Raw genomic sequence first — 57,671 nt, 5'->3', positions numbered from 1 at the left:
GGCGCGGCGTTCACGGTCGTGGCGCTCGGCGCGCTGCTCGCGGTGTCGGTCACCAACGGCCAGGGCGGTGTGCTCGACACGCCCGACTCAGTGCTGGTCGGGGTCGGCACGACCGCTCTCCTACTGGTCACGGCGTGGGGCGCGGGCCGGGTCCCGTCGACGGCGTGGCGCAGCTACCTTCTGTCGGGGGCCGCCGGGGTGGCCTTCGGGGTCTCCTCCGCCACCGTCAAGACGTCCGTCGCCGTCATCGCCGACACCGGGGCCGCCGGTCTGGCGCACCCCGCCACCCTGGCCACGCCCGTGATCGCGGTCCTCGGCCTGTTCCTCGCCCAGGCCGCCTACCAGGGCATGGACCTCGGCGCGCCCCTGGGCATCACCACGCTGACCAACCCGGTCGCGGCCTCCGTGGTCGGGGTGGCGTTCATGGGTGAGTCCTACGCGGGAGGCTGGATGGGCGGCGCGGTCGCGCTGGTGAGCGCCCTGCTGGCCGCGTACGGCATCCGCCTGCTCACCGTTCCCCAGGACACCGTGCGAACCGGGGCGGACGCGGACGCGACCAGCGCCGTAACGCCATGCCGAGCTGACCGGAACGGGGACGGGCCAGACGGTGGTTGGCGGACACGGGGCGGCCGGACCTGGGCTGGTAACGTGACACGCGTTCGTGTTCGCAACGGGGAACGGGGAGGCGGGGCCGACGTCCGTGCCCACGGCCACCGGCACAGCGTCCCGGTCCACGTCCCGGTCCGTGGCCTGACCCTCGCCCGCCCCGCTGGGAGCGTGAGCTCGCGGGGAACGGCCGCGAACACCGCTCCAGAACGGTTCTCGACCATCCATGAACGGCACCTGGACCACGCGCGCCGAGACGCGCGCCGACGTCGCCGCGATCCGTGAGGTCAACCGCGCCGCCTTCGGCCGCGACGAGGAGGCCGACCTCGTCGACGCCCTGCGCGCCGACGCGTCCGCCTGGATCGACGGCCTGTCCCTCGTCGCGACGGGTCCGGACGGCCGTGTCGTCGGCCACGCGCTGCTGACCCGCTGCCACATCGACGACGTCCCCGCCCTGTGCCTGGCCCCGTGCGCCGTCCTTCCCGAGGCGCAGGGGGCCGGCGCCGGGTCCGCGGCCGTCCACGCCGCGCTCGCGGCGGCCGAGGAAAGGGGCGAACGGTACGTCATCGTCCTGGGACACCCGACGTACTACCCGCGGTTCGGCTTCGGCCGCGCGTCCGCCCACGGCATCCGCCTGGGCGTCGACGTTCCCGACGAGGCGCTCATGGCCCTCGCCCTGGACGACGGCCACCCGCTGCCGACCGGAACCGTCCGCTACGCTGCGCCGTTCGGCATCTGACCCGCGACCGCGGTGCGGGGCGTGCGCACGCCCCGCACCGCGGCACCGTCCGTCGCCGCGACCCGCCTCAGGCCATCCACCGGTTGGTGATCGGCAGACGCCGGTCCCGGCCCAGGTTGCGCCGGGTGATCTTGGGACCCGGCGGGTACTGGCGGCGCTTGTGCTCGGCCCGGTCGACCAGCCGGACGACGTGCCGCACCAGGTCGGGGGCGAACCCGGCCGCCGTCAGCGCCGCGACGCCCTGGTCGGTACCGATGTAGGCGTCCAGCAGGCCGTCGAGCACCTCGTACTCCGGACGCGCGGGCGCGGGGTCGAGGACCCCCCAACCGCTGACCGGCCTCCGTTCCAGGGAGGCCTCCGGGATGGGCGGCCCGCCGTCCGCGCCGACGTCCCGGGCGTTGCGCCAGCGGGCCAGTTCCCACACCAGGGTCTTCCAGCAGTCCTTGAGCGGAGCGTAGGCGCCCACCGCGTCGCCGTAGTGGACGCACATCCCGGTCGCGAGCTCGGTCTTGTTGCCGGTCGCCAGGACCAGGTGCCCCTCCTGGCGGGAGAGGGCGGTCAGGAGCGCGCCCCGCGCCTGGGCCAGGAGAGCGGCACGGCCCTCGTCGTCGCAGGCGAACGCCGACTCCAACGCGTCGAGCAGGCCGTCCGCCGGATGCAGGCGCCGGACGAGGTCCTGGCGCTTGATCAGGTCCTCGGCGCGCTCCAGGGCCCCGGCGTCGGCGCCCCGCCCGGGGGTGATCAGGGCGTGGACGTGCTCCGGCCCTACCGCGTCGGCGGCGATGGTGGCGGTGAGCGCGGAGTCCGCGCCGCCGGAGACGTCCACCAGGACCGAGGTGAACCCGTTCTTGCGGACGTGGTCACGGACGCCGGTGACGAGCGCGGTGTAGACCTCGCCCAGGTCGTTGAGCGGGTCCCTGCGCGGGGTCAGGACCGGGGTGCGCGACTCGTAGGGCGCGGCGGGCTGGTCCGAGACGGTGTACCGCACGATCCGGAAGCCACCCGCCTCCGTCAGCTCCTGCGCGCAATCCTCCGCCGGGGGGAGGGAGACGTCGGTGACCAGCAGTTCGTCCTCGAACTGCGCGGCTCGGGCGACGAGTTCGCCATCCGCGTCGACGATGAGGGAGTCGCCCTCGAAGACCAGGTCGTCCTGGCCGCCGGTCATGTTGACGTAGCCGATGGCGGCGCCGATCTCCCGCGCGCGCCGCTGGCACAGCCCGAGCCGCACGTCGTCCTTGTGCCGTTCGTAGGGGGAGCCGTTCAACGTGATGAGCATCCCGACGCCGGCCTCGGCCGCGGCGGCGACGGGCCCGCCGTCCTGCCACAGGTCCTCGCAGATGGCGAAGGCGAAGTCGACGCCGTGCAGCCGCAGCACGGGAAGCGTGTGGCCGGGGACGAAGTAGCGGAACTCGTCGAAGACGCCGTAGTTGGGCAGGTGGTGCTTGGCCGAGACGAGCCGGACGCGGCCCCGGTGCAGGACCGCGAGTGAATTCTGCGGCGCGCCGGAGGGCTGGCCGAACCGGGCCCCGGCGCCCTCCCTGCGATTCAGGAATCCGATGACCGTCGGAAGGTGTCCGAGCCCCGCGGCGGAAAGCCGTGCGGCGAGTTGGTGGGTGGCCTTGGTGGACGCGGAGACGAAGCCGTCCCGCAGGGCGAGATCCTCGACCGAGTATCCCGTCACGACCATCTCGGGGAAAACGACGAGATGGGCTCCAGCGTCACTCGCCTCACGAGCGTAAGCGACGACGCTGTCGCAATTTCCTTCCAGATCACCCACGACCGGGTTGACCTGGGCCAGAGCTATACGAAGTTGTACCACGGTGTGAACCGTAGCGAATGAGTTAACACGGACGCAACATGTCTCATTTCTATAACTGCGGTAATTCGTGGTCTTTCGGACGCGTACGGTGACCCCCTTTGTCGGTTCCTCCCTTCCGTCGCCTCGTGACGCACGCCACGCGGACCCCCGCCGGGCCGATGCACGGAGGTGACGCGCGCTCCCCCGTCCACATCCCGCCCCACTCGGCCGACACCGCCCGGAGGCCGCGCCCCCACCCCGACCGTGACCGCGGGCACATTGACCGAATCACTCGCCAAAGTGACGTATCTTGCACGACGGGCGTTTTTCCGTTGATCCAGTCGGGGCCCGCCACACCCCGGCGGCCCGGGCGCCTCGACCGGCGATGATCTCGACCGTGTCGTCGCACCCCGTGTCCGCGACCCGACGAAAGATCCCCACACCGCACACAACCTCCGCCAGACCCCCCGCGGACACGAACCGGTCGCGGAGCGAGACAACCCCGTCTCCGCCGCCGACGAAGGGAACGTTCCCTGTGGAAGCCATCAGTGCTGGCGTCTCCAGCTTCAACGACGCCTTCTGGGCGTACCTGCTCATCCCCCTGCTGCTCGTCCTGAGCCTGTACTTCACCGTGCGCTCCGGCGCCGTGCAGTTCCGCCTGCTGCCCGACATGTTCCGTGCCCTGAGGGGCGACCCGGGTCTGGCGGCCGACGGCGGCAAACCCATCTCCGCCTTCCAGGCCTTCGCCGTGTCGGCCGCCGCCCGCATCGGCACCGGCAACATCGCCGGCGTGGCCACCGCGATCGCGCTCGGCGGCCCCGGCGCCATCTTCTGGATGTGGGCCATGGCGCTGATCGTGGGCGCGGCGAGCTTCGTCGAGTCCACCCTCGCCCAGCTCTACAAGGTCGGCGGGAAGGACGGGTACCAAGGAGGTCCCGCCTATTACATGGAGCGCGGACTCGGCGCCAAGTGGATGGGCGTGCTCTTCGCCGTGATCATCACGGTGACCTTCAGCCTCGTGTTCAACAGCGTGCAGAGCAACACCATCGCGGCGGCCGTCTCCAACACGGTCTCCACCGCCACCGGCTCGGACCCGGCCCCCTGGCTGCCGTACGCGGTCGGCGTGGTGATCGCCGTCGCCACCGGTGTCATCATCTTCGGCGGCGCCCGTCGAATCGCCCAGGCCGCGACGGCGCTGGTTCCGTTCATGGCGGCGATCTACGTCCTCATGGGCCTGGTGGTGGTCGCGATGAACGCCGGCCAGATCCCCGCCGTCATCGCGGACATCGTCGCGCACGCGTTCGGGCTCCGGGAGATCGCGGCGGGCGGCATCGGCACAGCGATCGTCCAGGGCATGCGGCGCGGCATGTTCTCCAACGAGGCGGGCCTGGGCTCCGCGCCCAACGCCGCCGCCAGCGCCGCGGTCAGCCACCCGGTCAAGCAGGGCCTCGTGCAGACCCTGGGCGTGTACTTCGACACCCTCATCGTCTGCTCCACGACCGCGTTCATCATCCTGGTGTCCAACCCGACCTACGGCGCGGAGGCCGGTCCCACGCTGACGCAGAACGCCCTGGAGGCCAACCTCGGTTCCTGGGCGCTGCACCTGCTCACCCTGATCATCCTGCTGGTGGCCTTCACCTCGGTGCTCGGCAACACCTTCTACGGCGCCTCGAACATCGGCTACCTGACCCGCAACCCCTCGGTCATGATCGCCTTCCGGTTCACGGTCGTCGTGGTGACCTTCCTCGGCGCGATCGGCTCCGGAGGCCTCGTCTGGACGCTGGCGGACACCACCATGGGGCTCATGGCCCTGGTCAACCTCGCCGCACTCGCCTTCCTCGCCCCGATCGCCTGCCGCCTGCTCGACGACTTCACCAAGCAGCGCAAGCAGGGCAGGGACCCGGTGTTCACCAAGGCGAGCATGCCCGAGCTCACCGGGGTCGAGTGCTGGGACGAGGCGGACCTGGACCGGCTCCGGAAGGTGTCCGGACAGGGCTGACCCCGACCCTCCCGCCCTGTCGGACAGGGCTCAGGGTCACCGGTGACCGACGCCCGGGGGGCGGCAGAGGAGGCCCCAACAGGCCGCGCTGCACAGCTGGTCGTTCCGCCGGCTCGGAGAGGTCATCGCCTACGAGGACCGGCGGGCCGGTGTGCCGGTGGTCTTCGTCGATCCCGCCTCTACCTCGCAGATGTGCTGCGGTTGCGACCATGTCGACAAACGAGACCGTGTCGACCAAGGGCTTCTCATCTGCCGGGCATGCGGCGTCGTCGCGCACGCGGACCGGAACGCTTCCCACAACATCGCCACTCGTGGTGCAACCGTGTGGAACGCGGGGCGTGAGTCACGCGCCCCCTGCCATCCCGTGAGTGTCTGGCCGGAGGAGCCCACCCAGCAGCCAGTTGGGCGCTACCTCCAAGCCCGGCCCTTCAGGGCCAGGTCAAGTTGACCAAGTACGCGGCGGTGCTCACCGCCCTGGAACCCGGTCTGCCGGGCAACTGCCGGCACCGGGGCGACACGGCACTGCCTGGAGCCCGCCCCGGAGCACCCACGGGACAGCCGGGGCGGGTGTACGGCCAGGTCGGGTCGGTTTCACGTGAACGACGACCGCACTCGTCACGCGGAGTAGCCGACCACCCCCATCATGCCCGACTCACCGTGGTAGACGTTGTGGCAGTGCGTCATCCACAGCCCGGGGTTGTCGGCGTCGAAGTCGAGGGACAGCGTCTGCCCGGGCAGCAGGTTCACGGTGTCCTTGCGGGGACCGTCGGCGCCCACCTGGACATGGTGTCCGTGCAGGTGCATGGGGTGCCACATGTCCGTCGTGTTGGTCAGCGTGAGCCGGACGCGCTGCCCCTCGGCGACCTGGAAGGCCCCGCCCGTCGGGTCCTCATGGTCGAACCGGCGGCCATTGAGTCCCCAGTCGAAGTTCGCCATTCCGCCGGTCAGGTCGATCGCGTGCTCGACGTCCGGGTCTCCCGCCTCCAGGCGGGCGCCTCCTCCGCCGTGAGGTCGGTCGCCACCACCACACGGCCGTCCAGCTCCTCGGGCCGGACGTCGGCCTCCGGTGCCGATCCGCCGCCCGTGCGCACCACGGCGAACGCGGTCCGGTCCTTGCCCTCGGCCAGGGCCACCAGCGGAAACGCCCCGTCCTCCAGCGTGACCAGCACGTCGAAGCGTTCGCCCATGCCGATCAGCAGCGCGTCGGCCTCCGCGTGCTCGACCGGGTAGCCGTCGGTGTGGGTGACGGTCATGGCGTGCCCGCCGAGCGCCACCCGGAAGGCGGTGTCGCCGCCCGCGTTGACGAACCGGATGCGCACCCGCGCGCCCGGAGCCGCCTCGAAGGTGTGCGGGTCCCCCGCCGGTCGGCCGTTGACCAGGTACTCGGGGTAGTAGACGTCCCCGGCGTCGCCGCCGAGGTGGTCGCTGGTGGCGCCCATCAGGGTGGCCCCCATGCGCATCGGGCCGTCGCCGTCACCCGACCCGTGGCCCATGCCCTGTCGGAGCTCCGCCAGGACGTCGTCCGGGGTGCCGTCCACGCCGTCGAGCCAGTCGTCGAGCGCGACCACCCACTCCTCGTCGTATGACAACGGCTCGTCGGGGTCCTCGACCACGAAGGGGACGTACAGGCCCCGGTCGAGCTGGGTGCCCACGTGCGGGTGGAACCAGTGGGTTCCGGGATTGGCTGCGACGAAGCGGTAGGTGAACCGTTCGCCCGGAGCGACGGGATCCTGGGTGAGGCCGGGGACGCCGTCCATGTCGTTGCGCAGGGCCAGGCCGTGCCAGTGCACGGTCGTGGGGGCGGGCAGGTCGTTGACCAGCTCGGCGACCACGGTGTCACCCCTGCGGACGCGTACCTCCTCCCCGGGGATCGAGGAGCCGTACGCCCAGGTGGCGACGGTCGTACCGGCGAGGTCGACCTCGGTGGGCGCGGGGGTGAGGGTCACCCGGTGTTCGCGGCCCGTGGCCGAACGTGCCTCCTCGGTGGCCTGGACTCGGGGGTCGTCGGGGCTGACGAGCGACGCGGTCGTCGGCTCCCCCTGCCCCGAGCAGGCGCCGAGGAGGACGGCCCCGCCGAGGGCGACGCCCCCACCGACGACGGTGCGGCGGGTGATTCCGGGCATGCGGGAACGGTGTGCGGACATGGTGGAAGGACCTTTCTGCTGGATCTGGAGAACGCCTGTGGACGAGGCGGCTTCTAGATCCGCAGAACCGAGAGCTCGGAGAGGTCGAGGGCGCGGGGCTGACGATCCGACCGCCGGTCCACGCGCGCGGCAGCCTGGACGGGCGGCGGCGGGAGCACGACGTCGGGGACGGCGCCGGGGCCGGGAGATCCAGGCCGGGATGGCCGTCCCAGCAGGCGAGGGCGTCCGTCGAGCAGTCCGTGGGGCCGGCGTGGGCCGTGGCGGCGTGGGCCGTGGCGGCGTGGCCGCCGGTCGTGAGGTGGTGGTCCTCGGCCGTGGCGGACGCGGGCGGCGCCGCGTGCGCGGCGGGCACACTCGTCTCCTCCGGAGCCGTGGGCTCCCACTCGCCCACGCCGTGGCGCGCCATGACAAGCAGGACGAGGACCGTCGCGAGCAGGGCCGACGCCCACCGCGTCATCGCGCGCACGATCCCTCCCCCACGAAGGCCGGGGCCGGTCGCCCCGCACTGCGGAGAAAATACCACGGAGGGGTATGAGGTCGCCATCGGGTCGCGGAATGAGAGACGTCGCCATCCGGCTCCCACCCGTGGAAGTGGCCGACCGGGTGACCTCTCCGGACGTCGGGTTTGACCGCGCCGACCCTTCCCTGACAGCGGGTGTTGGCATAATGACGAGCGGACACAAGCGGCGAACCGGACTCAAGCCCCATTTCGCCGAGAACATCGGCACCGCCATGTACAGCTCGAAGCCGAAAGGAGCGTGCCCGAATGACATCCTGGGACATCCAACCGGGCGAGGTCCTCTCCGTGTTGGAATCCGTCATGGGTCACGTGGGAGGAGAAGGCAGCGGCGAGGGTCTGGTCGGTTGTATCGACCGCATGGAGACCAGCCTGATCAACGCGAGCAGCCACGCCAAGAGCGTAGCCGTCAGTATGGCCCTGGCGGAGTTCGCCGAGCACTACTTCGCGTTCAGCGGCGACATGGTCGCTCTGACGGGCAGCGCCATCGAAGGCGCCGGGGAGGCAACTGTGCACTACAACAACGGCAACCTCGAAATGGCCGCGGAGTCCCAGGCCAACGCTGGCGAGATCCCACCACGCCCGTGGACCCCCGCGACGCGGCGCTCGCCGGTAGCGACGTCCCCTTCTAGCCATCCCCATCCCGCGCCTGTGACCGAAACCGGCCAGTGACGCGGACCACACCCCGACACGGGCCGACAATGCCCGCGACCACTGCGGTCATCGGTACTGACCTGTCCATCAGCGCTCGCAGTCCCGCTCATGGAAGGCCGACTCGGCCCTGACCGACAGCGTGGCTTCCGTCACCACCCGCTGATAAGACAAAAGGTGCGTTCAGCGCATCCCTCGAATTCCTGACCCTCTCCTACCCCCACTCCCGACCTGTCCTTCCCAGGAACGACGGACACGACGGGCCCCCGACGCGAGGTGGAACACGAGCCTTGAGTGCCCCCATCGACCCCGACGCGATCCCTGTCCCGCAGACCAGAACCATCGAACTGGAGAACGAGGCCGCGCGACTCAGGGCCATCGGTGATGGCTTCTCCGACTCGGGCCACGACATCACGGGCGCCTGGGCCGGATTGTCGCACTGCTATTCAGCTCCGGAGGCCGAGGACCTTTTCGCCGTCCTGGACCCCGTGCCCCGCAGGGGCGACGACCTCAACGACGCCCTGACCTCCGCCGCCAGCGCTTTGGAGACCTTCGCCGCGACCGCGGCGGAGATCAAGCTGCGCATGCTGACGCTCCAGATGGAAGCACGCCGGTTCCTGACATCGATCGAAGGCGACGACGACTGGGACAAGGGCGGCCCGCTCGGCGGCAAGAGCGACAAGGCGGAAGAACTCGCCGCCCTCCAGGCCGACATCCGCCGGGCCACGGAAGAGTTCACGGCGGCCGAGATCGAGTGCGCCAACGCGATCACGAGCCTGCTTCCGGACGGCACCTTCTTCAGGTCCGCCGATCCCGGCGGGTCCACCGAGGTCGGGGAGAACGAGTTCATCTACGGCCTCACCGAGATCCCCGAGGACATGGAAACCCCCTGGGGGCCGCCCGCCACGACCGACCACCGCTGGTGGGTGGACGCCACCCACAGCGCGTGGGACTGGACCATGGGCGGGGTCACCGAGATCGCGGGGATGACCGGCACCTACTACGAGGGCCAGTGGGGCGTACCCATCGTGCTCTTCGGGCCGATCGCACCCTTCATCCGCTCCCAGGGCCAGGCCAACTTCCAGAACCACGTGGCCGACACCTGGACCGGGATCGCCCGTCTGAGCGGGTTCTACCGCGGCGATGGGCCAGCCCCCGCCACCGCTGAGGAAAGTGTCCTCGACCGGCCGTACCTGTGGGAGTGGGACGGCTGGTACGTCCCCGAATCCCGGGAGGAATGGTGGGGCAACGTCAAGCCCGGCCTCATCGAGATCGCGCACGGCGTGTACCCCTGGAGGGAGCACGAGACGCGACCCGGCTACGCACTGACCCAGGGATCCATCAACGCGGCCGGGGCGGTCATGGGCGGGGTCAGCCTGGTCAAGGGCGGGCTCGGGGGGCTGCGGGCACTCGGCAACGGAGACTTCGACCCCAACGCCCCGTCCCACGAGGACCTCACCGACGTGTTGGGGGGCGCGACGCTGCGCCCCGACGGATCGACCGGTGACGTCCCGCGCCCGAACCTGTCTGGCACGTCCGAGGGGCGTTGGGACAGCGAGCAAATGGACTCCGTGCGCGAGGCCCTAGACGAGCTCGCCGCCCGACAGGGCCAGCCCCCGCCCGAGACTCCCCGCACCACGCCCGACGTCCCCTGGGAACAGGGGCCGCAGGACTCCGCTGGACGCCCCCCGAACCGTGACAGCGGCCAGACGGTACCGACGTCGGACGCGGGTGCCGAGGTTCCCGCCGACTCTGACGCCGACGCCCCCGCACAGGACCCCACGGTCCAGGAAGTTCAGGACGCCCAGACCCTGGCGGAGATGCTCCGCCAGAACCCGGAACTCGCCGAGATCATGACCCCGGAGCTGGCGGAGGAGTTCCGGGCCATGGACCCGGACTCCCCCTGGGAGGTAAGCGCGGTCCGCGACCCTGAATCTGATGGGAGCGATGGACCCGAAATGAACAGGGAACCCGCTCTGATCGGCCCGCACATGGGTACAAGCGACGCGGCGGAGACCGCGAACACGCGGCCGAGCCAGCGGATCGACATGTCCGGTTCCGACAGCGATGTTCCGAACAACCAGCGGAACGGTGACGTCCAGAACGACGTTGACATGCGCGCCCGCACCCCGGACGCATCAACAGATCCGACAACACCACGTCCACCAACGGGGGCTCGCCCGACAACACGCGTGCCAACGGCGACAGTCCGACCGTCGGAGACTCGACCGGCGGTCGCGGTCTGACAACGAGTGCCGATGGCGACTTTCCCTCTGGAGGTGTTCCCGGCCATGAGGGTGAGAGCACGGACAGCGATCGGCCTCCTAGCGACGGGCCCGACCCAGACAGCATGGAACCGACCATCCTGGAGGATGGGAAGAAGCCATTCGACATCGAGTTCGGCCACACCGACGCGTCGGGGCGTTGGTTCGACGACATGGGGATCGCACACATCGAGCCACCAGTCACAGCCAATGACGCGCGGATCTACAACCAGATCCGCGCAGATGTGGGTGACACCAACAGAATCGCTGAGCAGACCGGCGTGAGGGTCGAAGTTCTCGACCGCATCAAGAATCACATCTTCATGAGCGAACACGACGTCGCTGTCGGACCGGGCGAGGTGAGACGAGGGAGGTTCACTCCGATGACACACATCGCCAGCTGGTGGATCAAGGCCCAGACAGGCCGGATCAGTGATACCGAGTTGCCTGCGTTCCATCAGTGGCTGGAGCACGAGTCGGTAGAAAGCCTGCTCATGGAGTGGGGGATGCCCTACCTGTCGTCCGACCCCGCTGCCTTCTCGTGGGATGACCTCTATGAGGACTACAGCCCCACGCCAACAGCCGACCACTATGGTGCTCACAACCTCGCGCCGTCGGAGGCGAGGCCGAACCCGTGGGATCACTATCGTGAGGAGTGGGAAGCTCCGAGAGACAGGCCCAACGCGGACCTGTCGAACTCCGAGGAAATCGCACGGGCGATCTTCGAAAGGTTCAATAAGTGATGAACGAGTGCACAGAGATCGCCTCCCGACTGCGGGCGATCGAATGGAATGAGAAACCCCTGTTCAGGAGGTCCCAGGCACGGCTCCTTCAGGAGTACCTCAGGCGATCCGCCATCTGGACCCAGGAAATCCATGCTCAGGGGTGGCCCTTCCTCGACATCGCCCACTGGGTCAACCCGAATGTCCGGGCCCCGGAGGAGACAGTCGACGACACTTTGAAGGCGCTTCCCAGCTTCGTCACCTTCTACGTGAGGCGAACCGTGGAATGGTCACTTCACTTCGCGTCCCTGAAGGATGCGGGCGAACAGCTCCCCGATCTACCCGACCCTTTCTTCCCTCTCCTCCTCGTATACGGGCGCGGAGACACCATCAACCTCACGCCAGCCGGTTTCATCGAGGTGGACGGGCTCTCCGTACCGCGAGGCGAGGTTCGCAGGTATGCCCGGGTTAGGCCTCTACTCAGCTTCGACAAGGAATCGCTCGATCAGCTCGATCAGTCTGAGTAGGGCGCGGTCATTGGTGGGGCGAGAACCGAATCCGGTTCCCACTCACGCGCTCGTCCGCCGCGGCCCCAGCCGCGCGGCGCTGCCGGCCGATATCTCCAGTCCCACCGACCTACCCCCCGTGCGCCGGGTCGTCGTCCAAGAGCCCGTTGATCAGGGTCAACGCCATCGCCGTCAGCTCCTCCTCGCCCAGGGGGCGCGCGGGCGCCCACTCCGGCGAGGGAATCGAAGAGCATCCCGTCGACCCACGCGAGGAACGCCCGTGTGTGCCGCCGGGGTGTCGGTGAGCCCAGGGCGGAGAACAGCTCGTCGAGCATCGTCCGGAACCGCTCGCCCAACCGGTCGTAGGTCTCCCGCAGTTCGGGGTTGCGCCCCGCCTCCGACGCCAGTTCGTAGCGCGCCAGCGACCGCTTCCGGTCCCGGGTGGCCGAGACCAGTAGGAACCGGGCGGCCAGCCGCGCCACCTCGGCCCGGTCCGCCCTCACCTGGCGGAGCAGGGGCATGGTGTCCCTCTCCTCCTGGTCGACCAGCCAGGTCAGCGCGGTCTCGATGAGCCGCAGACGGCATACGTTCGCGCACCCGTGCGACGCTGTTCCCCGAGCACCTCGGCCCCGTGTACTCCGGTTTCAGCACCTGGCGCCTGATCGCCGAGGGTGTGGACGCCTCGGTGTCCGCGGAGTCGTGGGGACCGAGCGGGTCAGTCGGGGTCATGCCGCTCGCGGACGGCCGCGTGTACCTGTACGCCATGGGCCGGGCGCCCGCGAAAGCCCATCGGCGCATGGCGGCGGCGCACACAGGAGGGATCCTGCGGGCGGCGCGTGTCGCGGAGGCGGCTCAGCCCCCGGTCTCGACGGGCGCCTCGCGGCCGTACCAGGGCCACCACTCGGCGGTGCGGCCGTGCGGGAACATCCGGTCCAGGCGGATGGTCACCCGGAGCGCGAACCCGCCCGCGACCATCCCCGCCAGCAGGTCCGTGAACCAGTGGAAGTGCAGGTAGACGGAGACGGTCGACTGGAGCAGGGCGATGGCCACGATGCAGAACCCCAGCCGCCGGATGATGTGCGGCCGTGCCGCGGCGAAGCGGATGATGAGGAACAGCACCAGCCCATAGATGAGGATGGCGTTGGCCCCGTGCCCGGAGGGAAAGGCCACGTTGCCCATCCCTTGGAAGAAGTCCGGGTCGAAGTCCTTGGCGTGCCCCCGGTTGATCGCCAGCTTCATCACCGACACCAGGGACATCATGCCGACCACCCCGACCGCGCCCAGCACGATCGGTCGCCAGCTCCGGTGCCAGTAGGCGAGTTGGATCGCGGTCACCAGCAGCACGGGGAGCGCCACCGCACGCGAGGCCACCGTGTCCGGCCAGAGGATGAGCGGTTCGCGCAGCAGGTCCCAGTAGGGCCGCGGCAGCTCGTTGAGGAACACGTCGACGGGGTGCAGCGGCCCGGCGGCCAGCATCGTCACCACCAGGAGCGCGACCGCGAGGATGATGGCGACCCGGTCCGAGGCGAGCCCCCAGGCGATCTCGCTCACACTGGGCCATGCGACGGAACGCACGACGGGGACCCCCGGGGCCGCGCCCGAGGTGCGCACCACCGGAATGGGACCGCTGTACGGCCCCGGTGCGGGGGACCGTTGCTGCCTGTCGTGTGCCTTTGTCACGTGTATGGACCGTGCGTGTCGGGTCCGCGAAGAGTGCGTCATGTGCTCAGTGCTGTCCTTCGGGGGCTCGCCTTGGCGCTCCAGGAGCGCGGGGGACGGGCTAGCCGCGGTTGCTGGTACTGATCCTGACGTCCTCAGGGCCGACTCGGGGATCGTCGTTCAGGACGGGAACGATCCCCGTCACCCCGTTCGACGGCCGGACCTTGGAACCGGTTCACGACGTCGTGTCCGGTCGCGGGCAGGTCCGGCGTCCAAGGAACAAACTGGACGGCCGCGGCGCCCACGGTGTGCGCCACGCCTCGCGAATATGGTCGTCAGCGCAGTTCACGGCGCTCTCGTCGGGTCCTTTACCGTGGCATGGGCCACTTCTCGCCGAAGCTGGGGTGAACATTGCCGACAGATGAGCCTACCTGGACACTCGCGCCCAAGAGTGTTCCGGCGGGTCAACAGTGCTCCCTCCACCTGGGACTTTGTCCCATGCCCCGGCACCCGTCGAGCGTGGTTCACCCCGGCGAGACGCGTTCGTGATGTTTCCGTTAGGCGTTCGACGCACGCGGTCCGGTCGACCCGCACCGGTGTGGCACTCTTCAAGGAGCTTGTACGTCGCTGAGCGGACGGGCTCGCGCGGGGTGCGCGCGAGCCGTGGAACGGAAGGGCCGTGGATGGTCGACCTCCCGCAGTTGCCGGATGATCCCTCGAAACTGGCCCGGGAGCCGCTCCGGGAGCAGATCCGGCAGGTACTGGTCGAGGGCCTGCTGTCCGGACGGTGGAAGCCCGGCGAACGGATCGTCGAACGCCGCGTCGCCACGGAGCTCAGGGTCAGCCAGGCCCCCGTCCGTGAGGCGCTGCGCGAGCTGGAGACCCTGCGGTTGATCGAGACGGTGCCGAACAAGGGCGCTCGCGTCCGCGCCTTCGGAGTCCAGGACATGGCGGAGATCTACCCCGTCCGTGCGGGCCTGGAGCTCGTCGCGGCCCGGCTCGCGGCGCCACGGCTGGCCGCGGACCCCTCCGCGCTGGAGCGGGAGGTCGAGGCGCTCAAGCGGGCCACCGCCCAGGGCGACGTCTCCGAGCAGATCCGGCACAGCGTCGAGTTCCACCGCGAGATCGTGCGTGCAGCCGACAACAGCGTGCTCCTGCACACCTGGGAGTCGCTGGGCGTCGAGGTCTGGACCGCACTGTCCGTGCGCTGGCTCGACATGCAGCTGCACGCCAAGGCCGGGGACCATGACCAGATCACGCGCGCCTTCCGCGAGGGCGACCCGGCGGTGGGCCAGATGGTGAGCGACCACGTCCTCAACTACGTCGAGGCGGCCCTTCGAACGCACGGACGGGCCGTGCACCGCTGACACGGGCCCGGGGCCGGTCCGGGGGCGATCCTCCGGGCGAATCAGGAGTGACCTGCTCGTTCGCACCAAATTTCGGAGATCTACCGTAAAGTCGTATTGATCGATCATCGATCAGTCCGTAGAGTGTGCGCGACGCACATCACACGCACGTGTCCCACGGGATCACGGTGTCGTTCCTCCGGCCGGTGGACGAACCCGGGTCACCGGAGACCGTCGCGCCGACCGCACGGGATGCATAGGGCACCCCAGACCGGGAAGCAATGCGGTCAAGGGTCCGGACGACAACCGCACACCAGACCCCACCATCGCCTCGCGTCAGGGGAGCAACGAGCCACGGGCTCCGCGACGCGCCCCGCGACAGCCACAAGAGCGCCACCGCCGATTGAGCCCGGCGGAGGCGCACGCCACGGTCACGCCCGACAGCGGGCCACGGCGGGCCTCGCGCTCCGGCCCACAGGCCCGGGCGACAGGCCTTCTCGTACGTAGAAAGGCACAGCATGGCTGACACGGCCAAGCCGAAGGGCGGCGCCGCCAGGTCCTCCGGGTCCCGGCGTCGGACCCGCAAGGACACCTCCCCGAGCCTCGGCGACGAGAGCCCCGACACCCTCCTCGACTACTACCGCCGGATGCTCTTGATCCGCCGCTTCGAGGAGCGCACCGCGCAGGCCTACACCCAGGCCAGGGTCGGCGGCTACTGCCACCTGAACCTGGGCGAGGAGGCCACGGTCGTCGGCCTGATGACCGCACTGAAGGAGACCGACTACCTCTTCACGAACTACCGCGACCACGGGTACGCGATCGAGAAGGGGATGGACCCCAAGCGGGTCATGGCCGAGCTCTACGGACGCTCCGACGGCGTGTCCAAGGGCTGGGGCGGCTCGATGCACATGTACGACACCGAGTCCCGCATGCTCGGCGGCTACGGCATCGTCGGCGGTCAGCTCCCGCTGGCCACGGGCGCGGCGCTGGCCGTCTCCTACAAGGGCGGCGACGAGGTCGTCATGTGCCAGATGGGTGACGGCACCACCAACATCGGGGCCTGGCACGAGTCCCTCAACATCGCCAAGCTGTGGAACCTGCCGATCGTCTTCGTGGTGGTCAACAACTTCACCGGTATGGGCACCACCGTCGAGATGTCCTCGGCCGAGCCCGAGCTGTACAAGCGCGGCGCCGCCTTCCGCATCGAGGGCGAGCGTGTGGACGGCCGCGACGTCCTGGCCGTCCGCGACACCGCCGCCCGTCTCGTGGAGCGCGCCCGCCAGGAGCAGACCCCGTTCCTGCTGGAGGCGTGGAGCCACCGTCAGAAGGGCCACTCGGTCGTCGACCCCGCCAAGTACCGCACCGACGAGCAGCGCGACACGGCGCGGGCCGACGAGAACGACCCGATCCGACTGTTCGAGGACCGGCTCACCAAGGCGGGCGTCCTGACCGACGAGCTCCGCGACGAGATCGCCGCGGCGGTCAAGTCCGAGGTCACCGAGGCCGCCGACTTCGCCGAGAACAGCCCCAAGCCCGACGTCTCCACACTCTTCGACTACACGTACGCCACCCCGGTTCCCAACGAGTCGCGGCGCATGCCCGCCGACCCGGTGTTCGCGGAGTAGGGAAGGAACCAGCACATGTCTGTGATCACCTACCGCCAGGCTCTGCGGGACACCCTTCGCGCCGAGATGCTCCGCGACGAGAACGTCTTCGTCATCGGCGAGGAGATCGGCGTCTTCGAGGGCTCCTACAAGATCACCGAGGGTTTGCTCAAGGAGTTCGGCCCACGCCGGGTCAAGGACACCCCGATCGCGGAGGAGGGCTTCGTCGGCGCCGCCATCGGCGCGGCCATGCTGGGCCTGCGCCCGGTCGTGGAGCTCATGACGATCAACTTCTCGCTGATCGCCATCGACCAGATCATCAACCACGCCGCCAAGATCTACGGGATGTTCGGCGGCCAGACCAGCGTGCCCATGGTCATCCGCACCCCCGGTGGCGGCGGCCAGCAGCTCGGTGCGACGCACTCGCAGAACATCGAGCTGTTCTACTCCTTCATCCCGGGCCTGAAGGTGCTCGCCCCGAGCACCCCGGCCGAGGCGTCCTCGATGCTCCGCGCGGCCATCCGCGACGACGACCCGGTCCTCTTCCTGGAGAACCTGGGCCTGTACAACTCCAAGGGCGAGGTACCCGAGGGCTACGCCGAGGCCGACAACGACGACGTCGCCACGATCGGTCGTGCCGCGGTCACCCGCGAGGGGTCCGACATCACGCTCATCGGCTACTCCCGCATGGCGATGGTGGCGAACCAGGTCGCGGAGAAACTGGCCCAGGAGGACATCAGCGTCGAGGTGGTCGACCTGCGCAGCCTGCGCCCGTTGGACCGCCAGACGTTCGTGGACTCGGTGAAGAAGACCGGCGCCGCGGTGATCTGCGAGGACGACTGGCTGACCTACGGGATCGGCGCGGAGATCGCCGCGTCGATCCAGGAGGGCGCCTTCGACTACCTGGACGCCCCGGTCCGGCGCGTGGCCATGGCGGAGGTGCCGATGCCCTACGCCAAGCCGCTGGAGACGGCGGCCCTGCCCTCCGTGGAGTCGATCAGCACCGCCATCAAGGAGACCCTGAGCGCCGTCGGCAAGCGGGTCGGGTAGAGGAGTTTTTCCGTCATGAGCGATATCCACATGCCACGCCTCTCCGACACCATGGAGGAAGGCGTCATCAGCACCTGGGTCAAGAAGGTGGGCGACAAGGTCGCCTCCGGTGACATCCTGGTCGAGATCGAGACCGACAAGGCCCTCATGGAGTACGAGGCCTACGAGGACGGCTTCCTGGTGAAGCAGCTCGTGGCCGAGGGTGACACGGTGCCGATCGGCGAGGTCATCGGTGTGATCGGGGACAGCCCCGACGCCGTGCCCGAGGAGTCCGCTCCGGCCGCCCCGGCCCCGCCGCCGAGGAGGGCGCGGCCGAGGAGGAAGGGTCCGAGACTCCGGCCCCGGCCGCCGAGCCCGCCGCTCCGGCCGCCCCCCCGGTCGACGGTGAGCGTCCGCGCACCTCCCCGCTGGCCCGCCGGCTGGCCAAGGAGTACGGCCTGGACATCACCAGGATCAAGGGCTCCGGTCCCAAGGGCCGGATCGTGCGCGCCGACATCGAGGCCGCCGCCAAGGAGGGCGTCCCCGAGTCCCAGGACGCCGGGGCCACGGCTCCGGCCGCCGCCCCGCAGGCCACGCAGACCACGCAGGCCACGCAGGCCACGCAGGCCACGGCCTTCGACGACGGCCGTGCCTCGGAGGAGCTCAAGGTCAGCAACGTGCGCAGGGTGATCGCGCGCCGCCTGACCGAGAGCAAGCAGCAGGTTCCGCACTTCTACCTGCGCCGCACGATCGACGCCGAGGCCCTCAAGGCCTTCCGCGCCCAGGTCAACGAGCGGCTGGCGAGCACGGGCGTGAAGGTCAGCTTCAACGACCTCATCGTCAAGGCGTGCGCGACCGCGCTGAAGCTGCACCCGGCCGTGAACACCTCCTGGGTGAACGACGGGCTGCTCCAGCACCACCGGGTCAACGTCGGCGTGGCCGTGGCCGTGGAGGCGGGCCTGGTGGTCCCGGTCCTGCACGACACGGACAAGGCGACGCTGTCGGAGATCTCCACCCGCACGCGTGAGCTGGCGGGCAAGGCGCGCGACAACAAGCTCAAGCCGCAGGAGATGAGCGGCGGCACGTTCAGCGTGTCCAACCTGGGCATGTTCGGCGTGGACAGCTTCTCCGCCGTGATCAACCCTCCGGAGGCCGCGATCCTCGCGGTCGGCGCGATGCGCCAGGAGGCCGTGGTCGTGGACGGCGAGGTCGTCGCGCGCAACCGCATCGCCCTGGAGCTGTCGGTGGACCACCGCGCGGTGGACGGCGCCGTGGGCGCGGCCTTCCTCAAGGACCTCGCGGAGATCCTGGAAGAGCCCATGCGGATCATCCTGTAGCGACGACCGCTCCGCGCGCGAGGGCGCCCCGGCCGGATCCCAGCCTCCGGTCGGGGCGTTCGTCGTTCACTCCGGCCGGTCGACCGGCCACTCGTGGGCGAGCACCGACCAGATCTCCGTGTCCTGCCGCACGCCCCGGTACAGCACGTCGCCCCGGAGGACGCCGTCGCGGCTCATGCCCAGGCGCTTGGCGACGTTGATGCTCGGAAGGTTCGCGGAGGAGACGCGCCACTCGACGCGGTGCATGCCGCGTTCCCGGAACGCCCAGTCGATGATGGCCCGGCTCGCGCGGGTGACCAGGCCGCGCCCGACGGCGGCCGGTTCCAGCCAGCAGCCCGCCTCGCAGGTGCCCGAGGCGGCGTCGAAGACACGGAAGAGCACGCCGCCGACGAGGAGTCCGTCGTCCCAGATGCCGTAGAGCCGACCGGTGTCGCGGGCGGCCTTGTCCGCGTAGGTCTGGAGCCAGCCACGCGCCGCGTCGAGGTCGGCCACGAGGTCGGGAAGGCCGACGTGCTGGCCGACGTGCTCGCGACCGCGGTTCATGTGGGCGAGGAACTCCTCGGTTTGCCAGGGTTCCAACGGCCGGAGTTCGACCGTTCCGCCCAGGGAGATAGCGAACATACCCATTCCTCACGTTCGGCGTGCGCGTGCACCGGATCCTTGCACACCTGACGGCCGTCGCGTCCACAGGCTGTGGACCGCGACCGCCTCTGCGCGGCGAGGCGGACTCCTACCGTCACCGCGGGACACGGGACCGTCGCGTCCGGGGCGAGGGCCGACTCGGCGATGAAGATGAGGGCGGACACGGCGAACCCGGTGACGACGGAGAACGTCGGCGCGGTACGTCCGGGGACCACGTGGGCCAACGCGTTCGCACGGCCGCGGGAGGCTTCTCCCCGAAGGCGGACGTGACGCCGGTCGGGGTGACGGCGCGGACACCGGTCGGGCCCTCATCGCCGTACCTCATGGCCGCGCCGGCCGAAGCGCACGGACGCGCGGCGCCTGGTCGGCCGGAGGGGCCGCCGCGCCGCTCAGGCGTGACCGAGGCCGTTCTGGCTGTCGAGGACGTCGCTGTGCTGGCCGACGCTGACCGGAACGGAATGACGGGAGCGGTTCCTGGCGATGCCGAGGATGCGGTTCAGGTGACCCTTGCGGCCGACGACGAACCAGGCCACGGGACCGAGCAGCGGGTACCCGATCTCGAAGATGATCCACAGGAGCTTGCCCCCACCGGTCGTGTCCTTGTGGAGCAGTGTGGAAACGACCGCTGCGACCAGCAGGACCAACAGCGCCAGCGCGAGGACGAGGACGAGGACCCCCGTGATCCCGGCCGCCAGGGCGACTTCGGGATCGGCGGTCTCGGCGAGGTACGCGAACATGACTCTCCCCACATGCGGTGCTGCCACTCCCACGTAGGGTATTGACTGATCGTGATTCCTTCCTTACATTGCGTGACTTTCGGGCGTTTCCCGTGCGCACTTCGTCGTTCCGAATCCATGCCCTCCGGCGGTCCGGAACCGACTACTTTCGGGTAGCGGTCCCCACCTGCGCTTTCCACTGCTTTACTGGGCACATGGGCGAGCTTCGGCGAACTGGCAGGTCCACCCCCTCCACCCGGCCCGACGCGGGTCCCCACTCACCCGTCCGCCTCACCGTTCCCCCCTGGGAACCCAGAGCGGATGCGACCACGGAGGGTCCGGCGATCGTGGTCGGGTGACCGTGGTCAGGCAGCCCCGGTACCTCTGGCTGGCCGAACAACTCCGCGAACCGATCCTGCGCGGCGAGATCTCCCCCGGCACCAGGTTGCCCTCACGCACCAGGCTGGCACGCACCTACCGCGTCAGCGAACAGATCTCCCGCACCGCGCTCCGCCTCCTGGTCACCGAGGGTCTGGTCGAGGCCAGACCGGGCTCGGGCTACTTCGTCCGCGACGTCCCCGAGGTGTTCCGGCTGTGCCGCACGGACATCGCCTCCGGTTCGGGGCTCGGTCGGCTCAGCCGCGAGAGGATCGGCACCGAGCAGGAGCCCTGCGTGTCCCCCCTGAGCTCCCGTCTGCGCCTGCGCGACGGGGACCCGGTGTACCGGACCACGCAGCGCGGCCTCTCCGCGCGGGTGCCCATCGCCCTCCACCTGTCCTGGGAGCCCGCCTCCCTCACGGCGGGCACACTGCGCACCCCCTTCGACGCCGCGGCCGACCTCGGGTTGCTCGACCGGCTCAGCGCCGCGGGTCACCCCGTCGACCGCGTGGTCGAGGAGGTGTGCGTCCGGTCCCTGCGCGACGCGGAGGCCACCCTCCTCAGGGCCGCTCCGGGCATGTCCGTGCTGGTCGTGGAACGCACGCACTACAGCAGCGGCCGTCCCGTGGAGACCTCCGACCTGATCGGCGCGGCGGAGCAGTGCCGCCTCCTCTACAAGCTGTCCCTGGCCCGACCGCGCCGCGCCGGCGATCCGCGCGGGCGAAGCTGATCCCGGGCGCGACCGCGGTGGCCGTTCAGCTCAACGGACGCACACGCGAGGCGCTCGGCTGGGATACCCCCCAGCCGAGCGCCTCGCTAACCTGCCCGACACGAGCCACTGACCTTCCGTGTCGCGACGGCCCCTAGAATCCGCCCACGGGTGCGGGCCACCGCCGTCGTCGGGACCGGAAGCGTCAGCCGGTGAACTCCCTGGCGACGACCTCGGCGATCTGCGCCGTGTTCAACGCGGCGCCCTTGCGCAGGTTGTCCCCGCACAGGAACAGGTCGAGGGACTTCGGGTCGTCCAGCGACCGGCGGATGCGTCCGACCCAGGTCGGGTCGGTGCCCACCACGTCGGCCGGAGTCGGGAACTCGCCCTTGCCCGGATCGTCCTGGACCAGGACGCCCTCGGCAGAGCGGAGCAGTTCGCGGGCGGCGTCGGCGGTGACCTCCTCGGCGAAGGTGGCGTGCACGGCCAGCGAGTGGGTCGTGATCACCGGGACGCGCACACAGGTCGCGGAGACGCGCAGGTCGGGCAGGCCCAGGATCTTGCGGGACTCGTTGCGGACCTTCAGCTCCTCCGAGGCCCAGCCGTCCTCCTTGAGTGAACCCGCCCACGGCACGACGTTGTAGGCCAGCGGCGCCGGGAACGGGCCCAACTCGCCGACGGAGGCGCGCACGTCGCCGGCCTTCTCGGCGATCCCGCGGTCCGCGCTGACCTTGGCCATCTGGTCGCGCAGGGTGTCGATGCCCTCCTGGCCGGCGCCGGAGGCGGCCTGGTAGGAGGCGACCACCAGGTCGGTGACGCCGAAGGCGCGGTGCAGCGCACCGATCGCGACGATCATCGACAGCGTGGTGCAGTTGGGGTTGCTGATGATGCCACGCGGGCGGTTGCGGACCTGGTCCGCGTTGACCTCGGGCACCACGAGCGGGACGTCGGCGTCCATCCGGAAGGCGCCGGAGTTGTCCACGGCCACCGCGCCGCGGGCGGCGGCGATCGGAGCCCACTCCTTGGACACCTCGTCCGGGACGTCGAACATGGCCACGTCGACGCCGTCGAAGACCTCGGGCTCCAGGGCCCGCACGACCACGTCCTCGCCGCGCACCCTCAGCACCTTGCCCGCGCTGCGCGCGGACGCGATGAGACGGATCTCGCCCCAGACGTTCTCGCGCTGGGTGAGGATGTCGAGCATGACGGTGCCGACGGCGCCGGTGGCCCCGACGACGGCCAGGGTGGGAAGACGGTTGCTCATCGGCCGGTACCTCCGTAGACGACAGCCTCGACCTGCTCGGCGTCGAGCTGGAACTCACTGTGGGCGGCCTGCACGGCCGCGTCGATCTGGGACTCCTCGACGATGACCGAGATGCGGATCTCCGACGTGGAGATCATCTCGATGTTGGTGCCGGAGCCCGCCACCGCGTCGAAGAACCGCGCGGTGACACCGGGGTAGGAACGCATCCCGGCGCCGATCAGCGAGACCTTGCCGATCTTGTCGTCGTAGCGCAGGGACTCGAATCCGACCTTGTCCTGCACCTTCTTCAGCGAGGAGACGGCGATCTTGCCCGACTCCTTCGGGACGGTGAAGGAGATGTCGGTACGGGAGGTGGAGACCGCCGACACGTTCTGCACGATCATGTCGATGTTGATCTCGGCGTCGGCGAGCGCCCGGAAGATCGTGGCGGCCTCACCCACCTTGTCCGGCACGCCGACGACGGTGATCTTGGCTTCGCTCCGGTCGTGGGAGACCCCGGAGATGATCGGCTGTTCCATGCCTTCGCTTTCCTCGACTTCCGAGACGACCCAGGTCCCGGGCTTCTGGCTGAACGACGAGCGCACGTGCAGGGGGATGTTGTACCGCCGCGCGTACTCCACGCACCGCAGGTGCAGGATCTTGGTTCCGCAGGCGGCCATCTCCAGCATCTCCTCGTAGGAGACCTGCGGGATGCGCTGGGCGGAGGGGACGATGCGCGGGTCGGCGGTGAAGACTCCGTCGACGTCGCTGTAGATCTCGCAGGCGTCGGCCTCCAGGGCCGCGGCCAGCGCGACCGCCGTGGTGTCGGAGCCGCCGCGCCCGAGGGAGGTGATGTCCTTGGTGTCCTGGGAGACGCCCTGGAACCCGGCGACGATGCAGATCGCGCCCTCGTCCACGGCCTCCTGGATCCGCCCCGGAGTCACGTCGATGATCTTCGCGTTACCGTGCAGCGACGTGGTGATGACACCGGCCTGCGAACCGGTGAAGGACCGGGCCTCGTATCCCAGGTTCTCGATGGCCATCGCGACGAGGGCCATCGACATCCGCTCACCCGCGGTCACGAGCATGTCGAGCTCACGTGCCGGCGGCATCGGGGAGACCTGTTCGGCCAGGTCCAGCAGCTCGTCGGTCGTGTCGCCCATGGCAGACACGACGACGACCACGTCATATCCCGCCTTTTTCTGAGCGACGATCCGCTGGGCTACTCGCTTGATGGCTTCCGCGTCAGCCACGGAAGACCCACCGTACTTCTGCACGATTAGGGCCACGATCGATGCTCCTGAGGAGTTGGGATCAAGTCAACAGACAATGTGGAGTGTAGCCAGCCGCGTTCGCCAAACCCCGTCCGACCTGCGACGGGAGGGCGCGGCGACTTGACACGCCAGCACTCGGGCTACCCGGAGAACCGGAGGTTACTCATGTTTCGGTCGGATTACGGCAGAGTGTGAGCTAGAACTCGAGGCTGCGACGGCCCTCGAAGGCACGTCCCAGCGTCACCTCGTCCGCGTATTCGAGGTCGCCCCCGACCGGAAGGCCGCTGGCCAGGCGCGTCACCTTCAGACCCATCGGTTTGACCAACCGCGCCAGATAGGTCGCGGTGGCCTCCCCTTCCAGATTGGGGTCGGTCGCCAGGATCAGTTCGGTGACCTGGCCGTCCGCCAGACGGGTCATGAGTTCCTTGACGCGCAGGTCGTCGGGGCCGATGCCCTCGATGGGGCTGATCGCGCCGCCGAGCACGTGGTAGCGCCCGCGAAACTCGCGGGTGCGCTCGATGGCGACGACGTCCTTGGACTCCTCGACGACGCAGATGGCGGCGCTGTCACGGCGCGCGTCACGGCAGATACGGCACTGCTCCTCCTCGGCGACGTTGCCGCACACGGAGCAGAAGCGCACCTTCTCCTTGACCTCGACCAACGCGTTGGCGAGGCGTCGGACGTCCGCGTTCTCCGCGGACAGCACGTGGAAGGCGATACGCTGCGCGCTTTTCGGACCGACGCCGGGCAGCCGCCCGAGCTCGTCGATCAGATTCTGCACCGCGCCTTCGTACATCGCCTACCCACTCGGTCGGACCGCGTTCTCGGGGGCGGTCCGTCACCCCGTAGGACCACCGTATCCGGAGCGACGACCCGCCGCGTACACGGCGGCGCCGCCCTCCGGGACCTCTGGTGGCCCGCGGGCGGCCGTCCAGGGGGGGTGGGGGTGCGTTCGGGCGCCGCCGGGAACCGGCACGACGCGGCGGGCCGCTGCCGGGGAAGGGGCCTCAGACGTGGCAGAGGTCGAGGACACCTGGCGCCCGGACGCCCGAACACGGGCAGAGGCCCGTAGGAGTCCGGCCTACAGGCCCGGAAGTCCGGGGATGCCGCCGCCCCCAGGCATCCCGCCCATGCCCTGGGCGAGCGGGCCCATCTTCTCCTGCTGGAGCCGCTCGACCCGGGCTTCGGCGTCGCGGATGGCCGCGAGCACGAGATCGGCGATGGTCTGGGCGGTCTCCTCGACGTCGTCCGGGTCCACGGCCTTGGGGTCGACGGTGATGTCCTCGACCTGCCCACGCCCGGTCAGCCTGACCTGGACCAGGCCACCACCGGACGTCCCCTCGACCTCGGCCTCGTCGAGCGCCTGCTGCGCCTCGGCCAACTGCTGCTGCATCTGCTGGGCCTGCTGGAGCAGGGCCTGCATGTCCATTCCGCCAGGGTTCACGGCCGCCTCCTCGTCGCACTCGTGGTGCGGGACTTCGCTTGTCGTGTCGCTCTCGCTGTGAGACTAACCGGTCGTCCTCCGCCGCGGGGCGTCCCCGACCCGGCCGCGGCCCACTCCGGGCTATCGTCGCGGCGGGCCCCGTCGATCACCGTGTCGAGCACCGTGAGACTTCGCTGGAGCTGGTCGATCGAGGTCGCGACGCGCTCGTGCGCGATCGGCCCGTACTCGCGGTGCCCGCCGGGCGTTCGGGTGAACGTCAGCAGTCCCTGCCTTTCGCGTTGCCGCAGCGCCCCGGGGCTGACCCCCATGCACCGGGCCAGCGCCCCGAGGCGCATCACACCCCCACCGGGTGATGTGCGCCACGGGCCCTGGAATCCTGCGTCGACGGCGGATTCCAGCCTCGTCCCATGCAGGGGTGGCCGGGTGGCGAACGGCCACCGACGCCGTCCTCGGGAGAACCCGTACCGGACGACCCGCGCCCCCGCTGGCCACGCTGGTCGACAGCGCCGTGGAGCACGAGGTGACCACCGTCGAGAGCGCGGGGCGCCTGATCCGCGAGGGCGGCGCCGACCTGGTGTCGGCCGACCGCCCCTTCGTCTCCGCGCCCGACCTGGCCGAACGGATCGCCACCGGGGTGCCGTGGTCGTCCGACCGGGAGCCCCAGCCGCACGACGCGTCGGGGCCCCACGGCTACGTCGACCACCCGCGACACGGGGAGCGACCGTTCGTTGACCAGCGAGGAGCCGAGGGCTAAGAGTAGCCCTTGCGTCACTGTCGGTTGAAAGACCGCCCTGCGGGGCACAAACGTCCCGTTGGTGTCCCGACGGCACCACCGGCATCACCGACAGTCACGGGGGACGACGTGTTGACCGCCAGGGAGCGCCACGCGGCTCTGATCGAGGCGATGATCGCGGACGGCACACTGACCGATCCCGCGCTCATCGACACCTTCCGTGCCGTCCCCCGGCACCGCTTCATCCCCGAATCCGGTGCCCTGACCCCGCGCGGGACCCCGCTCAGCGCGACCGCCAACCCGGAGCTGTGGCTCGCCGCCGTCTACACCGACAACGCCATCGGCACCCGCTTCGAGGAGGCGGACCTTCCCCGGCAGCGCGACGCTCGGGAACAGCCGTCGAGGCCGGGGAGGTCGGCCTCCTCCTCCAGTTCCGCCCCGACGGTGCTGGCGCGCATGCTGGAGTTGGCCGAGCTCGCCAACGGCCAGCACGTCCTGGAGGTCGGAACCGGGACCGGTTGGAACACGGCCCTGCTCGCCCACCGCCTCGGCGACCGCGCGGTCACCAGCCTGGAGATCGACTCCCGGGTCGCCGCGGCGGCGCGCGGGACCTGCGCGCCGAGGGCTACACCCCAGAGGTCAAGCACGCGGACGGCTACGAGGCGTGGCCGCCCCGAGCCCCCTACGACCGGATCACGTCCGCCTGCGGAGTGCGGCGCCTTCCCCCCGCCTGGGCGCGACAGGTGCGCCCAGGCGGGCTGGTCGTCTGCCCGTGGGGCCTGCTGGAGGGGGCCGGGGTGATCGTCCGGTTGGAGCGCGCGGAGGACGGGTCCCTGCACGGGACCTTCCACGGCGGCGTGGGGTTCGTCCCGCTGCGGGTCCCGGGGCCGCCCGTCCCGCCGGTACGGGACTCCGGACAGCAGCCAGACGAGTACCGGCTCACCCAGGTCGACCCGCTGGCGCCGCTGACGGCGTTCACGTCCGCGTTCGTGCTGTCCCTGTTGGTGCCGGACTGGCGGGTGCGGCGCCGGTGGATCGGCACGGGTTCGGGCGTGTGGGTGTGCGACCAGGCGGGGGAGTCGTGGGTGCGGGTGTACCCCTACGGCACCTCGTGGATGATCGAGCAGGGCGGGCCGCGGAGCATCTGGGACGAGTTCGAGGACGCCCTCGCGGAGTGGGAGCGGATGAACCGACCGGAGCCGGAGCGGTTCGGGCTCCTCGTGGACGCCGAGGGCGGGCACCGGGTGTGGTTGGACGCGCCAGACGGACCGGGATGGCAGGTGTGACCGCGCGCCGCTCCGGGAGCGCGGTCACGGACGGGGACGGGGCAGCGAGCCCGCGGTCACTCCCCGCCCCCGTCCTCCTTCGCCTTCTCGTTCTTCTCCTTGAGCTTGCGCAGGAGTTCGCTCCTGTGGTCCTGGGCCTGGGCGCTGGGGCCGGTGGGACCGCCCTTCTTCCCTCCGCGCAGCGCACCGCGCGAGACCGTGTTGCGCTGGCCGCCCAGCCCGAGCAGGTTGTCGCCGTTCCTGGCCATGGGCTCTCCTCTCCCTCACTGCGGGACACGGGGTCCCGCCTCCGTACTCGGTCCCTAGGAGAGTAACCAGAATCAAGACGAGACGTCTCGTTCTTTTCTGCGGCTACCGTGGAGACCATGGACACCCCCACGGACGAGACCAGGGAGAGGCGGGCGCCCGACCCCCGACGCCGCAGCGAGCGGGCGCGGCGCGCCATCCTCGACGCCGCCGCGGAGCTCATCGTCGAGGTCGGCTACGCGAAGCTGACCATGGACGCGATCGCCGCCAGGGCGAAGGTGGGCAAACAGACGATCTACCGGTGGTGGCCCTCCAAGGCCGTCGTGGTCCTCGACGTGTTCGAACGGATGACCGGAGTCCCTGGCTCCGCGTTGCCGGACACCGGTGACCTGGCCGCCGACCTGCGCACGGTACTGCACGCCACGGTCGACGAGTTCGCCTCTCCCGAGACCGACCGCGTCGCGCGCGCGTTCACGGCCGAGATCCAGCACGACCCGGAGCTCGCCGCGACCGTGGCCGAACGGTTGACACGGCCGAACGACGAGGCCCTCCGGGAGCGGCTGCGCGCCGCGCGGGCGGCGGGACAGCTCGACCCCGATCTGGACCTGGACATCGCGCTGGAGCTGGTCACCGCCCCGATCACGCGACGGTGGCTGATGCGCACGGCGCCGCTCACCCACGCGTACGTGGACGAGCTCCTGGACACGGCGTTGCGGGCTATCGGTCCGCGCTGAGGGTCCCGCGCAGCGGCTTCCGGGCGGTGGAGGGTGACGGGAAGGGAGAGGTGTGGCCGCAGGCCTCGGTTGAGGGTGCCCCGCCCCACCGCGCAGCGGCTTCCGGGCGGTGGAGGGTGACGGGAAGGGAGAGGTGTGGCCGCAGGCCTCGGTTGAGGGTGCCCGCCCCACCGCGCAGCGGCTTCCGGGCGGTGGAGGGTGACGGGTGGGTCAGTCGGCCGAAGCCTCGTGCGTGATCTCCTCGATGACGCGACCGCCCAGCTCGGATTCGATGAGCGAGGCGCCGGCCCCCGAGGCGTGCTCCGAGGCGGCCACCGCAGATCCTCCGTCGGCGGGCTTCGCGTCGGCCTTCTGGACGGGCTCCGGTCCGCGCGCGCGCTCAGGGACGGAGTTGCCGAACTCCGGCGGGGGCGCGGCCGAGGCGTCCTCGAAGGGGTCCGGCGGGGGCTCCTGGAGACCGGTGACGATCCTGTCCGGCGGCGGACCGACCGGAGGGCTCGGTTCGGGAGCCGGGGCGGGGTCCGGGCGCGCGGGCTCGGAGCGGGCTGCCTGAGGGGCGGGCGGTTCCCACCCGGTGGGCTCGACCGGCCGGGGCGCGGGCTCGGGGCGCCGTGCCGGTTGGCCGCCCTGCCCGGACCCCGCGGCCGACACACGCGCCTCGACGCCGAGGACCTGCTGGACGGAGTCGGCGACCACCTGGTCGCTCCCGCTGTTGGCGAACCCCTTGGCCTCGTTGGGCCGGTTGAAGCCCAGCAGGATGGTGTTGCCCTCCACACCCACCGGCCGCACGTCGCTGCCGGTGAGGACCATCCAGGTGAACCGCCGACGTCCCTTGACCACCTCCAGGATCTGGCTCCAGGCGCCCTGCACTCGGCCCAGGTCCAGCGATCCGCCGGACGACGGCGAGGGCTGCGGGGCGGACGCGGGTTCGGCGGTCGCCCGTCGCGGGGGCGCGGACCAGTCGTCCGGCGCCGTCGCTGCGCGCGGCGGGGGTTCGGACGCGGTCGGGCGCTCGGGCGCGGGATCCGGCGCGGGTGCGGGCCGGTCCACCGGAGCGGGTGCAGCGCGGGCGCGGAGGTGGCGGGTGCTGGCCGCCGCGCCGGGGACGGAGTGGGCGGAACCGGCGGCGTGGCGGGCGGGGCCGCGGCCCCCGAGGCGACGCGTCGCTCCATCTGCTCCAGGCGGGCCAGCAGGGCGACGCTCTCGGTCCCGTCCGCGCCCGGCAGCAGGACCCGCGAGCACATGAGTTCCAGGAGCAGACGCGGAGCGGTGGCGCCACGCATGTCGGTCAAGCCCTGGTTGAGGATCTCGGCGGCCCGGGTGAGCTCGGCCGGTCCCAGGCGGGCGGCCTGTTCCCGCATCCGCTCGGCGGCCTCGGGATCGGCGTTGATCAGCCCCTTGTCCAGGCGTCGGGGACCGCGGCGAGGATGACCAGGTCGCGGAAGCGCTCCAGCAGATCGGTCGTGAACCTGCGGGGATCGTGGCCGCCCTCGACGACGCGGTCGATGAGGGAGAACGCGGCGGCGCCGTCGCGGGCGCGAGCGCGTCGACCATGTCGCCGAGCAGGCTGGAGTCGGTGTAGCCGAGCAGGGAGACGGCGCCCTCGCGGGTGATGCCCTCCTCGCCCGAACCGGCGATCAGCTGGTCGAGCACGGACAGGCCGTCACGGGCGGATCCGGCGCGGCGCGCACGACCAGCGGCAGCGCGGCCGGGTCGTAGGGGATCCCCTCCTCCTTGAGCAGGTCCTCGAACAGCTCCTTGAGGGTGCTCGGCGGGATGAGGCGGAAGGGGTAGTGGTGGGTGCGCGACCGGATCGTCCCGATGACCTTCTCGGGTTCGGTCGTGGCGAAGACGAACTTCAGGTGCGGCGGGGGTTCCTCGACGAGCTTGAGCAGCGCGTTGAAACCCTCGCGGGTCACCATGTGCGCCTCGTCGATGATGTAGATCTTGTACCGCGAGCTGACCGGGGCGAAGAAGGCGCGTTCCCGCAGGTCGCGAGCGTCGTCGACACCTCCGTGGGAGGCGGCGTCGATCTCGATGACGTCGATGCTGCCGCCGCCGTCGGGCGCGAGGGCGACGCAGGAGTCACAGGTTCCGCAGGGGTCGGGGGTGGGCCCCTCGACGCAGTTCAGGGAGCGCGCCAGGATGCGGGCGCTGGTCGTCTTGCCGCAGCCGCGCGGTCCGCTGAAGAGGTAGGCGTGGTTGATCCGGCCGCTGCGCAGCGCCTGGCGCAGCGGATCGGTCACGTGTTCCTGTCCGCGCACCTCACCGAACGTCGCCGGACGGTACTTGCGGTACAGCGCGATGCTCACGGTGTGATCACTCCCCTGGTCCCTGCCACGGGTCCATTCAACCCGCACGCGGCGACAACTCGGACGGGATCATGGAAAGCCGGGGGGCTCGTCCGGGCCCGGAGAAGAAAAGGACCCCCCGCGCACCCGCCAGAGCCTACTTATCCTTGCTGCCTTCCGGCCCTGGGGAGGTTCATAGGATGACGCCGCACGAGGGGTCTGATCCGAGTGTATCCGAACCCCCGAGTGCCCCGACAACCCTCCGGGTGCCCTTCGCACCCGTTCGAACCACCTTCCGCGAACCTGTAGAGTTGTTCGCGGAGGATTCGCCTAGTGGCCTAGGGCGCACGCTTGGAAAGCGTGTTGAGGGCAACCTCTCAGGGGTTCGAATCCCCTATCCTCCGCCACGGCCCACCAGCCAGAACGAAGCCCCGGAGTGCTGACGCGCTCCGGGGCTTCGTCGTTCGTGGTCGCACGTCCTCGGCCCGCGGGGCGCTCACCACGCATCCCAGCGACGGGACCCAGCCGATGAGCGCCGCCCCTCTCCAGGTCCGCCGATGAACCTTTTTGCAACTTGTTGCATAATGTGTTTCGGGCCGGCCGGACACCGACCCGCGACGCACCGCGCGAGGAGACCACATGAGCGAGTACCCGCACCTGCTGGCACCACTGGACCTGGGATTCACCACCCTCCCCAACCGTGTGATCATGGGCTCCATGCACGTGGGCCTGGAGGAGGTCCCGGGCGGCTTCGAGCGGATGGCCGCCTTCTACGCCGAGCGCGCCCGGGGTGGCGTCGCCTCATCATCACCGGAGGCATCGCCCCCAACGAGGAGGGCGCCACCTTCAAGGGCGCGGCCAAGCTCACCACCGAGGCCGAGGTCGACGAGCACCGGATGATCACCGAGGCCGTCCACCGTGAGGGCGGCCGGATCGCCATGCAGATCCTGCACACCGGCCGCTACGCCTTCAGCGAGGACTCCGTCGCACCGAGCGCGATCCAGGCGCCGATCAACCCCTTCACCCCGCGAGAGCTGACCGACGAGGACGTCGAGCGCACCATCGACGACTTCGCCCGCGCCGCCGAGCTCGCCAGAAGCGCCGGATACGACGGCGTCGAGATCATGGGCTCCGAGGGCTACCTCATCAACCAGTTCATCGTGTCCGCGACCAACCGGCGCGAGGACCGGTGGGGCGGCTCCCGCGAGAACCGCACGCGCTTCCCCCTGGAGATCGTCCGACGCGTCCGCGAACGCGTCGGCCCCGACTTCATCGTCGTCTACCGCCTGTCCATGCTCGACCTCGTGCCCGGCGGCTCCACATTCGACGAGGTCGTCCAGCTCGCCAAGGCGGTCGAGGCGGCTGGAGCGACCATCATCAACACCGGCATCGGCTGGCACGAGGCCCGCATCCCCACCATCGCCACCTCCGTCCCCCGCGGCGCCTACAGCTGGGTGACCCGCAAGCTCATGGGAGAGGTCTCCGTCCCCCTGGTCGCCGTCAACCGAATCAACACCCCGGCGGTGGCCGAGGAGATCCTCGCTGACGGCCACGCGACATGGTCTCCCTGGCCCGCCCCCTCCTGGCCGACGCCGACTTCGTCAACAAGGCCGAGGCGCGCCCCGGAGGAGATCAACACCTGCATCGGCTGCAACCAGGCCTGTCTCGACCACACCTTCAGCCTCAAGATCACCTCCTGCCTCGTGAACCCCCGGGCCTGCCACGAGACCGAGCTCGTCCTGTCCCCCACCCGCACCCGGAAGAACGTGGCCGTGGTCGGTGCCGGCCCCGCCGGACTCGCCTGCTCCGTCTCCGCCGCGGAGCGCGGGCACACCGTCACCCTCTTCGACGCGGCCGACGAGATCGGCGGCCAGCTCAACATGGCCAGACGCGTGCCCGGCAAGGAGGAGTTCGACGAGACCCTCCGCTACTACCGCGTCCAACTCGACAAGCACGGCGTGAACGTGCGGCTCAAGACCCGCGTCACCGCCGCCGACCTCGACGGGTACGACGAGATCGTGCTCGCCACCGGCGTCTCCCCCCGCACTCCCGAGATTCCCGGCATCGACCACCCGAAGGTGGTCAGCTACGTCGACGTCCTGCGGGGCGAGGCGACCGTCGGCGACCGGGTCGCGATCATCGGCGCGGGCGGCATCGGCTTCGACGTCGCGGAGTTCCTCACCGACGGCGGCGAGAAGGCCAGCCTGGACCCCGACGAGTTCTTCCGCCAGTGGGGCGTGAACACCGACCACACCACCCCCGGCGGCCTCACGGAACCCACGCGCCCCGCACCGCCCCGCACCGTCCACCTCCTCCAGCGCAAGACCAGCAAGGTCGGCGCAGGACTCGGCAAGACCACCGGCTGGATCCACCGCCTCGAACTGCGCCACCGGGGTGTGGAAATGGTCGCGGGGGCCAGCTACGACCGTTTCGACGACCAGGGCCTGCACCTGACCGTCGACGGCCAGAGCCGCGTGCTCGACGTGGACACCGTCGTGGTCTGCGCGGGCCAGGACCCCCGTCGCGACCTCGCCGCCGAACTGACCGCCGCCGGACGCCAGGCGCACCTGATCGGCGGTGCCGACGTGGCCGCCGAACTCGACGCCAAGCGCGCGATCAAGCAGGGCACGGAGCTGGCCGCCGCCCTGTGAGCCGAACCTAGAATGCGCTCATGTCCCTGCCCCACGCGATCCTCACCGCCCTGTTGGAGAAGCCGTCCTCCGGGCTGGACCTCACCCACCGGTTCGACCGGTCGATCGGGTACTTCTGGTCCGCGACGCACCAGCAGATCTACCGCGAGCTGGGCAAACTGGAGAAGGCGGGACTGATCAGGCACTGCCCACCGATACCCCGGCCCGGGGCAAGCGCAAGACCTACGAGGTGCTGCCGACCGGCCGCACCGAGTTGGCGCGCTGGGTGGACGAACCGGAGGACCCCCGACCGATCCGCGACCCCCTGCCGCTGCGACTGCGCGCGGCGGGGGTCGTGGGGGTCGGAGGGCTCGTGGCGGAGCTGCGCCGACACCGGCACCTGCACTCCGCCCAACTGGAGGAGTACCGGGCGATCGAGAAGCGCGACGCGGCCCGGGAACAGGGCACGGACCGGGACCGCGTGCAGCGCCTGGTCCTCAGGGCGGGAATCGACATGGAGACCTTCTGGGTCACCTGGTTGGACGAGGCGATCGAGGAGCTGGCGGGGCTCGACGGAGCTTCCGGCTGACCTACCCGGCATCCTCCAGCGGAGGCAGGCGGCAGCCGCCGTCGAGCCCGGCAACCGGTGTCTGTGCGCGGCGAAAGCATCGGCGCCACCGTGCGTCTCCTCGGAATCCGAACACATCATCAGCTTGAAATACCGAGAATGCTCCTGGCGGCTGATCTCGCGCTTCGCTGACCTGCGCTGATGTGGTCTATTTGTCCGAGATTCCCCGTGGTTCCCCTGTATTGACCGCCTCTTGTGGCACGTGTGTGGCACGGAGCGGGGCCGCTGTAGGGCCCGTTTCCCGGCGCGGAAAAGTTCGCAGTGAGCGATGCCCTTCGGGCTTTATCGTCCTGCGGAACTGCCGCAAACTGGCAGAGAGTGGCTTATGGGATGGGGTTTCCATGCCCTGCGGGCTTTATCGTCCTGCGGAACCCTTCCCGTTTTTCGCCGGGTCTGACCTGCGGTGATGCACCCCCTCTGCACGCGAGTGGGACTTGACCCCCTCGCGGGTGCGTGACCTGGGCAACGCTTCGGCCTTGCGGGTCTTTGACCAGCACGAACGCTCTGCACACAACAGGGGGTTTCGGGCTCGTGCCGCGGACTCCTGTACACGCTCGCCCTCCCCGCATCCCACCGGCTCCGACACGACACCGTCCACTCTTCCCCAAGGGCGGGTGCCGTGTCCAGACCGACCGTGCTCCCGCCAGCTCCCGCGACGCCCAGGGTTGCCCGCAACGGGTGCGCCACACCCCCGCCACGGCGGCGGGTCACCACGGTCTCGATCCCGTGCGGGTTCTGGCGCGGTCGGTCCGCACTTTCGCACGTGCGGTGTCGCGCCAGGTTCCGTGCGGGCCCGGGGGGTCCACGGGGGGTTGGCCCCCCTGGTACCGCCAGACGCTCACCGAGTCCGTTGACTGCGCGGGATCGGTCCGCGGAGCTGCGTGGGCGCGGCTGCCGACCGGGGAGGGACCGGGCGCAGCCCGCAGCCCGAGGCGGGCGGCGGGCCGCCGTGACGGCGCTCGCGCCGTCGCCTTGATCCCATACAGCCCAATTCGGCAACTCAGCGGTGAGCTTTTCGATCTGGTCTACGGCAAGCTGCCACGGAAAGCCACCGTGCGGAGTAGCCCCGGTACCTGCCTCGTGTGGCTCAAACGCGCCTGGACCGAGAAAGACCGTGACCCCTTAGTTAACTACGCGAGAACCGGCGATACGTGTCGTGTCCTGCACGACCTGTCGGGGGACCGGAACGAGCTCCTGAAACTCACGGGTGGACAAACCGCGGCCGGATGGGCTGCCGGTCGTGGTCACAGCCACTCACAGACAGCAGACCCCCGCGACGCGGTGGAAGGCGTCCGGGGGCACGGCCAACCTGAGGAAAGCAGGCTGACGTGAAAAACCTTATCGCCCTGATCCGGGCGTTGGTGACACTGATTCGACCGAAGCGACACGGCAGGCACCACCGGACCGGCCCCCGGCCGTTCCCCCTGGCGCCGCCTACGCGGGTGGCGATGCTGCCCGCACCGGAATCCATCGTGATGGACGGCGATGACCCCCGCGCCTACCGCCTCGTGCGCGGCCCCTACGCGGCCCTGGAGAACAGGCGTGCCGCGCAGCGGGCCGAACGGGACCGGCGGGGAATCGACACGCTGGTGCGGATCGCCCGATCGACCTCCCCTGACGACGACCTGGCCGAGTTGCCTGACCTGGTGCGCACGGCCATAGCCGTAGGGGTGGTGGGACGGTGACCGGCGACGAACCCGATTCTGTGGTCGACAGGCAGACCCTGAAAGCATGGGCGCGTGCCCGGGGTGTGCGGGTGCGCGTGGCCTGTGAGGACTGGGAGTCCATCACCTACGAGGCACTGTCCCCCCAACCGGACGGAACCTCGCTGGTGCAGCGGATCCGATGCGTGCTGCCCGAGACGATCGCGCGACGGCGGCTGCGCATGACCTACGTGGTCGGTCTCTGTCACGAGTTCGACGGGGCCGAGTGTGCTCATGTCCGGCGCATCGTGCCCCCGGTGTTGTCCTCGACGGACGAGGCGGCACGCCGTGATGTGGCCCTGGTCGCCGCTGTCCTGGTGGAGGTCGAACGCCGGGCGGGAGGAAGGCTGATCGATGGCTATTCAGGGTGCGTTGCCGGTGGAGTTCGGGACGGTGTTCCCGCACGGGGCCTTCGCTCTGGGAGTGGAGGCGATCACCGATTTCGAGACCAAGCGTCCCCAGTTGGACAAGGAGTCCGGGTTGCCGTTGTGGGCGGTGGACATGATCGACGCCGACCCCGAAGCGCGGGGCGAGGCCAAGTCGGTCAAGGTCAAGGTCGCCGCCCAGGTGTGCCCGACGCTGCCGGACGAGGTTCCCGGGCTGCCGTTCCGCCCGATCGAGTTCGAAGCGATGGCGGTCCAGCCGTACGTGGACGACAACGGTCGTCGTCCCCGGGTGGCGTACTCGCTGCGGGCGCGGGGCATGAAGGCCCCCGGTGCCGCTGGTGGGCGTCGGTCCCAGACCAAGGACGCCGCCTGACCCCCGTCTGAACGTGAAGCGGGGCGGCCTGGTGCGCCAACACCTAGCCGCCCCTGAACCCCTCCCCGTTACCTGCGAAAGCTTCGTGAAGAGGTGTCTTCAGTATGTCCCATCACCCCACCGACCTGTCCGGGCTGTCCGGCTCGCGGCTGGTCCGTCTGTTCCTGGAAGCGTCCGGTGAGGAGGATCCCCGATGAGGCGAACTCTGGGGGCTGTAGAACATCACGAACACCACGAAGCCGAACATGCCCACAAGTCCCAACGCGGACAGGGCGAAGCCTTTCAGGTCGCCGCCGTAGAAGTAGAAGACCGCGCCCGTGGCTGCCAGTCCCAGGGCAAGGGCGATACCTCCGTGAGTGAGTCGCGTCTCAGCTCGGCCTTGGTGTAATGGTTGCGCTGGGGCATATGCCTCCTCGTGGGGGGTGGGTCGTCTGATACCGACCGTCACCGGTAAGACAACCCGCACCGAACGGCTCGCGCAACCCCTGGCCCGTGAGGTCGCCGAACACGTCGCCGCTGACCACGGGGTGTGTACCCGGCCGGTCTCGCTGCGGCGGCGGGCGGACATCGGTACTGGGGAAACCGAGATCGTTGACGTCCCGTGCGGGTCCACGCTCGAATCACGATGCCCGGCCCGCGCCAAGCGGAAGCGGTCGCTTCGACGGACGCATCGCGAACGCCGCCGCGTCCCTGCGCACCGCCTACGACCAGGTGGCGGCGGGCGCTCGGATCAACCGGCCGCTCATTCTCCTGCTCGCCTACACGGGCCTGCGCTTCAACGAGGCCGCTGCCATGCGGGTCGGCAAGGTGGATCTGAAGGGACGCCGGATCCGTATCACGACCGCCTTCGCCGAAGTGGAAGGCAAGCTGGTCGAACAGTCCCCCAAGACGGGCAAGAGCCGTACCGTCCCCATCCCGCCGTCCCTCGTCCCCGAGCCGGCGCCCCTGCTCGACGGGCAGCCGGATGACGCCCTGGTGTTCGCCACCAAGCGGGGCGCGCCCCTCCATCTGCGCAACTGGCGACGGCGCGAGTTCGACACGGCCGTGAGGGACGCTGAGCTCGACGGTCTGGGCCTGACTCCGCACGAGCTCCGGCACACCGCAGCGTCGCTCGCCCCCGCCGCGTGACCCCACGTGGCCCTAACCCCGGGGACCGACCCCGGACACGCGAAAGGCCGGTCGCTCCGAACCATGTGCACTGAATGTGCACCGGCCCGGACCAACCGGCCTTCGCCACCTCTACCGGCCCTACGCTCACCTGCGTGAACGTCGGCCTCGTGCGGTGGAGGAGGGATTTGAACCCTCGAAGGGTTGCCCCTTACCCGCTTTCGAGGCGGGCGCCATCGGCCACTAGGCGACTCCACCGAGACGCACTCTACCGGATGCGGTGGCGTGCGAAAAACCGGGAGAGGAGCTCGGCGCACCTTTCGGCGACGTCCTCGCTGACCAGATCAGGCGGGAGGACCTCGGGACGGTGGTTGAGACGGGGGTCGCGCACCACATCCCACACCGACCCGACCGCTCCCGCCTTCGCGTCCCTCGCCCCGAACACCAGGCGGTCCACCCGCGACAGCACCACGCGCCCGCGCACATCAGGCACGGCTCCAGCGTCACCGCCAGCGTGCACCCCCCGAGCCGCCACTCACCGCGCGCCCGCGCCGCCGCGCGCAGCGCCACGACCTCGGCGTGCGCCGTGGGGTCCCCGGTCGCCTCGCGCTCGTTGCGGCCCGTGCCCAGGACCGTGCCGTCCGCGTCCAGCACGACTGCGCCCACGGGCACGTCGCCCGTCTCCAGGGCACGCCCGCCCTCGTCGATCGCGAGCCTCAGGGCGGCGTCCGCGGACTCCCGGTCGATCACAGCCTCATACCGTCGAGGATGTCGGAGAATCCGGCGCGTTCGGCCACGACGGCCAGCACGTCGCTGGGCAGGACTCCGCCGCCGGTCGACAGCGAGCGGAGTTCGTCCTCGGTCACGCCGAGATCGGTGAGCAGGTCGCCGTCCCCGGTCGGCACCGGGTTGGGCCGCGCGCCCGCGCTCTCCGCGGGCTGGGGCGCGCCGAGACCGCCCGCTTCGGACAGCACCCCCGCGAGCGGGTGGTCGTGCACCACGCGGGCGTCGGACAGGTAGACACGGGGATCGCCGGTCTCCTCGGCGCGCACGACGGCGAACCACTCGTCGTCAGCCTCCACGAGCAGGAGGGACAGGTCACTCCCCCGCTCGGCGGCGAAGTCGATCATCAGCTCGGTGACGTCGTCGATCGCGTCCACCGGCCCGAGATCGACCTCGGTTCCCCGCCACGCCTTCCCGTTGGGAGCGAAGACAGCTGCGAAGGTCGACACCGCGTGCTCTCCTGTTCTCCGTGGCCGTTCTCCAGCTCTCCCTACCCCATACCGTCAAGTACACGCTGGAAGGACTGGGCGAATCCCAGCCGTTCGGACACGCTGGCCAGCACCTCGTCGGGATACAGGTCGAGGTCCCCGGCGAGCGCGCCGAGCTCCATCTCGTCCAGTCCCAGGTCCGCGACGATCGACAGGTCCCCGGCGGGCAGCACCTGGTCGAGGTCGTCGTCGTCGGGGAGGTCGATGTCGAGGTAGTCGAGCACGTCCCGGGCCACCTGCCAGTCCACGGACGCGGTCACGTCCGAGAGGAAGAGGGAGACCTCCTCGCCGTAGACCCGGACGATGATGAAGAAGTCGTCACCGACCGCCACCAGCCCGAGGGAGCCGCTGATACTGGGCTGCTGGCGCAGCGCGTGGATGAGACCCTTGAGGTCGTGTGTGAGGGCCACCGGGAGCAGGTCGACGTCCCAGCAGTCCTCTTCCCTGTACGCGACGGCCGCGAAGTCACCCGAGTCGTCGTCGCCATGATCGAGCACTGTCATCGTCACCCCAACCCGGCTGGTGTATCGGTGCGGGCGAAGGAACGCCTGATCGCCCATGCGAGTGCCATGGTAACGATCACTTCCGTTCCGGGGTCGCCCTTGTCACCCGTCAACGCGCCCCACGTTCTCACGACTCACGCGTACCGGAGCCCACACCGCCGGGATCGGCCGCCTCGTGGGCACGAGCGCCGGCCGCGGTTCGCCACGGCGGACGTCTTCGCCCCCGGGCGCGGGTGGTACGCACGGTTAGACTCGGGCTGGCCGAAACACCCCCAGCCACCGTCCCGTTATCCCAGCTCACTCGGAGAACGCTTTGGAAACCCTGGTCGTCGACCACCCCTTGGTCGCGCACAAACTGACCACCCTGCGCGACGTGCGGACCGACTCCCCGACCTTCCGGCGCCTGACCGACGAGTTGGTGACCCTGCTCGCCTACGAGGCGACGCGGGACGTCCGCGTGACCGACGTCACCATCGAGACACCGCTCGCCGAGACGACGGGCACCCAACTGACGCGTCCCACCCCTCTCGTCGTGCCCATCCTGCGCGCCGGTCTGGGCATGCTCGACGGGATGACCCGTCTGCTGCCGACGGCCGAGGTGGGTTTCCTGGGCATGGCCCGTGACGAGGAGACGCTCCAGCCCGCCACGTACGCCGACCGTCTGCCTCAGGACCTGTCGGGCCGCCAGTGCTACGTACTCGACCCGATGCTGGCCACCGGCGGCACGCTGGCCGCGGCCCTGAAGCTGCTGGTCGAGCGCGGCGCCGACCACATCACCGCGATCTGCCTGCTCGCCGCGCCCGAGGGCCTCACGGCGGTGGAGCACAAGTTGACCGAAACCCTGGACCCTGACCACGGTGCGACCCTGCACGTGGTGACGGCCGCGGTGGACGAGCGCCTCAACGAGAACGGCTTCATCCTCCCTGGTCTGGGCGATGCCGGAGACCGGCTGTACGGCTGCTCCTGATCCGGTCGCACCCGCCTCATCAGGCGTCGGCGCCCTACCGAACCCCCGGTAGCGCTTTTTGGTTCTTTTCGGCATGGAGTGAATGAACAGCCAAAAATCGGGCAGAGAGCCAGAGGACCCCCGTGACCACCGGGATGAACGCAACCGGCGACTACGGCTTTGCACCAGCCGCATTCATTTCGAGATGGGAACGTAACAGACGAAAGTGATCATGGTTTCTGACCGCCCGTAACCTGCGTAAACCGTCAGCCCGAAACCGCCTCCAGCGGGTACGGTCCACGGATATCCCCTCGTGTCCGCCCGCTTCCGACGGACGGTTCCGGCTTCCCTGGAGTGACTACCCAAAGCCCCCGAGCGACCACGCTTCGCCATCCGCCCCACGGCCTCAAGGAGTGAGATGCCCGAGATTCCCGCCCCCACCGCCTCGTTCTCCCCAGACCCGAGCTTCGGCCCTGTCGTCAACCGGCTGGCCACGGAGTTCTCCGGTGTGCATCACGGCTCGACCGTGACCCGGTGCGTGGACGCGGCCAGACACGGAGCCGAGGACGTCATCGGCTCGGCCACCCCCGACCTCGTGGAGCGAATCGCCCGGCAGCATCTCCAGGTCCTCGCCCTGGCCTTCGCCGAACGGCGCTAGCCGGCCTCCGGAGGCGACGACCGGGCCCGCGCATTGCGGCCGGAGGCCGACCGTCGTGAGTGACGGACCGAGCGGGAGGGTCCCCGTTCCCCGCCCCACCCACAGCTCCGGTTACGGACCGTCAACCCCAGGGTTACCAACACCACCGGAACCGGACAGAGCCGGTAAGTGTCGAATGGCCGACATACCGCCACGCCGAGAGTGCGCTCCAGGCTTTACGGGCATCACCGTCAATGGAAGAATCACTGCTGGGTTGGTGGGTCAGGTGGATTCCAAGGGGAGTCAGTCGTGGCGAGGTTGAAGAAATGGGGCGGCTACGCGCTCATCGGTTTCGTGGCGTTCTATCTGCTCACGCAGCCGGAAAGCGCCGCTGGAGTGATCCAGAGCGCCCTCGGCGGCCTGATGGGCGGCGCGGAGTCGATGTCCCGCTTCGTCAACGCACTGCTGCCGTAGCGGGGAGTTGGGTCCGGTTCAATGCGGCTCGTAGCGTCGAGTAACAGCGCTCCTGCGTCGGTCAACCGCTACCTCCTGCCTCACGAGCAGGACGTGGTGACGATCAGGCGCCATCCCGCGGTCCTCATCGGCCCGGTCGGGGCGGTCCTCGGAGCGCTGATCGCCGCGGGGATCCTCAGCAACACGCAGATCGCGGACAACAGCGCGGCACTGGCGATCATCTGGTGGCTGTGGCTCCTGGTGGTCGTGTGGTTCGTCTGGCGCGTCGCCGAGTGGTCGGTGGACTACTTCGTCATCACCTCGGCCCGTCTCCTACTCACAACGGGCCTGATCACCCGGCAGGTCAACATGATGCCGCTGGGCAAGGTCACCGACATGAGGTTCGAGCGGACCCTGCTGGGGCGCTTCCTCGGCTACGGCACCTTCGTGATGGAGTCGGCCGGTCAGGACCAGGCACTGAGCAAGATCAACTTCATTCCGTACCCGGAGCAGCTCTATCTGGAGGTCGTGGGGCTCATCTTCAAGGAGTAGCCCCACCGCGAACGTGAGTGTGGCACCCGCCGCGACGGCGGGTGCCACTCGTGTTTCGCGGGCGGCCCGCCGTCGGCGCTCCCCCGGTCGCGGACCTTCCAGCCCGCACGTTCGGATCCAGTTCACCTTCCGTTCACCTTGCCGCCAAGCCACAGTCCCCTATCTCACACCGCCAGCGGCACGTGACCCGCTGTCGCTCGCACGCAACCCTTCTGAACTGGACATTCACCGGCGCGCACGACCCAGAAGGCGATTCCAGGCGAGCCCTGGAACCAGTGCCCACATCCACCACACAAGGGAGTTGGATTGACTATTAAGTGAACATAGAGTTAACTTTACTCCTCAGGCACGGAAACGAGGAGGGCTTCATGGCACGCAGGACCGAAAGTGCGTCGCGCCTCGCTCGATCCACGACTGGCCGCCGACGCACGCGCACCGCGCCCGGGACCCGACTCCGCCTCTCAAGCGGCGCCGCCCGCCTCCCACAGCCGCGCGAGAACGCCGACAGCACGCGGTCACAGCACCCGATCACGCACTGGGTGATGGTCACCGACGAGAACGGCCGGTCCCGCCCCGAGGCGCGCTGGCTCTGACGAGCCGCCCCGAGGGCCTCGGCGGATCCACCCGCCGACCGGAGAGCACACGATGGGCCGCCCCGAGGGGCGGCCCATCGGCGTCGCCGGGGGCTCCCCCGCGGAGCCGGACACGGTCCCGTCCCGCGCTCCGGCGGCCGTCGCACGAGGCCGTGTCGACAAATCGGCATAGCCATTAACGGAGATTTTTCTGTCCGAAAGTGGCCTCATGAGGCACTCACAGTGTGACACCGATCTCACTCCGCTGCCGTTGACTCTTGAGCGAGACGAGACGTATCGTCTCGTTACATGAGGCTGTACTACTTCCTGTGATCTCGCGCCCGGCGCCAGGTTCCGAGCGCCCACGCCCGCTGTCCTGCGGTGGGGCTCCGTAGGCGTCGTCGAACCGCGATCGACCCAGGGACGCCTCGACGATCACGTCTCCTCGGACCCGAGCACGCCCCTCGTCAGCGTGCACCTGTCCGAAAACCCGTCGCACGCGCGCCCCCGGCCGATCCGCGGCCCCGTCCCACCCACCCCACTCCGCGGACCAGGAGGCTCTTCATGCTCACCGCCCCACACCCGGCCACGTCCCAGCTCCGTCTCACCGAGATCACCAAGCGGTACGGCGACCGCGTCGTCCTCGACCGCGCCGACCTCACCGTCAGCCCCGGCGAACGCGTCGGCGTCATCGGTGACAACGGTTCCGGCAAGAGCACGCTGCTGCGCCTGCTCGCCGGGGAGGAGGACCCCTCCAACGGCCAGGTCACCGTCAGCGCGCCCGGCGGCGTCGGCTACCTGCCGCAGACCCTCGACGGGGTCTCCGGCGGAATTCCGGCAGGGACCGTCGCGGACGCCGTCGACTCCGCCCTCGCGGTGCTGCGCGACCTGGAGTCACGGATGCGCGAGGCCGAGGCCGCCCTCGGGTCCGCCACCTCCGCCGACCTGGCGGCCTATGGCGACCTGGTCGCCGAGTTCGAGGCGCGCGGGGGCTACAACGCGGACGCGCGTCGACGCGGGTCTGCACGGTCTGGGCCTGCCCGGCCTGGCCCGCGACCGTCCGCTGCGCACCCTCTCCGGCGGTGAGCGCTCGCGGTTGGCACTTGCCGCGATGCTGGCGGCCTCGCCCGAACTCCTCCTGCTGGACGAGCCCACCAACGACCTGGACGACCGCGCGGTGGCCTGGCTGGAGGAACGGCTCAGGCGGCACCGCGGCACGGTGGTCGCCGTCACCCACGACCGAGCCTTCCTGGCCAGGGTGACCACCACCGTCCTGGAGGTCGACCACGACACCCGCCGGATCCACCGGTACGGCGACGGGTACGACGGGTTCCTCGCGGCGAAGGCCGCAGCCAGAGCCCGGTGGATCCGCGAGCACGCCGAGTGGACGATGGACGTCGCACGTCAGCGACGGCTGGCGGACGTCAACGCCCAGCGCCTCGACGGCATCCCGCGCAGGATGGCCAAGGCCGCCTTCGGGCACGGCGGGTTCCGGCTCCGCGGCCGTGACCACGGGGCCCGGAGCCGGATCCGCATCGCGAAGGAGCGCCTGCACCGGCTGGCGGAGAACCCGGTGGCCCCGCCGCCGGTACCGCTCCGGATGAGCGGCGGCTTCGCGGCCGCGGCCACCGGCGCCGCGACCGCCGGAGCGCCCGCCGCCGTGCTGGAGGGCGTCTCCGTCGACGGCCGGCTCCACGTGCCCCGCCTGGCGCTGGCCCAAGGGGAACGCGTCCTGGTCACCGGGCCGAACGGGGCGGGCAAGACCACGCTCCTACGCCTGCTCGGCGCAGAACTGCTCCCGGACTCGGGCACCGTGACCGTGGCCGGGCGTGTGGGCCACCTGCGGCAGGAGGAGGAACGGCCACCGGGGACCGGAACGGTTTTGGAGGCCTACGCCCACGGACAGCCCGGCCGACCGGACGACCACCGGGACGCACTGGCCTCGCTCGGCCTCTTCCGACCGGAGGAGCTGGACCGCCCGGTGGCCGCGCTCTCGGTCGGACAGCGGCGGCGGATCGAGGTGGCCCGACTGACCTCGGGCGTTCACGACCTGCTGCTCCTGGACGAACCCACCAACCATCTGTCGCCCGGACTGGTGGAGGAGATGGAGGAAGCGCTGTCCCAGTACACCGGGGCGCTGGTGATCGTCACACACGACCGCCGCGCGCGATCGCGGTTCACCGGTCGCCGCCTGGAACTCGACGGGGGAAGGGTGATCCGCGATACTCACTGTGAGTAATGTCTACGTAACTCTTTGTCGATAAATGGGCTTGACCACAAACCGAGATAAGTATGAACCGATACCTCGGGGGCGTGGCGCCCGTCGTCACGTCCCGGGGCGGACCGCTAACCGGGCGCCATGTCGACGAACCGGCTGTAGTGGCCCTGGAAAGCGACGGTCACGTCGGCGGTGGGACCGTTGCGGTGCTTGGCCACGATGATGTCCGCCTCGCCCGCCCGCGGGGACTCCTGGTCGTAGGCGTCCTCGCGGTACAGCAGGATCACCATGTCCGCGTCCTGCTCGATCGAGTTGTGGACGTTGACGCCGTCCGCGACGAAGTTGTGCGTGCCCGGGACCGTGGCGTCGAAGACCTCCTGCCGCCCCAGGGACTCGATCGCCACGACCTCGTCCCAGAAGACGTCGTTCGTGCAGAGCAGTTCGAGGTCAGCATCGTCGAGCACCTCGGCCACCCGCGCGAGTCGAGCCCGGCCGGGCGCTGTCCTGCACTGGGCGCCACCGCGGAACCCGGTCCCCGACGCAGAGGCGAACTCCCTGTACGTCGTCTCCTCCTCCCGAAGCGTCGTGCGCACCCGGTCCCAGATCTGCGGAGGGATCGTGTCAAGGTGGGTGTCGGCCTTCCTGGAGGTCAGTTCGGACGCACATGCCGTGAGACTCTCGCCGCGGGCCCCGTGGCAGCCGACGCGCTCCGCGAACCGCGCCTGGTCATCGAGTCCGGTCACATGCAGCTGGTAGCCGACCCCGTGTGCACCCTGACGAGTCACCTTGATCCGGCTCATGATGCCGACGCGGCCAAGCAGTCGCGTCACGCCGTCGACCAACCGCCGACTCGTCGAGGCGTAGTAGAGGCGGGCTCGGCCGTTCTCCTCATCCCAGGACACGCAGCCGTCCGTCGCCCACAGATGACGGAGGAACAGGACGACCTGATCGTCAGTGAGGCCGAAGACCTCGTCGGGCACGAACTTCTCGTGGCTGCGCAGGCCGAGGAGACCCAACCCGTCCAACCACGCGGCGATGGGGTTGCGCTTCCCGTGTGTCAGGCGCGGGGGCGCTGGCAGCCGCAGAGTGGCGACGCGCGCGGCCGTGTGCTCCTCGCGTATCGCCGTGACGCCGAAGTGCTTCGCCGCCTGGGTCACCGCCGCCAGATTCGCCTCGTCGTCGCTCGTGAAACGGATCGGCCGGCGTCGCACTGAGGATCCGCCCCCGATCATGTGCGCGAGCATGACGACCTCGGCCTCGGGCCACACCCTCGTCTCGATCGGCGCTGGAAGGCGTCGGGGCACCGAGAGCCGGGTTCCGACGGCGAGCTCCGCCAGCGGCTGCCATCCGTCCAGCGTGAGGAACGGGTGGTTGGCCGAGGCGGTGACCTCCCGGCCAGAGGCCAACCTCAGCCTGAAGACCTCCTTCACACCGCTGGAGAAGACGTGGGTCATCGTCATGGGAACGAGCCGCAGACGCTCGTCGAGTGACCAGACCCGGATGTCCCGCTCTCCAGAGTGGTAGAGCTCTCCCATGGTCGACTCGGTCCCGGTGTCAGCCCGCAACACCCGGGTGCCGGCGACAAGACAACCCGACTCACGCAGGTCGGACACCTGTGGGCGTTTGTCCGTTCTCTGTTCGGGACCGCGGTTGAGCTGGGAGAGCGCGATGACCGGCACCTCCAGCTCCTTGGCCAGGAGCTTGAGGGACCGGGACATCTCGGAGACCTCCTGCTGGCGGCTCTCCACCGGCCGGGTGAGGACATCAGCTGGAGGTAGTCGACCACGACCATTTTGAGGTCGTGCTGCTGCTTGAGCCGTCGGCACTTGGCACGGATCTCCATCATCGACAGGTTCGGGGAGTCGTCGATGAACAGCGGGGCGCTGGCCACCTCGCCCATGCGCCGCGCCAGACGGGCCCAGTCCTCGTCGGTCATCTGCCCCGAGCGCATGGTGTGCAGGGCCACGCGCGCCTCGGCCGAGAGCAGGCGCATGACGATCTCGTTGCGCCCCATCTCCAGGCTGAAGAAGACCGAGGTCATCTCGTGCTTGATCGACGCCGCCCGGGCGAAATCCAAGGCCAGGGTGCTTTTTCCCATGGCCGGGCGGGCGGCGATGATGACCAACTGGCCGGGGTGGAGGCCGTTGGTCAGGGCGTCGAAGTCGGCGAAACCGGTGGGCACGCCGGTGAGGGTGCCGTCCTGGGCGCCGATCGCCTCGATCTCGTCCAGCGCGCCCGGCATCACGTCGCCGAGGATGACGTAGTCCTCGCCGGTGCGCTTCTCGGCCACCTTGTAGACCTCGGCCTGCGCGTGGTCGACGAGGTCGTCCACCTCGCCGTCCCCGGCGTAGCCGATCTGGGCGATGCGCGTGCCGACCTCGACCAGCCGGCGCAGGACCGCTCGGTCGGACACGATCTTGGCGTAGTAGCCGGCGTTCGCCGCGGTCGGGATGGCCTCGGTCAGCGTGTGCAGGTAGGTGGCGCCGCCGACGCGCGTGGCCTCGCCGCGCTTGGTCAGCTCGGCGTTGACGGAGATGGCGTCGACCGGCTCGCCCCGGGAGAAGAGGTCGACGACGCACTCGTAGATGATCTGGTGCGCCGGGCGGTAGAAGTCCGCGGACCGGATGATCTCGACGACCTGCGTGATCGCGTCCTTGGAGAGCAGCATGCCGCCGAGGACGCTCTGTTCCGCCTGGATGTCGTGCGGGGGTGTTCGCTCGTACCCGCCTTCGTCGGGCGGCGGCTCGGCAACACTCACGAACTCTCTCCCAGGGGCAGTGCTTCGTGTCGGGTCCGGACGCGGACCGACCCTTCCAGCATGCCGCATGCCCGGGAGCGGGGACGCCGCGGATCGGGTTGTGGACCCGTCCTTTACCACCGTCTCCCGGTCTCTGCGGGGCATCCGGGACAAGGGTTGTGCACATCACCTGTGGATAACTTTGGCACCATCGACACATATCGGCCTCCACCTGCAAAAACACAGCGTCGCCTGACACGTGAAAGATGTCTCACGAACCCCCTTTCCACAAGTTATCCACAGGCCCGGGAGGGGCTGTGGACAACGCCCCAGCGCCCGTCGAACGCCTGTCCGGTACTGTGACGAAGTCATGCCGAAACTCCTCTCGGCGGCCCCGTTCCGCCACCGCCACGACCGCGAGATCCTCGCCCTGGCGGTCCCCTCCCTCTTCGCCCTCGTCGCCGAACCGCTGTTCCTGCTGACCGACACGGCGATCGTCGGCACCCTCGGCACGCAGTCCCTGGGCGCGCTGGGCGTGGCGGGTCAGGTCCTGCTGACGCTGGCGTCGGTGTGCGTCTTCCTCGCCTACGGGACCACGGCGGCGGTCGCGCGCAGGTTCGGCGCCGGGGACGTGCGCGGCGGCATCCGCGACGGGGTCGACGGACTGTGGCTCGCCGTCCTGCTGGGTGCGGCGGCCATCGCCGTCGGCTGGCCGTTGGGACCCGCGCTCGTCGACCTGCTCGGAGCCTCGGCGGACGTGCGCCCCCACGCGCTCACCTACCTGCGGATCAGCCTGCTGAGCACGCCGTTCCTGCTCATCGTCATGGCCGGGACGGGGGTGCTGCGCGGCCTCCAGGACGCACGGACCCCGCTGCTGGTCGCCGTCGCCTCGTATGTGGGCAACGCGGCGCTGTGCGCGGTGTTCGTGCTGGTGCTGGACTGGGGGATCGCTGGTTCGGCCTGGTCGACGGTGATCGCCCAGGGCGCGGGGGCGTTCTGGTACGTCGCGATGGTCGCCCGTGCCGCGCGCCGCGAACGGGTGTCCCTCGCGCCCAGCCTGGGCGGGCTGCGTTCCTCGGCCTCGGCCGGGTTCGCCCTGTTCCTGCGCAGTGTGTCGATGCGTGTGGTGCTCCTGGTGACGACGGCCGTCGCCGCGCGGCTGGGAGACGAGTCGATCGCCGCCCACCAGGTGAGCTACAACATCTGGGCGCTGCTGGTGTTCGCGATGGACGCGATCGCCATCGCCGGGCAGTCGATCGTGGGCCGGTATCTGGGCGCGGGAGACGTTCCCGGAACACGGAACGCCACCCGTCGCATGGTCGAGTGGGGTGTCCTGCTCGGTCTGGTGTTCATGGTGCTGCTGCTGGCCGTGCTGCCCTGGGCGCCCGTCCCGTTCACCGACGACCCCCGGGTGCGCGCGCTCATCGTCGCCACGCTGGTCGTCGCCGCCCTGCTGCAGCCGCTGAGCGGGGTGACCATGGTCCTGGACGGCGTGCTCATGGGCGCTGGCGACCAGCGCTACCTCGCCTGGGCGTCGCTGTGGACCATGCTCGTCTTCCTCCCGTTCGCCCTGGTCCTGCCCCGGTTGGCGGGCAGCGAGCCATGGGCGCTGGTCGGCCTGTGGGCGGCGTTCTCCATATGGATCCTCGCACGGGCGGTCACGCTCGGGGCGCGTGCGCGCGGCGCCGCGTGGTTGGTGACCGGAGCCCGCCGCCCCTGAACCCCGCCCCGGGCTCCGGCCCGGGGAGGATCGGGCCCCGCGCGCTGTGCAAGGGGTCGATGGGCGCGCGGGGTCCACCCCCCATTGTGCTCAGCCCTCCGACAGGACGTGGTCGAACCGGCGAGGAACCCGCTCGCCGTGGCTCGAATGTCGACACACCGACACGTCCACGTCAGGACATGTCAACGGCGACCCCTCACTCCTTCGAGGCGCCGGGCTGGAACCGGTGGGAGGCGCAGTGATGACACGTGGCGCACTCCCCCGGGTCTACCCGGGTGCGGCTACGGAAGTCGGTGTGCTCCGCCGTGGACCAGCGCGGCAGTGAGGGGGAGGCCGTACGCGTCCGGGTGGCCGAGGAGCTTCCTGACGTGGCGGCGGCCCCGGGTCATCTCGACCGCGTCCTGGCCGACGCGGTCGACGCCGCGCACCGCCCGGGAGACGGAGGAGGGCGTGCCTCCGTCCCAGGGCACCGTGTGCGGCGCGGCTCCGCGCCCCTCTCCCCGGCATCACCCGGTACGCGGTCCGGTGGGGTGTCACGCGACCACGTCGAACTCCCCCACGGCCGGGCCGTGGTAGAAGGGCATGGTCCGCTCTCCGTGCGGGGTGGGCGGGTAGGTGGGCAGCTGCTCCAGGGTCAGCTGGGTCCCGGCGACCCGGCTCAGGTGCCGCAGCTTCTCCCGCAGGCTGGACTCCACGTTCCCGCGCAGCTTGGGCAGCAACGCGTACAGCCGGTCACCGGGGCACGCGGTGGCGTTGTAGTCGCGGTGGCCGACGATCGCCTCGGACGGGTTGAGCCGGTAGACGAGGCAGAGCCAGGTGCACGTCTCCACCAGCGCCTCCATCAGCTCGTCCGGCGGCGTGACGGAGGAGTACAGACCCTCGTTCTCGATCCCGATCGTGTGCGAGTTGTGGTTGGCGGTGTGCGCGCCGACCACGTGCCTGCCGTCCCAGATCGCGGGCAGCGACTTGTCCCGGCCCTCCATGATGTGGCCGCCGCGGCTGATCGTCAGCTGCTGGCCGGTGTCGTTCCAGCCGTTGGTGTCCATGTGGTGCCGCTGAATCGCGCGGGACAGCGCGGCGGCGTGCGACGTGGAGATGTCGGACGTGTTGGCCGTGGCCGTGTGGTGCACGACGATGTGGGTCGGCGGCTTGGGCAGGACGTCGACCAACGTCCTCGGCCGACGGGCGCCCCAGTCGGACCGCTCGTAGATCTTGGGCTTCACCGCCGCGAGCGCCGTGTCCACGACGGACACTCCCGCCGTTCCACCGAGCAGCGCTCCTCCCGCCACCAGGGCGGACCCCCGGAGCACGGTGCGGCGGTCCACGAGTCGCGGCCGACCGGGGTTGGGTCTAACGAACATGTTCGTCGTCCTCTCCGTGCGGGGTATCACTACGCGCGATACCGACACAGAGAACACGATAAGTTACAATGCGTAGCTAAAGAGTGCGTTCCGGTTCCTTGGCGTGTCCCCCCGCCTCCCTCGCCACACACCCCCCAACACGCGGATACCCCGCCTCTCCCATGGAGAAGCGGGGCACCGACGCGTGGAACGGTTCGGCTCAGGCGCCGACGACGTCCAGCTTGATCTGCGCGGAGACCTCAGGGTGCAGGCGGACCTGGACCTGGTGCGAACCAGCGGACTTGATCGGCGTCCTGATCTCGATCCGGCGCTTGTCCAGCACGGGACCGCCGGAGGCCTTGACCGCCTCGACGATGTCCGCGGGCTTGACGGCGCCGAACAGACGACCGCCCTCGCCGGCGCGCTGCTTGAGCCGCACGGTGAGCGCGCTGACCTGGCCGGCGACCTGCTTGGCCTCGTCCAGGGTGCGGATGTCGCGCGCGGCGCGCGCACGCTGGATCAGGTCGATCTGCTTCTGACCGCCGCGCGTCCACCGGATGGCGAACCCGCGGGGCAGCAGGTAGTTGCGACCGTAGCCGTTCTTCACCTCGACGACGTCGCCGGGGGCTCCGAGACCGTTGACCTCGTGGGTCAGGATCAGCTTCACGACAAAAACCTCCCTCGGAAAATCCCGGCTAGCGCGCGGTGCTGGTGTAGGGCAGCAGGGCCACCTCGCGCGCGTTCTTGATCGCGGTCGCGACGTCGCGCTGGTGCTGGGTGCAGTTGCCCGTGACGCGGCGGGCGCGGATCTTGCCGCGCTCGGAGATGAACTTACGGAGAAGCGTGGTGTCCTTGTAGTCGATGTAGGACTGCTTCTCCTGGCAGAAGAGGCAAACCTTCTTCTTGGGCTTGCGAGCTGCCGCCTTGGCCATCGTGGTGCTCCTTCGCAAGAGCCCCGGGGTCCTCCCGGGGATGGTCTGTGGACATGTGGATGGTGACTCGGCGCCCAGGGGCGGGCACCGGGTCGGATACGGGCGGGGCGACTAGAACGGCGGCTCGTCGGAGAAGCCTCCGCCGCCGCCACCGCCGAAACCGCCGCCGCCGTTGGTCGCCCACGGGTCGTCGGCCGGAGGGCCGCTACGGCCGCCCTGGCCGCCTGCGGGCCACCGAAACCGCCGCCCTGGTTCCCGTAGCCGCCGCCCTGGGGCTGGCCGCCACCGAAACCGCCGCCTCCGCCGCCCTGGCGCTGCGTCTTGGTCACCTTGGCGGTGGCGCTGCGCAGAGCCGGACCGACCTCGTCGACGTCGATCTCGAAGACGGTCCGCTTCTCACCCTCGCGGGTCTCGTACGAGCGCTGCTTCAGCCTGCCCTGCACGATGACGCGCATGCCACGCTGGAGGCTCTCGGCCACGTTCTCCGCGTAGGCCCGCCAGACGGTGCAGGTGAGGAACATGGACTCGCCGTCCTTCCACTCACCCGACTGGCGGTCGAAGGTGCGCGGCGTGGACGCCACACGGAAGTTGGCGACCGCGGCTCCGCTGGGCGTGAAGCGCAGTTCAGGGTCGTCGACGAGGTTGCCGACGAGCGTGATCTGGGTTTCGCCTGCCATGAATCGGCTCCGGTTCGAGATAGTCGGATCAGGCGGGGTCGCCTGCTCCCCCGATCATCCGTGCCGGTACCGACATACTCGGACGACGGGGGGCGGGGGGTGCGGGCGTGAACGCCCTCTTAGCGGACCTCGGGCCGGATGACCTTGGTGCGCAGTACGGACTCGTTGATCCCGAGCTGGCGGTCCAGCTCCTTGACCGTGGCCGGCTCGGCGGTGAGGTCGATGACGGCGTAGATGCCCTCGGCGTTCTTGTCGATGTCGTAGGCGAGCCGGCGCTTGCCCCAGATGTCGACCTTCTCGACCTTCCCGCCGTCGTTGCGGACGACGGCGAGGAAGTTCTCCAGTGACGGGGCGACGGTGCGCTCGTCGAGGCCGGGTTCGAGGATGATCATGATTTCGTAACGACGCATAGGCGTGCGTTCCTCCTCTGGACTGTCGCGGCCATGGAATCTCCATGGCAGGAGGGCAGGAGCCCGAGGCGTGCTCCGCTCCGCGTGAGCGGGACGCCGGGTGGGCTCTGAGCCATACGAAATGCAAGATTACCAGCGACACGCACCGCGTCGGTTGACGTGTGCGGATCTGTGGACAGGTCAACGAAGCGTCCGGGGGCGTGGACACGCGAAGGGCCGGTGCGCGGGATGGTCGCGCACCGGCCCCCGATCTTGGCCGTGTGGCCGGGTCAGTCCTCCCGTGAGGGGCGGACCAGCGCGTTGCCGACCCCCTGCCTGTTGCGCTCGTTGCCGGTCCCGGTGTCATCGTCCGTGGGGTCCGTGGTGGGTTCGGGCTCCTGGCAGTCCAAGTCGAAGCGCCCGCACTCATCCGACGGGCCGGGCGGACCCGACGGGATCTCACAGTTGAGATCGAAGCGGGGATCGCATTCGCCGTCGTCGTCACAGCCCGGAAGGCCGTTGCCGTTGCCGTTGCCCTGGTTGTTCGGGTCGCACAGGTCGTCGTCGCTCGGCGACTCGGACGGATCCTCGCTCGGCGACTCGGACGGATCCTCCGAGGGCTCCTCGCTCGCGGTCGGCGTCGGCGCGAAGTTCATCTCCTCACCGACGTACTGCGGCGGCGGGAAGTCGTCCGGCGGCAGCTCCAGGATCCCGACGGCCTCCTCCATGAACGCCTTCCACACCAGCGCGGAGGTGCTGCCACCGAACACCGCGCTGTTGCCCACGCTCTCGAACGCCAACGGCTCCGCGGTGCTTCGGCTCAGCCCGACCGCGGCGGTCAGGTTCGGCGTGTACCCGACGAACCAGGCCGAGACCGCGCTGGAGGACGTACCGGTCTTGCCCGCCACCGGTCGGCCGTCGGAGAGGCGGGCGGCGTCGCCACCGCCGGCCTCGACCACCTGGCGCATGGCGTAGGTGGCGTCGGCGGCCACTCCGTCGCTGATCACCGGATCGCCGCTCTCGATCTCGTCGAGGTCGTTCGGTTCGAGCAGGTTTCCTTCCCCGTCGTACACCGCGGTCACCATGTGCGCGGGGAAGTGGTCGCCCCCGTTGGCGAAGGTGGCGTACGCGCTCGCCTGGTCCAGCGCACTGACCGCGTGGGTGCCCAGCGCGATGAGCGGACCGCGCGCCGAGGACGTCACCTGCTCCTCGCCCACGCCCAGGTTGACGGCCATCTCGTCGATGGAGTCCAAACTGTCGACACGGGTGGCCAGGTCCACGTAGCTCGTGTTGATCGAGTTGGCCGTGGAGTCGATGAGGTCGGTCGGGTTGTGGTCGGCGTTGTCGGAGTTGGAGACCGGGCTGACCAGGCCCGGGAACTCCCGTGCGTTGCTGCCGTCGAGCTGGGTGCGCAGGCCGATGTTCTGCGAGAGGGCGGTCGCCAGCACGTAGGGCTTGTAGGAGGATCCCGCCTGGGTCCGGTGGATCAGCGAGTTGTCGGTGTCGGTCACCACGTCGTCCCCGCCGTGGAAGGCGACGATCTGACCGGTGGCGGGGTCGATCGCGGTGAGGCCCTCCATGAGTTCTTCCTGCTCGAAACCGGACACCGGCGGAAGCTCCTCGAAGGCCCTGGACGCCGCGTCCATCAGCTGGGAGTTGAGGGAGGTCTCCACCCGGTAGCCGCCGATGGCGAGCACCTGTTCGTCGACGTTCTCGTAGCGGCGCAGGACCTCGCTGGTCACCGCCTGCCGGACGTATCCGTACTTCGCGGTGTCCTCCGAGTCCTCGCCCTCCTCCTGCGCGATCTCACCCTCGGGGTTGTACTCGACCCGCGTGGGGATCTCCAGGGCCATGGCCTGGTCCTCGCTCAGGCCCCTCTCGCCACCCGAATCCTCGTGCATGCGCGCCAGCTGCCTCTGCATGTAGGGCCAGCGCTCCTCGGTGAGGTACGTGTACCAGAAGTCGTCGCCCTCCTGCACGTTCTCGAACTTGCTGGGCTGTTGGATGATCAGGCCCAGGAACGCGCCCTCGGCGTCGTCCAGCTCGTCGAGTTCCTTGTCGAAGTAGCGTTCGGCGGCCATCTCGATGCCCGAGGCGCCGCGCCCGAAGTAGATCGTGTTCAGGTACATCGTGAGGATCTCGTCCTTGTCGAGATCCTGGTCCAGTTTGATCGCGATGAAGATCTCACGGATCTTGCGGGAGTACGTCTGCTCCGAGCTGAGTTCGTTGGTGTAGTAGTTGCGGGCCATCTGCTGGGTGATGGTGGAGCCGCCACCCGCGGAACCGCCGAACGCGATCGCGCGCCCGATCCCCATGATGTCGATGCCGGGGTCGTCGTAGAAGCCGTCCTGCTCGGCGGCGAGCACACCGTTGACGACCGTCTGGGGGATCTCGTCGGTCTCCACGCTGACCCGCTGGACCTCACCGGTGGTCACCGCCACCTCGGGGTCAGCACCCTCCTCCGCGGGCGCCCAGAAGATCTGGGTGGCGAGGGGGGTTCCTGCGCCGCTGCGTTCAGTTCCACATAGCCGGGAGTCATCGAGTACAGGATCGCGAAGGCGGCCACGCCCCCGATGACCATGAGCCCGCACAGGGCCAGCAGCGGCTTCCAGCTCTTGGACCAGGCCCGCTTGATCCACGGGCGGTCGTCCGGCTCCTCCTGCGCCCGCGCCGACGGCCGCCACCGCCGCCGCGTCCACCGCCGCCGCGTCCCGGTCCGCGACCGCCGCCCTCGGAACGCGCGCCGTGCTCGCGTGGGTCACGCGGCCCGTCCGCGCGCCGGCGACCACCGGCCGCCGCGCCCTCCGGACGTCGCCGGGGCCGGTCGCCCTCGGGACGTCGGCGCGGCCGGTCCCCGTCCTCGGGGGGCCGCGCCGGGGCCGCTCCCCGGCGCCCTCCGGGGAGCGGCGCCGCTGGGCGTCGGGATGCCTGCGGGGGCCGCCCTCGGCGCGCGCCTGGTCGGACTGGGGGCGGGGACGCCGGGGGCGCTCGGCGGGTCCGTCGGCCCAGAAGCCGCCCTCGTCGTCGGGGCGTCGGCGTCCTCCGGCACGGCCCTCCGGCGGGGGCCCGTCCGCCCTACGTCGTCCGCCGCCCCGTGGACCGTCGCCCGGGCCCTGGGCCCTGCGACGGCCGCCGTCGGCATTCCGTCGTCGTTCGGTACTCACGTGGTCCTCGATTGCCTCTCACGGCCGGTCGGCCTGACGATTCCTGGGTGGAACGGGGGGTGGTCCCCCTGGGGGATCAGTGATCCGCGACCTGTCCGCGGTCGACCGGCGTGGGACGACTCGTTCGTCCGACTCCGCCGATACGCCTGTCGTCGAAGGCTCACTAGGGGGACGCTCAGCCCCTCCGGTGGGTTTTCAACGGGTCGCGAAGACGTTGGCCGCGCTGCTTCCTCCTGGTCGTTGACCTGCTGGGGCACCGCCCCGTGCCGGCGCCCTACTCCGGCGGGGCCACCGCCGCGGCGAAGGCGGCGCCCGGGGTGCCACTGGCCGCGCACGCAAATCACAGGCCACGTTAGAGCGATGGAACCGTATAGCACAACCCACGCGCGAGGGTAACGCGTCCGGCAGGGCACACCGGCGGGCGAGGGGGTGGGAACCGATGAAAGCGCAGGTCCCAGGCGTTTTCTGACCGGTTCCGAGCCCAAGGGCGCCCGTGTGACATTCGCCGCGAACCGGGCGCTGGGGAGCCCGGCACGCCCCGTCCCGCCGCGATCCCGGGCCCCGCCCCGCACCCGCGTGTCACCCCTCTGACATGCGGCTCCTCAGGGGCGCGAGGATAGAGTCAATGCTTACAAACCAGCCAGACATGCATGTTCTCCCCGCGCCCGCGTGCCGTGCACGGGAACAGAACCGCCGTGTGCGCTGCTGACCACAAACGGATACGGACGCGGGGCGACGGTTCCGGCCACGGCCGGGGCGGTTCCGCCGTCGTGCGCTGTGGAATCCATGTTCGCGGAGAAGAAGGAGCAAGGACCTATGGGTTCGGTACGTGTAGCCGTCGTGGGCGTCGGCAACTGTGCGGCGTCACTCGTGCAGGGCGTGCAGTACTACAAGGACGCCGCCCCGGAGTCCCGGGTTCCCGGCCTGATGCACGTCCGGTTCGGCCCGTACCACGTGCGCGACATCGAGTTCGTCGCGGCCTTCGACGTGGACGCGAAGAAGGTCGGTCACGATCTGGCCGACGCCATCGTGGCCAGCGAGAACAACACGGTCAAGATCTGCGACGTCCCGCCGGTCGGCGTGACCGTCATGCGCGGCCCGACCTACGACGGGCTCGGCAAGTACTACCGCGAGATGATCCAGGAGTCCCCCGAGGACGCGGTCGACGTCGTCGCGGCGCTCAAGGCCAGCCAGGCCGACGTGCTGGTGTCCTACCTGCCGGTGGGCTCGGAGGAGGCCGACAAGTTCTACGCCCAGTGCGCCATCGACGCGGGCGTGGCCTTCGTCAACGCCCTGCCCGTGTTCATCGCCTCCGACCCCGAGTGGGCCGCGAAGTTCACCGAGGCGGGCGTGCCGATCATCGGCGACGACATCAAGTCGCAGATCGGGGCCACCATCACCCACCGGGTGCTGTCCAAGCTGTTCGAGGACCGCGGCGTCGTCGTCGACCGTACCTACCAGCTGAACTTCGGCGGCAACATGGACTTCAAGAACATGTTGGAGCGCGACCGCCTGGAGTCCAAGAAGATCTCCAAGACCCAGTCCGTCACCTCGCAGATCCCCCACGAACTCAACGCCGGGTCCGTGCACATCGGCCCGTCGGACCACGTGCCGTGGCTGGACGACCGCAAGTGGGCCTACATCCGCCTGGAGGGCCGGGCGTTCGGTGACGTGCCGCTGAACCTGGAGTACAAGCTGGAGGTCTGGGACTCCCCCAACTCCGCGGGCATCATCATCGACGCGGTGCGCGCCGCGAAGATCGCCAAGGACCGCGGGATCGGCGGCCCGATCCTGGAGCCGTCCTCCTACTTCATGAAGTCCCCGCCCGTGCAGTACAGCGACGGCGAGGCGCACGACGCGGTCGAGCGGTTCATCGCGGGCGACGCCGCCAGTTGACCCCACCCGGGGGCGCGGTGGGCCCCCGGGTTCCACCGCGCCCCCGCGGGCCTCCGGCAGCCGGACGCCGGACGCCCGCGACGCGGCACGCCCGCCGTGGTGACGGCTTCTACGGCCAGACCCTAGATGAGTGATTCCGATGTTGTCAGTGGTCGTAGGCGATCAGGGACCGTTTGACCGGGGCCCCGGTCTCCCAGTTGTGCCAGATCGCCGCCGCCAG

Annotated in this window: 43 protein-coding genes, 2 tRNA genes, 1 other RNA gene and 11 pseudogenes (1 of these 57 running past the window's edge); 30 read left to right on the top strand and 27 right to left on the bottom strand. The window is 70.0% G+C overall.

Annotated elements, in window-relative coordinates; genetic code table 11:
- Together BJF83_RS09005 and BJF83_RS09000 are read left to right on the top strand one after the other, a co-directional pair.
- Positions 1 to 525: pseudogene (locus BJF83_RS09005) on the top strand (DMT family transporter) (its annotated part extends 315 nt beyond the left edge of the window); the annotation flags it as partial.
- A gap of 307 nt (positions 526 to 832) precedes the next feature.
- The gene (locus BJF83_RS09000) at positions 833 to 1,345 is read left to right on the top strand and encodes a GNAT family N-acetyltransferase (protein WP_075925930.1); all 513 of its coding nucleotides are present in this window, start codon (positions 833 to 835) and stop codon (positions 1,343 to 1,345) included.
- Positions 1,346 to 1,412: 67 nt separating this feature from the next.
- Here the strand turns inward: BJF83_RS09000 and BJF83_RS08995 are convergent, their stop codons facing one another.
- Entirely contained in the window at positions 1,413 to 3,164 is a 1,752-nt protein-coding gene (locus BJF83_RS08995; protein ID WP_187347118.1) for an NAD+ synthase, read from the bottom strand.
- A gap of 514 nt (positions 3,165 to 3,678) precedes the next feature.
- On the opposite strand from BJF83_RS08995, the gene BJF83_RS08990 reads away from it, so the two are divergent.
- Together BJF83_RS08990 and BJF83_RS08985 are read left to right on the top strand one after the other, a co-directional pair.
- Positions 3,679 to 5,142, top strand: a complete 1,464-nt coding sequence (locus BJF83_RS08990) for a sodium:alanine symporter family protein (RefSeq protein WP_075925929.1) — start codon at positions 3,679 to 3,681, stop codon at positions 5,140 to 5,142.
- 151 nt (positions 5,143 to 5,293) lie between these two features.
- On the top strand, positions 5,294 to 5,590 hold the full coding sequence (locus tag BJF83_RS08985; RefSeq protein ID WP_316042233.1) for a zinc ribbon domain-containing protein: 297 nt from the start codon (positions 5,294 to 5,296) through the stop codon (positions 5,588 to 5,590).
- Between the two features lie 167 nt (positions 5,591 to 5,757).
- Here BJF83_RS08985 and BJF83_RS08980 read toward each other — a convergent pair.
- A pseudogene (locus BJF83_RS08980) lies at positions 5,758 to 7,265 on the bottom strand (multicopper oxidase family protein).
- Between the two features lie 787 nt (positions 7,266 to 8,052).
- Here BJF83_RS08980 and BJF83_RS08975 point away from each other — a divergent pair.
- The 4 genes from BJF83_RS08975 to BJF83_RS08960 all read left to right on the top strand — a co-directional run bounded on the left by BJF83_RS08975 (position 8,053) and on the right by BJF83_RS08960 (position 11,967).
- Entirely contained in the window at positions 8,053 to 8,475 is a 423-nt protein-coding gene (locus BJF83_RS08975; protein ID WP_075925928.1) for a DUF6507 family protein, read from the top strand.
- Positions 8,476 to 8,744: 269 nt separating this feature from the next.
- Positions 8,745 to 10,700 (top strand): hypothetical protein, encoded by a 1,956-nt coding sequence (locus tag BJF83_RS08970; protein WP_075925927.1) that lies wholly within the window; start codon positions 8,745 to 8,747, stop codon positions 10,698 to 10,700.
- 104 nt (positions 10,701 to 10,804) lie between these two features.
- Entirely contained in the window at positions 10,805 to 11,461 is a 657-nt protein-coding gene (locus tag BJF83_RS08965; RefSeq protein ID WP_075925926.1) for a hypothetical protein, read from the top strand.
- Positions 11,461 to 11,967: a hypothetical protein gene (locus BJF83_RS08960; RefSeq protein WP_143831837.1), complete on the top strand. Its 507-nt coding sequence runs from the start codon at positions 11,461 to 11,463 to the stop codon at positions 11,965 to 11,967. The genes BJF83_RS08965 and BJF83_RS08960 overlap by 1 nt, the downstream gene beginning before the upstream one ends.
- On the opposite strand, the gene BJF83_RS26650 is transcribed toward BJF83_RS08960, so the two are convergent.
- Positions 11,955 to 12,467, bottom strand: a complete 513-nt coding sequence (locus tag BJF83_RS26650; protein WP_143831836.1) for a TetR family transcriptional regulator C-terminal domain-containing protein — start codon at positions 12,465 to 12,467, stop codon at positions 11,955 to 11,957. The genes BJF83_RS08960 and BJF83_RS26650 overlap by 13 nt on opposite strands.
- Positions 12,468 to 12,798: 331 nt before the next feature.
- Positions 12,799 to 13,560 carry a phosphatase PAP2 family protein gene (locus BJF83_RS08950; protein ID WP_075925924.1) on the bottom strand — a complete coding sequence of 254 codons (762 nt, stop codon included), beginning with the start codon at positions 13,558 to 13,560 and terminating at the stop codon, positions 12,799 to 12,801.
- Between the two features lie 728 nt (positions 13,561 to 14,288).
- Here BJF83_RS08950 and BJF83_RS08945 point away from each other — a divergent pair.
- The 4 genes and pseudogenes from BJF83_RS08945 (at position 14,289) to BJF83_RS08930 (ending at position 18,921) form a co-directional block, all read left to right on the top strand.
- Positions 14,289 to 14,972: a GntR family transcriptional regulator gene (locus tag BJF83_RS08945; RefSeq protein WP_075925923.1), complete on the top strand. Its 684-nt coding sequence runs from the start codon at positions 14,289 to 14,291 to the stop codon at positions 14,970 to 14,972.
- Between the two features lie 497 nt (positions 14,973 to 15,469).
- Positions 15,470 to 16,576 (top strand): pyruvate dehydrogenase (acetyl-transferring) E1 component subunit alpha, encoded by a 1,107-nt coding sequence (gene pdhA / locus BJF83_RS08940; protein WP_075925922.1) that lies wholly within the window; start codon positions 15,470 to 15,472, stop codon positions 16,574 to 16,576.
- 15 nt (positions 16,577 to 16,591) lie between these two features.
- Entirely contained in the window at positions 16,592 to 17,605 is a 1,014-nt protein-coding gene (locus BJF83_RS08935) for an alpha-ketoacid dehydrogenase subunit beta (RefSeq protein ID WP_075925921.1), read from the top strand.
- A 15-nt stretch (positions 17,606 to 17,620) separates the two neighbouring features.
- Positions 17,621 to 18,921 (top strand): annotated as a pseudogene (locus tag BJF83_RS08930) (dihydrolipoamide acetyltransferase family protein).
- Between the two features lie 66 nt (positions 18,922 to 18,987).
- On the opposite strand, the gene BJF83_RS08925 reads toward BJF83_RS08930, so the two are convergent.
- Both BJF83_RS08925 and BJF83_RS08920 read right to left on the bottom strand, forming a co-directional pair.
- A complete protein-coding gene (locus tag BJF83_RS08925) occupies positions 18,988 to 19,542 on the bottom strand; it encodes a GNAT family N-acetyltransferase (protein WP_075925920.1) in 555 nt (184 codons plus the stop codon).
- Positions 19,543 to 19,952: 410 nt separating this feature from the next.
- Positions 19,953 to 20,300 (bottom strand): PLDc N-terminal domain-containing protein, encoded by a 348-nt coding sequence (locus BJF83_RS08920; RefSeq protein WP_075925919.1) that lies wholly within the window; start codon positions 20,298 to 20,300, stop codon positions 19,953 to 19,955.
- Between the two features lie 340 nt (positions 20,301 to 20,640).
- Here BJF83_RS08920 and BJF83_RS08915 point away from each other — a divergent pair, with 340 nt between their 5' ends.
- Positions 20,641 to 21,387 (top strand): GntR family transcriptional regulator, encoded by a 747-nt coding sequence (locus BJF83_RS08915; protein ID WP_075925943.1) that lies wholly within the window; start codon positions 20,641 to 20,643, stop codon positions 21,385 to 21,387.
- Between the two features lie 184 nt (positions 21,388 to 21,571).
- Here the strand turns inward: BJF83_RS08915 and BJF83_RS08910 are convergent, their stop codons facing one another.
- The 5 genes from BJF83_RS08910 to BJF83_RS26645 form a co-directional block, all read right to left on the bottom strand.
- Positions 21,572 to 22,630, bottom strand: a complete 1,059-nt coding sequence (locus BJF83_RS08910) for an aspartate-semialdehyde dehydrogenase (RefSeq protein ID WP_075925918.1) — start codon at positions 22,628 to 22,630, stop codon at positions 21,572 to 21,574.
- Complete coding sequence (locus BJF83_RS08905) at positions 22,627 to 23,898, bottom strand: aspartate kinase (protein WP_075925917.1); 1,272 nt, start codon at positions 23,896 to 23,898, stop codon at positions 22,627 to 22,629. Before BJF83_RS08905 ends, BJF83_RS08910 begins: the two co-directional genes overlap by 4 nt.
- A 181-nt stretch (positions 23,899 to 24,079) precedes the next feature.
- Positions 24,080 to 24,679, bottom strand: coding sequence for a recombination mediator RecR (gene recR / locus BJF83_RS08900; RefSeq protein ID WP_075925916.1), 600 nt, complete (start codon positions 24,677 to 24,679; stop codon positions 24,080 to 24,082).
- 285 nt (positions 24,680 to 24,964) lie between these two features.
- Positions 24,965 to 25,312, bottom strand: a complete 348-nt coding sequence (locus BJF83_RS08895; RefSeq protein ID WP_075925915.1) for a YbaB/EbfC family nucleoid-associated protein — start codon at positions 25,310 to 25,312, stop codon at positions 24,965 to 24,967.
- 11 nt (positions 25,313 to 25,323) lie between these two features.
- Entirely contained in the window at positions 25,324 to 25,662 is a 339-nt protein-coding gene (locus BJF83_RS26645) for a MerR family DNA-binding transcriptional regulator (RefSeq protein WP_143831839.1), read from the bottom strand.
- A gap of 80 nt (positions 25,663 to 25,742) precedes the next feature.
- Between BJF83_RS26645 and BJF83_RS08885 the strand changes: the two genes are divergently transcribed.
- Positions 25,743 to 26,081 (top strand): hypothetical protein, encoded by a 339-nt coding sequence (locus BJF83_RS08885; RefSeq protein ID WP_075925913.1) that lies wholly within the window; start codon positions 25,743 to 25,745, stop codon positions 26,079 to 26,081.
- A gap of 111 nt (positions 26,082 to 26,192) precedes the next feature.
- Positions 26,193 to 27,346 (top strand): annotated as a pseudogene (locus BJF83_RS08880) (methyltransferase domain-containing protein).
- Positions 27,347 to 27,402: 56 nt separating this feature from the next.
- Here the strand turns inward: BJF83_RS08880 and BJF83_RS08875 are convergent.
- A complete protein-coding gene (locus BJF83_RS08875; protein ID WP_075925912.1) occupies positions 27,403 to 27,594 on the bottom strand; it encodes a DUF6243 family protein in 192 nt (63 codons plus the stop codon).
- A 117-nt stretch (positions 27,595 to 27,711) separates the two neighbouring features.
- Here BJF83_RS08875 and BJF83_RS08870 point away from each other — a divergent pair, with 117 nt between their 5' ends.
- Positions 27,712 to 28,326 carry a TetR/AcrR family transcriptional regulator gene (locus BJF83_RS08870; RefSeq protein ID WP_075925911.1) on the top strand — a complete coding sequence of 205 codons (615 nt, stop codon included), beginning with the start codon at positions 27,712 to 27,714 and terminating at the stop codon, positions 28,324 to 28,326.
- 210 nt (positions 28,327 to 28,536) lie between these two features.
- Here the strand turns inward: BJF83_RS08870 and BJF83_RS08865 are convergent.
- Positions 28,537 to 30,638: pseudogene (locus tag BJF83_RS08865) on the bottom strand (DNA polymerase III subunit gamma and tau).
- Positions 30,639 to 30,744: 106 nt separating this feature from the next.
- Positions 30,745 to 30,840: signal recognition particle sRNA small type (gene ffs / locus BJF83_RS08860), an RNA gene on the bottom strand.
- Between the two features lie 96 nt (positions 30,841 to 30,936).
- Between ffs and BJF83_RS08855 the strand changes: the two genes are divergently transcribed.
- The 6 genes and pseudogenes from BJF83_RS08855 (at position 30,937) to BJF83_RS08825 (ending at position 37,465) form a co-directional block, all read left to right on the top strand.
- Positions 30,937 to 31,024 (top strand) — tRNA-Ser (locus BJF83_RS08855).
- A 232-nt stretch (positions 31,025 to 31,256) separates the two neighbouring features.
- Positions 31,257 to 33,268 (top strand): annotated as a pseudogene (locus BJF83_RS08850) (FAD-dependent oxidoreductase).
- Between the two features lie 20 nt (positions 33,269 to 33,288).
- Positions 33,289 to 33,836 (top strand): annotated as a pseudogene (locus BJF83_RS08845) (PadR family transcriptional regulator).
- Between the two features lie 1,487 nt (positions 33,837 to 35,323).
- Positions 35,324 to 35,560, top strand: a complete 237-nt coding sequence (locus tag BJF83_RS08840) for a hypothetical protein (RefSeq protein WP_262391414.1) — start codon at positions 35,324 to 35,326, stop codon at positions 35,558 to 35,560.
- A 372-nt stretch (positions 35,561 to 35,932) separates the two neighbouring features.
- A complete protein-coding gene (locus BJF83_RS08835; RefSeq protein ID WP_075925910.1) occupies positions 35,933 to 36,337 on the top strand; it encodes a plasmid replication, integration and excision activator in 405 nt (134 codons plus the stop codon).
- A gap of 591 nt (positions 36,338 to 36,928) precedes the next feature.
- A complete protein-coding gene (locus BJF83_RS08825) occupies positions 36,929 to 37,465 on the top strand; it encodes a tyrosine-type recombinase/integrase (RefSeq protein ID WP_075925909.1) in 537 nt (178 codons plus the stop codon).
- A 152-nt stretch (positions 37,466 to 37,617) separates the two neighbouring features.
- Here BJF83_RS08825 and BJF83_RS08820 read toward each other — a convergent pair.
- The 4 genes and pseudogenes from BJF83_RS08820 to BJF83_RS08805 all read right to left on the bottom strand — a co-directional run bounded on the left by BJF83_RS08820 (position 37,618) and on the right by BJF83_RS08805 (position 39,218).
- Positions 37,618 to 37,702: transfer RNA gene (locus tag BJF83_RS08820), tRNA-Ser, on the bottom strand.
- Positions 37,703 to 37,712: 10 nt separating this feature from the next.
- Positions 37,713 to 38,191, bottom strand: a pseudogene (locus tag BJF83_RS08815) (nucleoside deaminase).
- The gene (locus BJF83_RS08810) at positions 38,191 to 38,676 is read right to left on the bottom strand and encodes a tRNA adenosine deaminase-associated protein (RefSeq protein ID WP_075925908.1); all 486 of its coding nucleotides are present in this window, start codon (positions 38,674 to 38,676) and stop codon (positions 38,191 to 38,193) included. The pseudogene BJF83_RS08815 and the gene BJF83_RS08810 overlap by 1 nt, the downstream one beginning before the upstream one ends.
- A 41-nt stretch (positions 38,677 to 38,717) precedes the next feature.
- Positions 38,718 to 39,218, bottom strand: coding sequence for a tRNA adenosine deaminase-associated protein (locus BJF83_RS08805; RefSeq protein WP_075925907.1), 501 nt, complete (start codon positions 39,216 to 39,218; stop codon positions 38,718 to 38,720).
- Positions 39,219 to 39,531: 313 nt separating this feature from the next.
- On the opposite strand from BJF83_RS08805, the gene upp reads away from it, so the two are divergent.
- The 6 genes and pseudogenes from upp (at position 39,532) to abc-f (ending at position 44,617) form a co-directional block, all read left to right on the top strand.
- Positions 39,532 to 40,185: a uracil phosphoribosyltransferase gene (gene upp, locus BJF83_RS08800; RefSeq protein WP_075925906.1), complete on the top strand. Its 654-nt coding sequence runs from the start codon at positions 39,532 to 39,534 to the stop codon at positions 40,183 to 40,185.
- A gap of 397 nt (positions 40,186 to 40,582) precedes the next feature.
- On the top strand, positions 40,583 to 40,822 hold the full coding sequence (locus BJF83_RS08795; RefSeq protein WP_075925905.1) for a hypothetical protein: 240 nt from the start codon (positions 40,583 to 40,585) through the stop codon (positions 40,820 to 40,822).
- A gap of 288 nt (positions 40,823 to 41,110) precedes the next feature.
- The gene (locus tag BJF83_RS27840; RefSeq protein WP_017600717.1) at positions 41,111 to 41,275 is read left to right on the top strand and encodes a hypothetical protein; all 165 of its coding nucleotides are present in this window, start codon (positions 41,111 to 41,113) and stop codon (positions 41,273 to 41,275) included.
- A gap of 21 nt (positions 41,276 to 41,296) precedes the next feature.
- Positions 41,297 to 41,806 (top strand): PH domain-containing protein, encoded by a 510-nt coding sequence (locus BJF83_RS08790; protein ID WP_075925904.1) that lies wholly within the window; start codon positions 41,297 to 41,299, stop codon positions 41,804 to 41,806.
- 368 nt (positions 41,807 to 42,174) lie between these two features.
- Complete coding sequence (locus BJF83_RS08785) at positions 42,175 to 42,399, top strand: hypothetical protein (protein WP_075925903.1); 225 nt, start codon at positions 42,175 to 42,177, stop codon at positions 42,397 to 42,399.
- A gap of 543 nt (positions 42,400 to 42,942) precedes the next feature.
- Positions 42,943 to 44,617, top strand: a pseudogene (gene abc-f, locus BJF83_RS28765) (ribosomal protection-like ABC-F family protein).
- Positions 44,618 to 44,724: 107 nt separating this feature from the next.
- Here the strand turns inward: abc-f and BJF83_RS28760 are convergent.
- A complete protein-coding gene (locus BJF83_RS28760) occupies positions 44,725 to 46,314 on the bottom strand; it encodes a DnaB-like helicase C-terminal domain-containing protein (protein ID WP_262391413.1) in 1,590 nt (529 codons plus the stop codon).
- A gap of 92 nt (positions 46,315 to 46,406) precedes the next feature.
- Positions 46,407 to 47,264: pseudogene (locus BJF83_RS28755) on the bottom strand (replicative DNA helicase); the annotation flags it as partial.
- Positions 47,265 to 47,703: 439 nt separating this feature from the next.
- On the opposite strand from BJF83_RS28755, the gene BJF83_RS08770 reads away from it, so the two are divergent.
- The gene (locus BJF83_RS08770) at positions 47,704 to 49,053 is read left to right on the top strand and encodes an MATE family efflux transporter (protein ID WP_075925902.1); all 1,350 of its coding nucleotides are present in this window, start codon (positions 47,704 to 47,706) and stop codon (positions 49,051 to 49,053) included.
- A gap of 281 nt (positions 49,054 to 49,334) precedes the next feature.
- Here the strand turns inward: BJF83_RS08770 and BJF83_RS08765 are convergent, their stop codons facing one another.
- The 7 genes and pseudogenes from BJF83_RS08765 to BJF83_RS08735 all read right to left on the bottom strand — a co-directional run bounded on the left by BJF83_RS08765 (position 49,335) and on the right by BJF83_RS08735 (position 54,826).
- On the bottom strand, positions 49,335 to 49,523 hold the full coding sequence (locus BJF83_RS08765; protein WP_075925901.1) for a hypothetical protein: 189 nt from the start codon (positions 49,521 to 49,523) through the stop codon (positions 49,335 to 49,337).
- A 63-nt stretch (positions 49,524 to 49,586) separates the two neighbouring features.
- Positions 49,587 to 50,414: a peptidoglycan recognition family protein gene (locus BJF83_RS08760; RefSeq protein ID WP_075925900.1), complete on the bottom strand. Its 828-nt coding sequence runs from the start codon at positions 50,412 to 50,414 to the stop codon at positions 49,587 to 49,589.
- A 199-nt stretch (positions 50,415 to 50,613) separates the two neighbouring features.
- A complete protein-coding gene (gene rplI, locus BJF83_RS08755) occupies positions 50,614 to 51,060 on the bottom strand; it encodes a 50S ribosomal protein L9 (RefSeq protein WP_075925899.1) in 447 nt (148 codons plus the stop codon).
- A 28-nt stretch (positions 51,061 to 51,088) separates the two neighbouring features.
- A complete protein-coding gene (rpsR, locus tag BJF83_RS08750) occupies positions 51,089 to 51,325 on the bottom strand; it encodes a 30S ribosomal protein S18 (RefSeq protein WP_075925898.1) in 237 nt (78 codons plus the stop codon).
- Positions 51,326 to 51,436: 111 nt separating this feature from the next.
- Positions 51,437 to 52,002: pseudogene (locus tag BJF83_RS08745) on the bottom strand (single-stranded DNA-binding protein).
- Between the two features lie 119 nt (positions 52,003 to 52,121).
- A complete protein-coding gene (gene rpsF / locus BJF83_RS08740; RefSeq protein WP_075925897.1) occupies positions 52,122 to 52,412 on the bottom strand; it encodes a 30S ribosomal protein S6 in 291 nt (96 codons plus the stop codon).
- Positions 52,413 to 52,681: 269 nt separating this feature from the next.
- A complete protein-coding gene (locus tag BJF83_RS08735; RefSeq protein ID WP_262391412.1) occupies positions 52,682 to 54,826 on the bottom strand; it encodes a transglycosylase domain-containing protein in 2,145 nt (714 codons plus the stop codon).
- 1,545 nt (positions 54,827 to 56,371) lie between these two features.
- Between BJF83_RS08735 and BJF83_RS08725 the strand changes: the two genes are divergently transcribed.
- Entirely contained in the window at positions 56,372 to 57,451 is a 1,080-nt protein-coding gene (locus tag BJF83_RS08725) for an inositol-3-phosphate synthase (RefSeq protein ID WP_075925895.1), read from the top strand.
- The last annotated feature ends 220 nt before the right edge of the window (positions 57,452 to 57,671 follow it).

Origin of the sequence: Nocardiopsis sp. CNR-923 (genome assembly GCF_001942255.1) — a bacterium.
Taxonomy (GTDB): domain Bacteria; phylum Actinomycetota; class Actinomycetes; order Streptosporangiales; family Streptosporangiaceae; genus Nocardiopsis.
This window is presented reverse-complemented; position numbering and strand designations above follow the sequence as displayed.

Bases quoted from the DNA above. Each gene is read 5' to 3' on its own strand.
- BJF83_RS09000 (WP_075925930.1), top strand. From the start codon at position 833: ATGAACGGCACCTGGACCACGCGCGCCGAGACGCGCGCCGACGTCGCC.
- BJF83_RS08975 (WP_075925928.1), top strand. From the start codon at position 8,053: ATGACATCCTGGGACATCCAACCGGGCGAGGTCCTCTCCGTGTTGGAA.
- BJF83_RS08965 (WP_075925926.1), top strand. From the start codon at position 10,805: ATGGAACCGACCATCCTGGAGGATGGGAAGAAGCCATTCGACATCGAG.
- BJF83_RS08960 (WP_143831837.1), top strand. From the start codon at position 11,461: ATGAACGAGTGCACAGAGATCGCCTCCCGACTGCGGGCGATCGAATGG.
- BJF83_RS26650 (WP_143831836.1), bottom strand. From the start codon at position 12,467: ATGCCCCTGCTCCGCCAGGTGAGGGCGGACCGGGCCGAGGTGGCGCGG.
- BJF83_RS08945 (WP_075925923.1), top strand. From the start codon at position 14,289: ATGGTCGACCTCCCGCAGTTGCCGGATGATCCCTCGAAACTGGCCCGG.
- pdhA (WP_075925922.1), top strand. From the start codon at position 15,470: ATGGCTGACACGGCCAAGCCGAAGGGCGGCGCCGCCAGGTCCTCCGGG.
- BJF83_RS08935 (WP_075925921.1), top strand. From the start codon at position 16,592: ATGTCTGTGATCACCTACCGCCAGGCTCTGCGGGACACCCTTCGCGCC.
- BJF83_RS08925 (WP_075925920.1), bottom strand. From the start codon at position 19,542: ATGTTCGCTATCTCCCTGGGCGGAACGGTCGAACTCCGGCCGTTGGAA.
- BJF83_RS08920 (WP_075925919.1), bottom strand. From the start codon at position 20,300: ATGTTCGCGTACCTCGCCGAGACCGCCGATCCCGAAGTCGCCCTGGCG.
- BJF83_RS08910 (WP_075925918.1), bottom strand. From the start codon at position 22,630: ATGAGCAACCGTCTTCCCACCCTGGCCGTCGTCGGGGCCACCGGCGCC.
- recR (WP_075925916.1), bottom strand. From the start codon at position 24,679: ATGTACGAAGGCGCGGTGCAGAATCTGATCGACGAGCTCGGGCGGCTG.
- BJF83_RS08895 (WP_075925915.1), bottom strand. From the start codon at position 25,312: ATGGACATGCAGGCCCTGCTCCAGCAGGCCCAGCAGATGCAGCAGCAG.
- BJF83_RS26645 (WP_143831839.1), bottom strand. From the start codon at position 25,662: ATGCGCCTCGGGGCGCTGGCCCGGTGCATGGGGGTCAGCCCCGGGGCG.
- BJF83_RS08875 (WP_075925912.1), bottom strand. From the start codon at position 27,594: ATGGCCAGGAACGGCGACAACCTGCTCGGGCTGGGCGGCCAGCGCAAC.
- BJF83_RS08870 (WP_075925911.1), top strand. From the start codon at position 27,712: ATGGACACCCCCACGGACGAGACCAGGGAGAGGCGGGCGCCCGACCCC.
- BJF83_RS08840 (WP_262391414.1), top strand. From the start codon at position 35,324: ATGCTGCCCGCACCGGAATCCATCGTGATGGACGGCGATGACCCCCGC.
- BJF83_RS08835 (WP_075925910.1), top strand. From the start codon at position 35,933: ATGGCTATTCAGGGTGCGTTGCCGGTGGAGTTCGGGACGGTGTTCCCG.
- BJF83_RS08805 (WP_075925907.1), bottom strand. From the start codon at position 39,218: ATGACAGTGCTCGATCATGGCGACGACGACTCGGGTGACTTCGCGGCC.
- BJF83_RS08795 (WP_075925905.1), top strand. From the start codon at position 40,583: ATGCCCGAGATTCCCGCCCCCACCGCCTCGTTCTCCCCAGACCCGAGC.
- BJF83_RS08790 (WP_075925904.1), top strand. From the start codon at position 41,297: ATGCGGCTCGTAGCGTCGAGTAACAGCGCTCCTGCGTCGGTCAACCGC.
- BJF83_RS08785 (WP_075925903.1), top strand. From the start codon at position 42,175: ATGGCACGCAGGACCGAAAGTGCGTCGCGCCTCGCTCGATCCACGACT.
- BJF83_RS28760 (WP_262391413.1), bottom strand. From the start codon at position 46,314: ATGTCCCGGTCCCTCAAGCTCCTGGCCAAGGAGCTGGAGGTGCCGGTC.
- BJF83_RS08770 (WP_075925902.1), top strand. From the start codon at position 47,704: ATGCCGAAACTCCTCTCGGCGGCCCCGTTCCGCCACCGCCACGACCGC.
- BJF83_RS08760 (WP_075925900.1), bottom strand. From the start codon at position 50,414: ATGTTCGTTAGACCCAACCCCGGTCGGCCGCGACTCGTGGACCGCCGC.
- rpsR (WP_075925898.1), bottom strand. From the start codon at position 51,325: ATGGCCAAGGCGGCAGCTCGCAAGCCCAAGAAGAAGGTTTGCCTCTTC.
- rpsF (WP_075925897.1), bottom strand. From the start codon at position 52,412: ATGCGTCGTTACGAAATCATGATCATCCTCGAACCCGGCCTCGACGAG.
- BJF83_RS08725 (WP_075925895.1), top strand. From the start codon at position 56,372: ATGGGTTCGGTACGTGTAGCCGTCGTGGGCGTCGGCAACTGTGCGGCG.